The 57671-nt window shown below is 30.6% G+C and carries 51 protein-coding genes, 1 other RNA gene and 3 pseudogenes (1 of these 55 running past the window's edge); 27 read left to right on the forward strand and 28 right to left on the reverse strand.

Annotated features, from left to right (window positions below):
* Positions 1-7: 7 nt before the first annotated feature.
* The 5 genes and pseudogenes from AJN69_RS10495 to AJN69_RS02085 form a co-directional block, all read right to left on the reverse strand.
* Positions 8-1480: pseudogene (locus AJN69_RS10495) on the reverse strand (autotransporter outer membrane beta-barrel domain-containing protein); the annotation flags it as partial.
* A 120-nt stretch (positions 1481-1600) separates the two neighbouring features.
* Complete coding sequence (locus AJN69_RS10500) at positions 1601-1837, reverse strand: hypothetical protein (protein ID WP_250578761.1); 237 nt, start codon at positions 1835-1837, stop codon at positions 1601-1603.
* Positions 1806-2273, reverse strand: coding sequence for a C4-dicarboxylate ABC transporter (locus AJN69_RS10505; RefSeq protein WP_070274168.1), 468 nt, complete (start codon positions 2271-2273; stop codon positions 1806-1808). Before AJN69_RS10505 ends, AJN69_RS10500 begins: the two co-directional genes overlap by 32 nt.
* Positions 2274-2485: 212 nt before the next feature.
* Positions 2486-2844: a transfer-messenger RNA gene (gene ssrA / locus AJN69_RS02080) on the reverse strand.
* The gene (locus tag AJN69_RS02085) at positions 2845-3255 is read right to left on the reverse strand and encodes a hypothetical protein (RefSeq protein ID WP_002783915.1); all 411 of its coding nucleotides are present in this window, start codon (positions 3253-3255) and stop codon (positions 2845-2847) included.
* Between the two features lie 90 nt (positions 3256-3345).
* Here AJN69_RS02085 and ruvB point away from each other — a divergent pair, with 90 nt between their 5' ends.
* Entirely contained in the window at positions 3346-4353 is a 1008-nt protein-coding gene (ruvB, locus tag AJN69_RS02090; protein ID WP_070233719.1) for a Holliday junction branch migration DNA helicase RuvB, read from the forward strand.
* Between the two features lie 3 nt (positions 4354-4356).
* Positions 4357-5400 carry an AI-2E family transporter gene (locus AJN69_RS02095; RefSeq protein ID WP_044780168.1) on the forward strand — a complete coding sequence of 348 codons (1044 nt, stop codon included), beginning with the start codon at positions 4357-4359 and terminating at the stop codon, positions 5398-5400.
* Positions 5401-5428: 28 nt separating this feature from the next.
* Here AJN69_RS02095 and fumC read toward each other — a convergent pair whose 3' ends face one another.
* The 4 genes from fumC to AJN69_RS02115 are packed head-to-tail and all read right to left on the reverse strand — an operon-like array spanning position 5429 to position 14154.
* A complete protein-coding gene (gene fumC / locus AJN69_RS02100; protein ID WP_070287668.1) occupies positions 5429-6820 on the reverse strand; it encodes a class II fumarate hydratase in 1392 nt (463 codons plus the stop codon).
* A 56-nt stretch (positions 6821-6876) separates the two neighbouring features.
* The gene (locus AJN69_RS02105) at positions 6877-10002 is read right to left on the reverse strand and encodes a S8 family serine peptidase (RefSeq protein ID WP_070274169.1); all 3126 of its coding nucleotides are present in this window, start codon (positions 10000-10002) and stop codon (positions 6877-6879) included.
* 2 nt (positions 10003-10004) lie between these two features.
* Complete coding sequence (gene glmS, locus AJN69_RS02110; RefSeq protein ID WP_002871078.1) at positions 10005-11801, reverse strand: glutamine--fructose-6-phosphate transaminase (isomerizing); 1797 nt, start codon at positions 11799-11801, stop codon at positions 10005-10007.
* Between the two features lie 4 nt (positions 11802-11805).
* Positions 11806-14154, reverse strand: coding sequence for a nucleotidyltransferase (locus AJN69_RS02115; RefSeq protein WP_070287669.1), 2349 nt, complete (start codon positions 14152-14154; stop codon positions 11806-11808).
* Between the two features lie 142 nt (positions 14155-14296).
* On the opposite strand from AJN69_RS02115, the gene mqnE reads away from it, so the two are divergent.
* From mqnE to AJN69_RS02145, 6 genes are read left to right on the forward strand one after another with little or no spacing between them, the layout of a single operon-like run.
* The gene (mqnE, locus tag AJN69_RS02120; RefSeq protein ID WP_070287670.1) at positions 14297-15361 is read left to right on the forward strand and encodes an aminofutalosine synthase MqnE; all 1065 of its coding nucleotides are present in this window, start codon (positions 14297-14299) and stop codon (positions 15359-15361) included.
* 9 nt (positions 15362-15370) lie between these two features.
* Positions 15371-16690: an NCS2 family permease gene (locus AJN69_RS02125; protein ID WP_070287671.1), complete on the forward strand. Its 1320-nt coding sequence runs from the start codon at positions 15371-15373 to the stop codon at positions 16688-16690.
* Between the two features lie 13 nt (positions 16691-16703).
* On the forward strand, positions 16704-17147 hold the full coding sequence (locus AJN69_RS02130) for a phosphoribosyltransferase (RefSeq protein ID WP_002853580.1): 444 nt from the start codon (positions 16704-16706) through the stop codon (positions 17145-17147).
* Positions 17148-17191: 44 nt separating this feature from the next.
* Positions 17192-17890 (forward strand): VacJ family lipoprotein, encoded by a 699-nt coding sequence (locus AJN69_RS02135; protein ID WP_002882682.1) that lies wholly within the window; start codon positions 17192-17194, stop codon positions 17888-17890.
* A gap of 9 nt (positions 17891-17899) precedes the next feature.
* Complete coding sequence (locus AJN69_RS02140) at positions 17900-18469, forward strand: ABC transporter substrate-binding protein (RefSeq protein WP_002893960.1); 570 nt, start codon at positions 17900-17902, stop codon at positions 18467-18469.
* Positions 18469-20940, forward strand: coding sequence for an RND family transporter (locus AJN69_RS02145; protein ID WP_070287672.1), 2472 nt, complete (start codon positions 18469-18471; stop codon positions 20938-20940). The genes AJN69_RS02140 and AJN69_RS02145 overlap by 1 nt, the downstream gene beginning before the upstream one ends.
* A 30-nt stretch (positions 20941-20970) precedes the next feature.
* Here the strand turns inward: AJN69_RS02145 and rdgB are convergent, their stop codons facing one another.
* On the reverse strand, positions 20971-21573 hold the full coding sequence (rdgB, locus tag AJN69_RS02150) for an RdgB/HAM1 family non-canonical purine NTP pyrophosphatase (RefSeq protein WP_070287673.1): 603 nt from the start codon (positions 21571-21573) through the stop codon (positions 20971-20973).
* Positions 21574-21739: 166 nt separating this feature from the next.
* Here rdgB and AJN69_RS02155 point away from each other — a divergent pair, with 166 nt between their 5' ends.
* Positions 21740-23035: an MFS transporter gene (locus AJN69_RS02155; protein WP_070287674.1), complete on the forward strand. Its 1296-nt coding sequence runs from the start codon at positions 21740-21742 to the stop codon at positions 23033-23035.
* Positions 23032-23840, forward strand: a pseudogene (locus tag AJN69_RS02160) (alpha/beta hydrolase). The gene AJN69_RS02155 and the pseudogene AJN69_RS02160 overlap by 4 nt, the downstream one beginning before the upstream one ends.
* Here the strand turns inward: AJN69_RS02160 and AJN69_RS02165 are convergent.
* A complete protein-coding gene (locus AJN69_RS02165; protein ID WP_070287676.1) occupies positions 23833-25494 on the reverse strand; it encodes a 4Fe-4S dicluster domain-containing protein in 1662 nt (553 codons plus the stop codon). The pseudogene AJN69_RS02160 and the gene AJN69_RS02165 sit on opposite strands and share 8 nt — an antisense overlap.
* Positions 25495-25571: 77 nt before the next feature.
* Between AJN69_RS02165 and selA the strand changes: the two genes are divergently transcribed.
* From selA to AJN69_RS02185, 4 genes are read left to right on the forward strand one after another with little or no spacing between them, the layout of a single operon-like run.
* On the forward strand, positions 25572-26894 hold the full coding sequence (gene selA / locus AJN69_RS02170) for an L-seryl-tRNA(Sec) selenium transferase (protein WP_070287677.1): 1323 nt from the start codon (positions 25572-25574) through the stop codon (positions 26892-26894).
* Positions 26891-28696 (forward strand): selenocysteine-specific translation elongation factor, encoded by a 1806-nt coding sequence (selB, locus tag AJN69_RS02175; protein WP_070287678.1) that lies wholly within the window; start codon positions 26891-26893, stop codon positions 28694-28696. Before selA ends, selB begins: the two co-directional genes overlap by 4 nt.
* Positions 28697-28744: 48 nt before the next feature.
* The gene (locus AJN69_RS02180) at positions 28745-29455 is read left to right on the forward strand and encodes a thioredoxin fold domain-containing protein (protein ID WP_002855861.1); all 711 of its coding nucleotides are present in this window, start codon (positions 28745-28747) and stop codon (positions 29453-29455) included.
* Between the two features lie 5 nt (positions 29456-29460).
* On the forward strand, positions 29461-29991 hold the full coding sequence (locus tag AJN69_RS02185) for a hypothetical protein (RefSeq protein WP_002930951.1): 531 nt from the start codon (positions 29461-29463) through the stop codon (positions 29989-29991).
* Between the two features lie 44 nt (positions 29992-30035).
* Here AJN69_RS02185 and fldA read toward each other — a convergent pair whose 3' ends face one another.
* The 3 genes from fldA to AJN69_RS02200 are packed head-to-tail and all read right to left on the reverse strand — an operon-like array spanning position 30036 to position 31539.
* Entirely contained in the window at positions 30036-30527 is a 492-nt protein-coding gene (gene fldA, locus AJN69_RS02190) for a flavodoxin FldA (RefSeq protein ID WP_002871975.1), read from the reverse strand.
* Positions 30527-31222 carry a hypothetical protein gene (locus tag AJN69_RS02195; RefSeq protein WP_070286550.1) on the reverse strand — a complete coding sequence of 232 codons (696 nt, stop codon included), beginning with the start codon at positions 31220-31222 and terminating at the stop codon, positions 30527-30529. Before AJN69_RS02195 ends, fldA begins: the two co-directional genes overlap by 1 nt.
* Before the next feature lie 2 nt (positions 31223-31224).
* Positions 31225-31539 (reverse strand): DUF2325 domain-containing protein, encoded by a 315-nt coding sequence (locus tag AJN69_RS02200; RefSeq protein ID WP_002870622.1) that lies wholly within the window; start codon positions 31537-31539, stop codon positions 31225-31227.
* A gap of 170 nt (positions 31540-31709) precedes the next feature.
* Between AJN69_RS02200 and AJN69_RS02205 the strand changes: the two genes are divergently transcribed.
* Positions 31710-33134 carry a catalase gene (locus AJN69_RS02205; RefSeq protein WP_070287679.1) on the forward strand — a complete coding sequence of 475 codons (1425 nt, stop codon included), beginning with the start codon at positions 31710-31712 and terminating at the stop codon, positions 33132-33134.
* Positions 33135-33190: 56 nt separating this feature from the next.
* Entirely contained in the window at positions 33191-33661 is a 471-nt protein-coding gene (locus AJN69_RS02210) for a Cj1386 family hemin-binding protein (protein WP_002862058.1), read from the forward strand.
* Here AJN69_RS02210 and AJN69_RS02215 read toward each other — a convergent pair.
* Entirely contained in the window at positions 33658-34317 is a 660-nt protein-coding gene (locus AJN69_RS02215; RefSeq protein WP_002862059.1) for a transcriptional regulator, read from the reverse strand. The two genes, AJN69_RS02210 and AJN69_RS02215, sit on opposite strands and share 4 nt — an antisense overlap.
* 166 nt (positions 34318-34483) lie before the next feature.
* Between AJN69_RS02215 and AJN69_RS02220 the strand changes: the two genes are divergently transcribed.
* The 7 genes from AJN69_RS02220 (at position 34484) to feoB (ending at position 42334) form a co-directional block, all read left to right on the forward strand.
* Entirely contained in the window at positions 34484-34846 is a 363-nt protein-coding gene (locus AJN69_RS02220; RefSeq protein WP_002862060.1) for a RidA family protein, read from the forward strand.
* Positions 34847-34849: 3 nt separating this feature from the next.
* Entirely contained in the window at positions 34850-36289 is a 1440-nt protein-coding gene (dcuC, locus tag AJN69_RS02225; protein WP_053872847.1) for a C4-dicarboxylate transporter DcuC, read from the forward strand.
* 12 nt (positions 36290-36301) lie between these two features.
* Entirely contained in the window at positions 36302-37465 is a 1164-nt protein-coding gene (locus AJN69_RS02230; protein WP_002866696.1) for a PLP-dependent aspartate aminotransferase family protein, read from the forward strand.
* 9 nt (positions 37466-37474) lie between these two features.
* Positions 37475-38842 carry an adenylosuccinate lyase gene (gene purB / locus AJN69_RS02235; protein ID WP_002877369.1) on the forward strand — a complete coding sequence of 456 codons (1368 nt, stop codon included), beginning with the start codon at positions 37475-37477 and terminating at the stop codon, positions 38840-38842.
* Positions 38843-38850: 8 nt separating this feature from the next.
* Positions 38851-40191, forward strand: coding sequence for an MmgE/PrpD family protein (locus tag AJN69_RS02240; RefSeq protein WP_070287680.1), 1341 nt, complete (start codon positions 38851-38853; stop codon positions 40189-40191).
* Between the two features lie 80 nt (positions 40192-40271).
* Positions 40272-40496, forward strand: a complete 225-nt coding sequence (locus AJN69_RS02245) for a ferrous iron transport protein A (protein ID WP_002779147.1) — start codon at positions 40272-40274, stop codon at positions 40494-40496.
* Positions 40493-42334, forward strand: coding sequence for a ferrous iron transport protein B (feoB, locus tag AJN69_RS02250; RefSeq protein ID WP_053872843.1), 1842 nt, complete (start codon positions 40493-40495; stop codon positions 42332-42334). Before AJN69_RS02245 ends, feoB begins: the two co-directional genes overlap by 4 nt.
* On the opposite strand, the gene AJN69_RS02255 is transcribed toward feoB, so the two are convergent.
* From AJN69_RS02255 to gap, 5 genes are read right to left on the reverse strand one after another with little or no spacing between them, the layout of a single operon-like run.
* Complete coding sequence (locus AJN69_RS02255) at positions 42331-43824, reverse strand: hydrogenase small subunit (protein WP_070287681.1); 1494 nt, start codon at positions 43822-43824, stop codon at positions 42331-42333. The genes feoB and AJN69_RS02255 overlap by 4 nt on opposite strands.
* Positions 43825-43827: 3 nt before the next feature.
* On the reverse strand, positions 43828-44652 hold the full coding sequence (fabI, locus tag AJN69_RS02260; protein WP_053872841.1) for an enoyl-ACP reductase FabI: 825 nt from the start codon (positions 44650-44652) through the stop codon (positions 43828-43830).
* A gap of 3 nt (positions 44653-44655) precedes the next feature.
* A complete protein-coding gene (locus tag AJN69_RS02265; protein ID WP_053872840.1) occupies positions 44656-45327 on the reverse strand; it encodes a triose-phosphate isomerase in 672 nt (223 codons plus the stop codon).
* Complete coding sequence (locus tag AJN69_RS02270) at positions 45324-46526, reverse strand: phosphoglycerate kinase (RefSeq protein ID WP_070287682.1); 1203 nt, start codon at positions 46524-46526, stop codon at positions 45324-45326. Before AJN69_RS02270 ends, AJN69_RS02265 begins: the two co-directional genes overlap by 4 nt.
* 2 nt (positions 46527-46528) lie before the next feature.
* On the reverse strand, positions 46529-47527 hold the full coding sequence (gene gap / locus AJN69_RS02275) for a type I glyceraldehyde-3-phosphate dehydrogenase (protein ID WP_002866687.1): 999 nt from the start codon (positions 47525-47527) through the stop codon (positions 46529-46531).
* A gap of 59 nt (positions 47528-47586) precedes the next feature.
* Between gap and nadD the strand changes: the two genes are divergently transcribed.
* Together nadD and rsfS are read left to right on the forward strand one after the other, a co-directional pair.
* Positions 47587-48132: a nicotinate (nicotinamide) nucleotide adenylyltransferase gene (gene nadD, locus AJN69_RS02280; protein ID WP_070287683.1), complete on the forward strand. Its 546-nt coding sequence runs from the start codon at positions 47587-47589 to the stop codon at positions 48130-48132.
* A 27-nt stretch (positions 48133-48159) separates the two neighbouring features.
* Positions 48160-48486 carry a ribosome silencing factor gene (gene rsfS, locus AJN69_RS02285; RefSeq protein ID WP_002855339.1) on the forward strand — a complete coding sequence of 109 codons (327 nt, stop codon included), beginning with the start codon at positions 48160-48162 and terminating at the stop codon, positions 48484-48486.
* 30 nt (positions 48487-48516) lie between these two features.
* Here the strand turns inward: rsfS and AJN69_RS02290 are convergent, their stop codons facing one another.
* Both AJN69_RS02290 and pgmL read right to left on the reverse strand, forming a co-directional pair.
* The gene (locus AJN69_RS02290) at positions 48517-48894 is read right to left on the reverse strand and encodes a DUF1090 family protein (RefSeq protein WP_059110959.1); all 378 of its coding nucleotides are present in this window, start codon (positions 48892-48894) and stop codon (positions 48517-48519) included.
* Between the two features lie 47 nt (positions 48895-48941).
* Positions 48942-50331, reverse strand: a pseudogene (gene pgmL / locus AJN69_RS02295) (phosphoglucosamine mutase PgmL).
* 102 nt (positions 50332-50433) lie between these two features.
* On the opposite strand from pgmL, the gene fliL reads away from it, so the two are divergent.
* Both fliL and acpS read left to right on the forward strand, forming a co-directional pair.
* Entirely contained in the window at positions 50434-50970 is a 537-nt protein-coding gene (fliL, locus tag AJN69_RS02300) for a flagellar basal body-associated protein FliL (protein WP_002877383.1), read from the forward strand.
* Positions 50971-51318, forward strand: coding sequence for a holo-ACP synthase (gene acpS, locus AJN69_RS02305; protein WP_070287685.1), 348 nt, complete (start codon positions 50971-50973; stop codon positions 51316-51318).
* On the opposite strand, the gene AJN69_RS02310 is transcribed toward acpS, so the two are convergent.
* From AJN69_RS02310 to AJN69_RS02335, 6 genes are all read right to left on the reverse strand, one after another.
* Positions 51319-51738: a hypothetical protein gene (locus tag AJN69_RS02310; protein WP_002862076.1), complete on the reverse strand. Its 420-nt coding sequence runs from the start codon at positions 51736-51738 to the stop codon at positions 51319-51321.
* A complete protein-coding gene (locus tag AJN69_RS02315) occupies positions 51735-53096 on the reverse strand; it encodes a cytochrome P450 (RefSeq protein WP_002936391.1) in 1362 nt (453 codons plus the stop codon). Before AJN69_RS02315 ends, AJN69_RS02310 begins: the two co-directional genes overlap by 4 nt.
* Positions 53093-54214, reverse strand: coding sequence for a DUF829 domain-containing protein (locus AJN69_RS02320; RefSeq protein ID WP_070287686.1), 1122 nt, complete (start codon positions 54212-54214; stop codon positions 53093-53095). The genes AJN69_RS02315 and AJN69_RS02320 overlap by 4 nt, the downstream gene beginning before the upstream one ends.
* A 72-nt stretch (positions 54215-54286) precedes the next feature.
* Positions 54287-55471 (reverse strand): capsule polysaccharide modification protein KpsS, encoded by a 1185-nt coding sequence (gene kpsS, locus AJN69_RS02325; protein WP_070287687.1) that lies wholly within the window; start codon positions 55469-55471, stop codon positions 54287-54289.
* A complete protein-coding gene (locus AJN69_RS02330) occupies positions 55468-57537 on the reverse strand; it encodes a capsular polysaccharide biosynthesis protein (protein ID WP_053869590.1) in 2070 nt (689 codons plus the stop codon). Before AJN69_RS02330 ends, kpsS begins: the two co-directional genes overlap by 4 nt.
* 77 nt (positions 57538-57614) lie before the next feature.
* Positions 57615-57671, reverse strand: the 3' portion of a protein-coding gene (locus AJN69_RS02335; RefSeq protein ID WP_053869589.1) for a cation:proton antiporter. The gene runs 1197 nt beyond the window's last position; only the last 57 of its 1254 coding nucleotides appear in the window; its start codon lies off the right edge, out of view; the stop codon is at positions 57615-57617.

Consider the following 57671-nt stretch of genomic DNA (forward strand, 5'->3'; position numbering starts at 1 on the left):
TTTAAGATTAAAATTTATACTTAAGTCCTACTTGACCACTTAAGTAAGTTTCATTTTTATTATCTACTTTACCTGCTAGTATTTGTTTAGCACCAAAGCCAAGATTCATACTGAGTTGATTTGTAAAATCTACATTACCCCCTACGATAATTTGTCCGTATGTTTTTTTCTTGTTGTTAGCTTCTACACTAGTAAAGAAAGCATTATTTATAGCTAAATTAGCTGTGTAATCATCACCATTATTGATAACAAATTGTTCTATTTTTGGAGTTACAAAAATATAAGAGTTTTCATTCATATATTTTCTAAATTCAGCACCCACTTCAACACTTACAGAATTGTTTTTCATAGAATCAATATCTTTAGCAATAGCACCATTTTCTGTATGAGATGGAGTATAACTAAAATAATAATTTATCCCTGCAAAAGGTTTAATAAATAAAGTATTATCACTAAAGTCAAACACACGACCTACATTAGCACTAAATCCTAAGAATTTGCTTGTATAATCTGAGTTATATGCACCATCTGTTTGAATATTGTCTTGTTTAGTTGGAGAAACTTGAGCATAAGCTTTAAGATTAAGTTCCCATTGTGGAGCTATATTGATAGTAGAATACATACCTAATTGGAAGTTATCGCTTTTTTGTTCTAAATTATTGTCTTTGATTTTAGCATTTGCATAAGTAAAATAAGCACCCCATAAAATATTATCATTAGCTTGTTTATCTACCCCTACGGTAGCACCATACATTGCACCACTATCTCCATCGATAATGTTAGCATCACCAAAAGCATTAGCCCAAATACTATTGGTATATTCATTTACATAGCTTGGTCTCATATCACTATCTAAAGCAGCAAATTTAAGGCCATTCATTTTAGAAGCATAAGTTCCAAAAGGATTGTTTAGCATTGCTACACGAGAACCTATAGAAACATCATTAGAAATATTCATAGTGGTATTTACTGCACTAGAAGCTGAATTGAGATTAGATACAGATTTACCTGTATTGTCTGTGTCTTTTTTGATTTGTAGGGCTAGTTTTACACCTTCTCTACTTGCTAAATCTGCTCCTATACTTCCTAATTGTTCTGTGATAGAACGAAGTGCTAGGATAGAAGCTTTATCATTAGCACTAAGATTTAAATTTAAGTTTTTATTTACTAAATCAACGTATTTTTCATCATCGATTTTACCGCCGTTTTGCATAGCTTCTTGTTGAAGTTTTTTAAGCTCTTCTTTTTGTTTTTCAAGGGCTTCTTTAACTTTTGTCCATTCTTCTTCTTGACTAGGATCAAATTCATTTTTAAGCAATTTATCTATAGCATCTATATCTACTGTGATTTGATTAGTTAAATTTTTAGCCGCTGCAGTAGCACCTCCATTGATCACTAAGCATTTATTGCCACCGCAGTTTTGAACGTTAAGTTTATAATCTACTAAGCCTTTTATTCCATCGCCATATTTCTCTTCATCGCTAATATCTATAACAGCTCCTGTTTCTAATTCATCTTTGCCATGAAGATCAGTTGAAACATAATCATTTAAAATTTTACAAGTAATGCACCTGCATTGTTCTTTGCTTTTAAGATATCTTCATTGAAATTTTAGCTTGACCATCACTACATTATTTGCTTCTAAGTCTGTATAAGAGCGTTTGATAAGTCCAAAATTTGAATTTGTAAGATTTGCAGTTCCATTTACCTTAACAAAATTTCCATAAGTAGCAAAAAGAGTTTCATTAGCGGTAAAATTTCCATTTATAGTTAAGCTATCATTAGCACTTTTTCCTTCTGTTCCATTATAAAGAATTATACCTGAGCTTTTTTTCATCCTCGGTAATGGCTTCACCTCCTAAGCTAGTCATAGTTAAATCTCCATTAATCACCGAAGGTGCAAAAGCTTGTAAAATTATATCTGTTGTTTTAACCTCTTTAGCAGTAGCATTTAAATTTGTTACATAAGCAGGATGGTCGCCATTATTGTGTTTAAAGCTTAAAGTATTGTTTTTACCGATATCAATGTTCAATCGATAATCAGCACTATCAGAGCCATCGCTTGGTAAATCTCCAATGCCCATTTTAATACTTAAATCTTGCCCTTTGTAATTATCAGGATTTTTGAGATTGATATCCTTACCATTTTCTTCAAAATAATTTCCTATATCTGAAGACTCTGTAAGATTGATTTCTTGTGCAAAAGCACCTGAATAAAGCAAAGTTGCTGCACCTAAGCTTAGCAATATCTTGCTCGAAGCATTTTTCTTCATAAGTTTCTCCTTCAATAAATTTAAACTGAAGGAAAAATTATACCCCCCCCCTTTTTTTTTTAAATAAGCTTAAAAATAAAACTATAAATTTTTAATGAAAAATTATAAAACTTAATATATCAAAGTTTTAAGGGTAATAAATCGATCTTAACTTCATATAAAAAATTCTAAAAATTTGAAATAAACTTATGATTTACTTAAAATTAGCATGATGGTGGAAGCGAGGGGAATCGAACCCCTGTCCAAAAATAATCCCACAAAGACCTCTACATGCTTAGCAAAGATGACTACTTCACCCTACTTCGCTCATCTTCCAAAACTCAAAAGCAAGGCTAAGACTTTATTTCACCTCAACGCTTGTCAAACGCAAGGCTACACTATCAAAAATGACCGAAAATTAAGCTAGATAGTATGACTTAAATTTCAGGCTCGACTGAACTTACGCAGCTTTAGCGTAAGCAGGAGCGAATTTAACGTTGTTTGCGTTTAATTTTATTTGGGCTTTTTACGCTTTGCCCAAAGCGACATGCCATCTAAGCAGACTTACTCCTGTCGAAGCCAAGTCGCTCCCTTATTTAGAAATAATATTTGGAACATTAACAATTAAAGGATTAAAAACCGCTAAAACAGAATCATCATTTTCATATGAACGACAATATTTTTCAAACTGATCACTCATCAAAAGCATCCAATCCGTAAATTCATCACTAGCAGGCCCGTTAAAGCGATTTGCTTGTGCCATCATCTCTTCGCAAAATACGCAAAAATCAGTCACTTCTTCAAGATTTAAGCGTCTTGCTGCCCAAGCGGTATTGTGTGCTAAAGTTTCAAGCTCTTTTATAGCTTCTTTATAACGCACACTATCGCTTCCAAGCTTGATGATTAAAGGTTCAAACCTATCGCACATGGTTCTAAAAAATTGTAAAAATTTTTCTATATCGTCAATTTCATAATCTAATTCTAATTTTGTTAAAATTCCCATTTTTAAACCATAATCATTAAAGTTTAATGTAAATTCTAGCAAATTTTAGCTAAAATCTTATTTTAATTTTTCCAAAATATAAGCAAAGATATGGATAGAATAGTAGAAATAGAAAAATACTCCTTTGATGAAACTTACGAAACTTCGTTGCGTCCTTCAAATTTTGATGGTTATATAGGTCAAGAAAGCATTAAAAAAAATTTAAATGTCTTTATAGCTGCAGCTAAAAAACGCAATGAATGTTTAGATCATATACTTTTTAGTGGTCCTGCAGGACTTGGAAAAACAACACTAGCTAATATCATCTCCTATGAAATGAGTGCAAATATCAAAACAACCGCCGCTCCTATGATAGAAAAAAGCGGGGATTTAGCCGCTATTTTAACCAATCTTAGCGAAGGAGATATACTTTTTATCGATGAAATTCATCGCTTAAGCCCTGCTATCGAAGAAGTGCTTTACCCTGCAATGGAGGATTACCGCCTTGATATTATCATAGGTAGTGGTCCTGCGGCTCAAACCATAAAAATCGATTTGCCAAAATTTACTCTTATAGGAGCTACAACTCGTGCAGGTATGCTTAGCAATCCTTTGCGAGATCGTTTTGGTATGCAATTTAGATTAGAATTTTACAAAGATAGCGAACTTGCTCTCATCTTGCAAAAAGCAGCTTTAAAACTTAATAAAACTTGCGAAGAAAAAGCCGCACTTGAGATCGCTAAAAGAAGTCGTTCAACCCCTAGAATAGCTCTAAGGCTTTTAAAAAGAGTTAGAGATTTTGCCGATGTTAATGATGAAGAGATTATCACAGAAAAAAGGGCTAATGAGGCCTTAAATTCTTTAGGAGTTAATGAGCTTGGTTTTGATGCGATGGATTTAAGATATCTTGAACTTTTAACCGCTGCTAAGCAAAAACCTATCGGACTTGCAAGCATTGCTGCGGCTTTAAGCGAAGATGAAAATACCATAGAAGATGTAATCGAGCCTTATTTGCTTGCTAATGGCTATATAGAACGCACTGCAAAAGGGCGTATAGCTAGCACAAAAAGCTATAGTGCTTTAAAATTAAACTATGAAAAAACTTTATTTGAGGAGTAAATTTTGCAAAATGGAAAAATCTTTCTTATAAGCTTTATTTTAGTTATTTTATTTCTTTTGCTTTATCTTTTTAAAGGTTTTTTACTTGTGATTATCATAGCTAGTTTAATGGCGGTAGCTACCTCAAATATCAATGCGAAATTTTTAAATCTTACTAAAGGACATAAATTTTTAGCTTCCATTCTTACAACAGCTTGCATGGTTTTGCTTTTCTTTGCACCTTTTGTCTATGCCATGATAGAACTTGCCAAAGCTTTAAAGAATTTTGATATCAATTTAGTCACACAAACACTTGATTATGTCAAAAACTATCAATTTACCTTGCCCGAAAGCTTTAATTTTTTAGAACCTAAAATCAAAGAATTTTTAGCTTCTATAGATTTAAATAGCATTTCTAAACAAATTCTAAGTTATGCTTCAAGTTTTACAAAATCAGGAGCTAAATTTCTTATAGATATGGTTTTAATTTGTGTGTTTTATTTCTTTGCAAATCTATATGGAACAGAACTTGTTATCTATCTTAAATCCATCATTCCTATTGATAAAAAAGAACTCGATGATGTTTTAAGCGAAGTGGGTAATGTTATGGCTGTTGTGCTTTACTCTATGGTGATTGTAGCGATATTTCAAGGTGCACTTTTTGGTTTAATCACAATGTTTTATGGTTATGATGGAATTTTAATGGGAGTAATTTTTGCTGTAAGTTCTCTCATACCTGCTATAGGAGGAGCTTTAATTTATGTGCCTGTAAGTCTTTATGAATTTGCCTCAAACAATCTTAACTCAGCTCTTGTTATTTTTATTTATTCTGTAATTGTAATTTCTTTTATAGCAGATACTTTAATAAAACCTTTAATCATCAAATGGATCAACAAAAAACTTGTAAAAACCCCAACCAAAATCAACGAACTTTTAATTTTCTTGGCTATGATAGCAGGAATTTCTACCTTTGGTTTTTGGGGTATTATACTAGGTCCTGCAATTTTAACCTTTTTTGTATCAACTTTAAGAATGTATGTGATTTTAAAAGATAAGAATTTAATTTAACTTGCCTTAAAAAGACAAGTTTTATGTTCTAGGCTTTTGGGCCTATCATTTTAGTAGGATCAACAAATTTATTGAAATCTTCTTCGCTAACCAAACCAAGCTCCATTGCACTTTCTTTTAAAGAAATACCTTTTTTATGGGCATTTTTGGCTACTTTAGCAGCATTTTCATAACCTATGTGTGGATTTAGAGCGGTAACTAGCATTAAAGAATTATGAAGATTATGATCGATTTTTGCACGATTTGGTTCTATACCTACAGCACAATGGATGTTGAATGAATGCATAGAATCAGCCAACAAATCAAGACTTTGCAAGAAATTATAAATAATCACAGGCTTAAACACATTAAGTTCAAAATTTCCTTGACTTGCTGCAAATCCGATAGCTGCATCATTTCCCATCACTTGTACAGCAACCATAGTAACAGCTTCGCACTGGGTAGGATTTACCTTACCTGGCATAATCGAACTTCCTGGCTCATTTTCAGGGATGATAAGCTCGCCAAGACCGCATCTTGGACCTGAAGCTAGCCATCTAATATCATTTGCAATTTTCATTAAATTTGCAGCCAAACCTTTCATAGCTCCATGAGTGAAATTGATCGCATCGTGACTTGTTAAAGCATGAAATTTGTTTGGACTTGAAACAAATTTCGTACCTATAAGTTGAGTTAGCTCTTCACTTACTTTTTGGCTTAATTCTGGATGTGCATTAAGCCCTGTTCCTACTGCGGTTCCTCCTATGGCAAGTTCTCTTAAAGTTGGCAAAGAAGCGATGATTTGCTCTTTTGAATGCAAAAGCATAGAAAGATATCCACTAAATTCTTGTGCTAGAGTAAGTGGGGTAGCATCTTGCAAATGCGTGCGTCCTATCTTGATAATACCATCAAATTCTTTTACTTTTTTTTCAAAAGTTGCAATAAGCTCATCAAGCGCAGGGATAAGCTTTTTCTCTACTTGCTCAACTGCAACTATACTCATAGCTGTTGGAAAAGTATCATTTGAACTTTGACTCATATTAACATGATCATTTGGATGTACAAGCTTTTCTTTGCGAAAATCCCCGCCCATGATTTCAGTGGCACGATTTGCAATAACTTCATTCATATTCATATTGCTTTGCGTGCCTGAACCTGTTTGCCAAATCGCAAGTGGAAAATTATCATCAAATTTACCTGAGATAATCTCATCGCAAGCTTGAACTATAGCATTTTTCTTAGCATCATCAAGTTTTCCAAGTTTGTTATTGACTAAAGCTAAAGATTTTTTAAGATTTGCAAAAGCATAGATTAAAACCTTTGGCATTTTCTCACAACCGATTTTAAAATTTTCAAAACTTCTTTCAGTTTGCGCTCCCCAATATTTGTCATTTGGGACCTTAACTTCACCCATGGTATCATGTTCAACTCTGTATTCCATAATTTTTTTCCTTTGATTAAAATTTTATTTATTATAAGCTAAAAAAATAAATACTTTCAAAAACGTTTTCCTATTGAACTCATTAAATGCAATTCATAGGCATTATGAGAAAATCTATTCATTAACATAAACTGCCAAAATACATTGTTTTTATATAAAAATTCTGAATTAAAACCTTGACTTAAAATATTATCTTTTAATTTATATTTTTGAATAAAAGCAATAGGAAAATCAACAAAACTAGCCTTATTTTCTAAAGTTCTTCCATAAATTCTTTTTTCAAAAATTACAAAACTAGAAAAAGAAGCTTGATAATCATCTTGCTCTATATTTTTAGCAAGATTAAAACCTAAATTTGCATTTATGCTATGATGTTTTAAACTTTCGTAATTTTTAGCAAAAGGACTTTTATTTTCTTTAAAATCTTCTTGATAAAAAAAACTATGTGTAAAATACATTAAAGGATTAAAAATAAAATCTTGACCTAAAATAATATCTTTAGTTACACCAAGCTGGGCTGAAGTTTGCAATGTTTTATACTTGCCTTCAATTGGCTGTTCTACTACAAAACGATTAAGAGTATTAAATCCTACACCTATACCTAATCCACTTAATATTTTTATAAAATCTAAATCATGGTTATAATTAAACAATAAGTCCATATTATAACTCTTCAAATCACTACCATTATTAAAATTAAATCTAGCGCTAGAAAGAGATAAAGCATAAGCTAAAAAGCCTGATGAGAAATTTTCTCCTAAAGAGATATTAGCACCTGTTTTTTGACCTGAAAAATCTTTATCTTTATAGTATTTATAGCTTGGAGTAAGGTGCCAAAAATATTCTTCATTACTAAAAATTCTAGGTAAATAAGCACTAGCAAGTAACATATTATTGTTTTGTGCAAAATTATTAATATTAAGAGGATGAAGAGTAAACAATATGTTATTTTGTATCAAATTAGATTGATTATGATTACTAAAAGTGCTTAAATACTCTGAACCTTCTATTCTATTTAATTTAGTCTTTACATCTATTCCATTATCTAAAGAAGCAAAAAATTCCTGATAAGTCCGACTCAAGTCTGCTCTAGATCGCAATTGTCTTAAAGCATTTCCCAAGCTTGTATTAGGAATTTCATAAGCATTGGGTTTTAAATTAGGTTTTATTAAGGTTTTATTAATACTCACTAAATCATCACTTAAAACAAAGTCAAAATTTAAAGCATAAGTATTTTGCACCAAAACATGATTAAAAGATGATAAACTTTTTTCCAAATCTCCTAAATTAATTTTCACTGGCTTATTTAAGATATAGTATTTAGGTAAAGGAATATATTCTAAATTCCCGCTCTTAATATCATAAGTTTTTGCAATCAGTTTAGAATTTTTATAATTACCAAAATCAAGTTGTAATTTAGAGTCAACTCCTTCTTGAGTATAAGTTCCTTGCACGGTTAAATCACTCAAATCTTCATTTCCAGGTCTAACTATGCCTTTATTGTTTAAATTTTGCCCTACAATACCATTACCGCTTAGCATTGCTTCTTGTTCTACATAAGCATTATTTTTAACTTTTCCTTTGAGCTTTAATTCTCCTTGTTTGATTAAAGTTGCACCCTCATAAGTATTTTGACCACTGATAATCAAAATACCTTCACCTTCTTTAGATAATCCTATGTTAAGATTAGCTAAATGTGTAGGTTTATTAATAGCGCTTGATAAATGAGTACTTTCATCCCATTTTCTTTGACTAATATCATTAGAAAATTCAGCATCATAACCTGCAGTATTTATAGTATAATAAGCTGTATTAGGTTCTTGATCATATTTTAATACATCCTGATCGCTTAGTCTGTTTGCATCTAAAATACTCAGTCCTTTTAACGCCTTTTGTGCATCTAAAATTCCTTGTCCAAATAATTCTTCTTTTTCAACCCTAACTACTCCATTAATAGAACTAATAGTGGAAGTATTAAGTTTTTGCGACTGCGCACTATCTCTATTATCCCAAATATAATCACTATAATCAATCCATTGTCCATTAACTTGAACTTGCATTCCATTGTAAAGCTGTTTTAAATCCCGTTTTATTTCATCTTCTATCTTAGGTGGATCTTGCGAAATATACACAATAAGAAATTTAGGTTGATTTGTTCCATCGGTTACTTGTTTAACAGTAAATTTTGGAGCCTTATAATTTTTATTTGCTGTACTTAACAGTATATCAGCAATTTGCTTACCATCCAAAAAGGGGAAATTTTGCTTGACCAGTGCCGCTGTTCCACTCACCATAGGTGCTGCCATAGAAGTTCCACTTTTTTTTGTAAAGTTATCATTAGTGCTTGAATCAACATTATTAATATTTACTCCAGCAGCAACTAAAGAAAAATTCGTAGCTCCCTTAAAACCATTACTAAAATCGGCCAAACCTTGACTTTTAATTGTTAAAGTCCCATCTGATTCTAAAGTAATCTCATTTGCATCCAAAGCTCCAACAGCCAACCAAGCTCTTAAAGATTCATCATAACTTGGTAAAATCGCATGCAAAGCAGGGCTAAGAATTCCTTCATTACCAGCAGCAAATACATTTAATACTCCCTTATCCTTGCTAAGCCTCATCATATCATTAGCAACTTTATCTGCTTTCATAACATACTCCAAAGGAGTATTACAGATATTATAGCTTTTCCCTTGATTAGTTTGAGTACAATCTACTAATCCAGAATTTGAAGCCCTAAGATTAAAATAAGGATAAAATTTAATACCCCAGCTATTATTAATAATACTCACATTTTTGAAAAAATTATAAATATTAGGATTTTGAGTGTAAGAGCCATTTGGAAACACCCCAGCTCCATAAAATTTTGCCCCATAAGCCACTCCATAAGGTTTACTATCGTCTATCTTTGCTCCAACAGCTATACCTGCTACATGACTTCCGTGTGTTGATTTTTGCAAATCAGGTATAAGCTGTTTCCCAGCTGTATCAGTAGGATAAGTAGACTTTAAAATCTTATCCTTTAAACTAATATGATCTTGATTAAAAGCATCATCGGCTACACCTATTATAATAGTATCTCCACTATACCCTAGCTTATGTACTTTATCAATATGATGAAGTTCAAATTCACTTAAAGCAAAAAGTTTACAAACGAAAGTTAAACAAAAAAATTTTTTCATTTCTATTCTACCGTTACGCTTTTAGCCAAATTTCTTGGCATATCCACATCATTACCAAGTCTTATAGAAATTTCCATTGCTAAAAGTTGAGTAATTATCATCATTTCAAAAAATTCACACATATAGTGATCTTGCTCATTGGTTTTTATAAAATCATCACTCAAATCAAATTCTAAAGGCGAAATGCTAAGCACTGTAGAATCCCTAGCTATAAGCTCTTCAACATTTGATTTTGTTTTTTCATAAAGCATATGCTTTGGCATTAAAGCTATAGTATAAAGTTTAGAATCAGCCAGAGCAATAGGGCCATGTTTCATCTCTCCTGCAGGATAACCCTCAGCGTGAAGATAAGATAATTCTTTAAGTTTTAAAGCTCCTTCTAAGGCCAAAGGATAAAACACATCTCTACCTATAAAGAAAAAGCCATGTCCATCTAAATAACGCTTGGATAAACGATGAATTTTTTCATGTAAAGCCTGTTTTACACTCACACAATTTGGAGTATGTAAAAGCGCTTTAATTTCAGCAGAAACATTTAAATTTCTTTTTTGCGCCATAAAAATAGCAAGCATCCAAAGTGTTAAAACCTGAGTGGCAAAAGCTTTAGTTGAAGCAACTCCTTTTTCTATGCCCGCACGAGTTAAAAGACTTAGGTGTGCTAAACGTACTATATTAGAATTATCCACATTACAAATTGCAAAAGTCTTAGCGCCCTGCTCTTTTGCAATCTTTAAAGCCTCTAAAGTGTCTGCTGTTTCTCCACTTTGAGAAATAACGATAAATAAAGAATCTTTTTTTATAATTGCTTCACGGTATCGAAATTCACTTGCAATTTCTACTTTAGCTTTAACTTTAGCAATTCTTTCAAACAAATAAGCACTTGCCATTGCAGCATGATAGCTTGTTCCACAAGCACAAAGCGTGATTTCATCTACTTGACTTAAATCTTCATTGTTTAGCTCATCAAAAACGACTTCATCGCCTTGAATACGTCCCATTAACACTTCACTCATCACGCGACTTTGTTCATAAATTTCTTTTTCCATAAAAAAACGAAAGCCGTCTTTTTTTGCATAAGCCTTATCGCCTGAAAGCTTAGAAAAACAAAGTGATTTTAAAACATCATTTTCATAAACGACAAGCTCATCTTTACTCGCGTATCCCAAGCTTAAATCTTCAAGATACATTACCTCATCACAACTTCCTATCAAAGGTGCATCACCTGAAGAAAAATACCATTCTTTATTTGCATTTTTACCGATAATCAAAGGAGCAGCATTTTTTGCAAAATACACATGATTGGGATCTTTTTTTGTTACTAACAAAGTAGCAAAAGCACCGCGAAGTTCTTTGATGGTTTTTTGCCAAGCTTCAAAAACTCCCAAATTTCTTGCATAAAATTCAAAAAGCTGGACAATAACTTCAGTATCTGTTTGACTTAAAAAACTCACGCCTTCTTTTTCAAGTTTATCTTTGATTTCTTTATAATTTTCTATAATACCATTGTGAATCACACAAGAATACTGTCCTAAATGAGGATGTGCGTTGATTTCAGTAGGCTTACCATGAGTTGCCCATCTTGTATGACCTATAGCAAAACCATAACCTTGACTTTCAAAATCCGTACATTTATTCGCCAAATTTTCAAGTTTTCCTACAGCTTTAAAAAAACTAAGTTCTCCTTCTTGCATCACTGCCATACCCGCACTATCATAGCCACGATATTCTAATTCTTTAAGTCCATTTAGTATAATTTGTTTTTTTTCATTATTTCCTATATAGCCTACGATTCCACACATTTTTTTACTCACTTATTAATAAATTAACTAACTTTTGCTCGCTATGTTCTAATTTTTCATTCTTTTGAAAAATAAAAATATTACGCGTCCTTTGTCTTATGGTTTGAATTTTTGCTGCACATAAAACAAGTTCAAGTTCATTAAAAACATTCATCAAATACGCCATTAAACCCTGCTGATCTTTAGTATTAAGACCTAATTTGGCATACATTTTAGAATAATTTAAGTCTAATTTTAACTCATCTTTTTTAATGATTGGCTTTTTAATTTTTTTCAAATTAAAACCAGAAAGATTTGAATTTAAAAGCTCGCAAAGTTTTAGTTTTTGTTCATCACTGATAATATTATCATATTCAAATCTTAAATAAATTTTATCATCAAAAAGTTCAAAAAAATTCATGAAAATAAGATTTAAATTTGTTAAAGAACTTAAAATAATGGCAATATTAAAATGAAGTGGTGCAACAATTTGCAAACTAAGATTTGTTTCATTGCTAAACCAAAATTTAAAATCATTTTCTTTGGCTAATTTAGAAATCATAACAATATCTTCAAAAGTATTTTTTATAATAAAAAGATTTGATTTGATATGTATGATTTTATCTTGCAAAATTTCATCTTGCTCTAAAAAAATCTTACTTCTTTTAAGTGTTAATTCTTTTTTTACTCTTCTTGCGCTTTCTTCAAGTAGATTTTCATCTTCAAAACCTTGTTTTGCATTTTCTAAAAGTTTATCAAGAACTCTAAAATAAAAAGCATTGTAATTTAAAGCCTTAGCCTTTAGCCAAGTTAAAGTGTATAAAAGCTCTAAATTTTCTAAATTTTCTAATTTAGAAACCAAACTACTTACAACAATAGGATTATATATATCTTCTTTTTCTACAAGATCTTTTAAGGCATTATTGTTTTTAAATATTTTAAGACCCCATTCTAAAATTTCATTCTTTAAATCAAATTTGGAGCAATACGCTCTATATATGCCTGCTAAAGAAATTTCATTTTCACTTTCTATAGCGCTTAAAAGTATCACAAGCTTTAAAATCATTTTTTCATCGGTTTTAAGTTTTTGGAGTATCTCAAGCTCATCTTCGTATTTTTCAAATTCACTTAACATAAGAAAAACTTGCTCATCAAAACTATAATTTCCTTCTTCATCACTTAAAAAACGAACTGTCCAAAAAGGCTTGCATAAATCTTTTAAAATTCCACTATCAAGCAAAAGCTTTAAAACACAAAAACTATGCCTTTTATAAAAAATTTTCTCAAAAAGCATTAAAGCTTTTTCTATATCTTTTTTACCGTATTTCAATCTTCTTAGGGCAAAAACCAAGTTAAGATCGAAAATAACCTGTTTATCTTCAAGTTTTAATAAGTATTCTAAAACTTCCACAAGAGTTTTAAATTTATATTCTTGTTTAAGAGTATGATTTAATCCATCTTGAATTTGCTTTGCTAAAAAGTGTGTATAAAAACCTATAGTATGCATACTTTGCAAAGCCTTTTGAACCAACAACTCATTTGCTCCAAAATGTTTTTTAGCTTTTTTATACATTAATTCACTCAAGTCATGAACATTAATAAGTAAAAACTCATCCTCATCTTTAGCACTTAATAAATTCATCGCTGATTTTAAAGAAAGTAAAAAGTCTCCAGCTAAACGTAACTCGCTTAAATTTTTTTCATCTATAAAATTTAAAGCATAATTTTTTGGAGAAGTCTTAAAAAGAACAAGCAAACCCTCTAAGGATCTTAAATGATTTAATCCGCCAAAATCTTTTAAGATATTAAATTCTTGCTTTATAAATGGAATATCAAATTCTTTAAAATTTTCTAGCAAAAGCTTGGCAAAATCATTTTTATTTTCTTTTAAAATACTCTCAAATTTTGTCTTAATCCCTTTAAATAAAATCCTAGAACCACATATGAAACGAGTTTGTATTATAGAAGTCTTAAGCTCATTGCTAGCATTATAAAGTCCATTAAATTCTAAGACAACCGAATTAATTTGCAAATGCGCATCATTTAAAATTTCGATAAAAGCCTTAATCATAGGTTTTAAATGAAAAGCCTTAATATCTTTATAAACAAAAATCAAAGAAATACTTTCATTAAAACAAAGACTATTGTTTGCATATGCTTTGCTTGCTAAAACACAAAAAGGGATATTATCACTTGGAGGTGAAAAATCATCAAAATAATCTTTAAGAACTATATCATAAGCTTTTTTTATGAAATTATCCATATTTTTAGAATGATATAAGCTAAACGCCCCTTGCTTAAGAAAAAATTTTCTACAACTTTGGGTATAGGAACTAAGATTTTTTTTAAAAATTTCTAATTCTTTATTTAACAAAATTTCCACTCTCTTTAAATTTTAATATTTTAATAATAATCTTAACAAAAATATCTTTTATTTTGGCTTTTTCTATAAACTCTTTTTCAGTAAGCAAAAATTATAATGCTTTATTTAAAAACAGCAAAAGAGTAAAATTAAAATGAAAAATTTAATTACCAAACTAGAAAATGAAGAAAGATTAAACCAAGAAGAAGCCAATGCACTTTGGGATTTAGATCTTTTTACCCTAGGCAAATACGCTCACAAAAAACGCACTAAACTTCATGGAAAAAAAGTCTATTTTAATATCAATCGTCATATCAATCCAACTAATATCTGTGCAGATACCTGTAAATTTTGTGCCTTTTCAGCACACCGAAAAAATCCTAATCCTTATTTGATAACTCATGAAGAAATCATGAAAATTGTTGATGAAACCGTAAAACGAGAAACCAAAGAAGTGCATATCGTTTCAGCTCACAACAAAGATACAACTTGGCAATGGTACTTAGGAATTTTTAAAATGATAAAAGAAAAATATCCCAATCTTCATGTGAAAGCTATGACTGCTGCCGAGATTGATTTTTTACATCGTCGTTTTAAAATGAGCTATGAAGAAGTGATAGAAAAAATGCTTGAATACGGCGTTGATTCCATGCCAGGCGGTGGAGCTGAAATTTTTGATGAAGAAGTGCGTAAGAAAATTTGTCATGGAAAAGTTAGCAGTGAAAATTGGCTTAAAATTCATAAACTTTGGCATGAAAAAGGCAAACAAAGTAATGCTACCATGCTTTTTGGGCATATAGAAGAAAGACATCACAGGATCGATCATATGTTAAGACTGCGTGATCTTCAAGATCAAACCGGTGGATTTAATGCTTTTATCCCTCTAGTTTGGCAAAGGGATAATAGCTTTATACAAACTGATAAAATCATGGATAGTGAAGAAATTTTAAAAACCATTGCCATTGCTCGTTTAGTGCTTGATAATATTAAAAATATCAAAGCTTACTGGGCAACAATGACTTTAAATTTAGCCATGGTAGCACAAGAATTTGGAGCTAATGATTTAGACGGCACCATAGAAAAAGAAAGCATACAAAGTGCAGGTGGTGCAAAATCTGCTAAAGGCACAAGTTTAAAAACTTTTATCGATATGATAAAAACTTCAAATCTTATTCCTGTAGAACGCGATAGTTTATATAACGAGCTAAAAACCTACTAAGGAGAAAAAATGGACTTTTTTAAACTCAAAGAAAACAATACGAGTTTTAAAACTGAAGTTATAGCAGGGCTTACTACTTTTTTGGCTATGGTTTACATTATCCCCGTAAATTCTAGCATAGTAGGAAATACAGGAATGCCCATAGAAGCTTTAATCACCGCAACAGCTTTAATCACCATAGTTGCAAGTGCTTTTAATGCTTTTTTTGCCAATACTCCTGTAGCTATGAGTGTTGGAATGGGTTTAAATGCTTATTTTACCTTTGCAGTTTGTTTAGGTCAAAACATAGCTTGGCAAAGTGCCTTAGGAGCTGTTTTTATTTCAAGTATTATTTTTCTCATACTTTCCTTTACGCATTTTCGCCTTTGGGTAATCCGCAATATCCCAAAAGATTTACGTCTTGCAATTTGTGCCGGTATAGGTTGTTTTATTGCATTTTTAGGCTTAAGTCAAATGGGTGTGATAATGCATAATAAAGATACTTTAGTCAGCATAGGAAATTTCAAAATCCCCCATGTGTTTTTTGGAATTTTTACTCTAGCTTTAATCATCTTTTTTTGGGCTATAAAACTTCGCGGAGCTTTTATTTTGGGGGTATTAGCAAGCTCTATTATCGCTTGGATTTTTCATTTAGATAATGCAAGTTTTCCTGTGCAAATCTTTTCTTTGCCAAATTTTAGCATGGAAAATGGTTTAGGAGCCATCTTTTTACAACTTGATATCAAAAGTGCCTTAAATATTACTATGATACCTATAATTCTTACTTTTTTTATCACTCAACTTTTTGATAGTATAGGAACTATCACAGGTGTGGGTGAAAGAGGAAAGATTTTTAATGATCCCAAAAATGGAGAAAAAAAACTAAGCAAAACCTTAATGGCAGATGCAACAGGATCAGCCTTAGGAGCTATAACAGGAACTTCTACAGTTACTGCTTTTGTAGAAAGTACTACAGGGGTTGAAAGTGGAGGAAGAACGGGGCTTACAGCTTTAGTTGTGGCTATTTGTTTTGCTTTTACACTTTTTTTACTGCCACTTTTTAAAGCCATTCCTGCAAACGCAATATACCCCGTACTTGTAATGGTTGGAATTTTAATGTTTATGGAAGTTAAAAATATAGATTTTAAAGATAGTGCTATAGCCGTAGCAAGCTTTTTTACTATTATCATGATGCCTTTTACTTACTCCATCACCACAGGTTTTGCTTTTGGTTTTCTTTCTTATTTACTTGTAAGAATTTTTAAACGCGAATGGGATAAAATCAACCTTGGCATTATAGTTTTAAGTTTATTATCTTTGGGTAATTTTCTACTTATAGCACTACAATAAATAAGGATATATAATGATATTTTACTCCTATGAAGAATTTAAAGAAGATGTAAAAATTCTTGCTAAAGAAATTAAAAAAGATTTTAATCCTGATGCACTTTTAGCTATAGCAAGAGGAGGGATGAGTTTAGGACACTCTTTAGCAGTGGCTTTAAAAACGCGTCAGCTTTTTGCTTTAAACTCAATTCATTACGATAATACAAAAAAACTTGATACTATTGAAATTTTTAATATTCCTGATTTAAGCAAGCACAAAAAAATTCTACTCATTGATGATATAGTAGATAGTGGAGAAAGTTTAGCAGAAATAAAAAAAGTTTTGCTTGAAAAATTTCCTCATATAGAACTTAAAATTGCAACCATTTTTTATAAAAAAACTGCTCTTTTAGAGCCTGATTTTAAAGTAAAAGAAGCTACTGAATGGGTGGATTTTTACTGGGATATAAATCTTGATTAAAAATTTGCTATAATTTTACTTTTAAAATTTTTAGGAGTTTTTGCTTGAGAATAAAATTTATATCTTTTATTTTAATTTTTTTTACTATTTTTGCTTTTGCTAAAGAACAAAATTTAGATGATTTTGAACAAGAATACCAAAACTATCAAGTAAACGATCCACTTTCAGGATATAACAAAGCTATGACAAGCTTTAATGTGGCTTTGTATGATTATGGTTTGCGTCCCGTTCTTAAGGGCTATAACGCTATCACTCCTGAATTTATAAGATTAGGAGTAAGAAATTTCTTTGATAATTTACTTGCTCCTTTGCGTTTTATAGGCAATGTTTTGCAGTTTAAATTTGAAGAAGCGGGAGAAGAATTTAAAAGATTTACCGCCAATACCATTATGGGCTTTGGTGGACTTATGGATGTGGCATCAAAAATGGGTCTTAAAAAACATCCCGCGGACTTAGGAACCGTTTTGGCTCACTGGGGTGTAGGAAGCGGTTTTCATATTGTCTTACCTATACTCGGCCCTAGTAATCTTAGAGATACTCTTGCTTTACCTGCAACTTGGTATGCAAGTTTTACTGCTTACATTGATCCTACTTGGGCAAGTATAGCTATAAGTGCTTATGGATTTGGTAATGAACTTAGTTTTAGACTTGATGAAATTGATGAAATTTATCACAACACGCCTAATTTATATCCATTCTTGCGTGATGCTTACGAGCAAAGACGCAATGAACTTAGCAAATAAAGGAAAATAATGAAAAAAATATTTCTAATCTTGGCTTTATTTTTTAATGCTTTTGCCTTACAGCTAGATGAAATTTCTAGTACTATGCAAAAAAACATTGATGCAAGCTTAAAACTTTTACAAGATAGCAAAGAAGACAAAAAACAAGCTGCTGATGGAATTTTTAAACTTTTTGATAGCATAATAGATTATAAACTCATGGCAAAACTCAGTCTTTCGAAAAATTATTCTAAATTAACCCCAAAAGAACAAGAAAAATTTACCACAGCCTTTGAAACAAGTCTTAAAAAAAGTTTTACCGATAAACTCAGTCTTTATAAAGATCAGGTTTTAAAGGTCAAAAATGGTGAGTTAAAAAATGAAAAACGCTATTTTTTAACTACTTCTATGGTAGTAGATGGGGAAGAAAAAAATATCATTTTTAAATTTTACAATGATAATAATAACTGGCTTATTTATGATGTAGATGTTTTAGGTGTGAGTATAGTACAAACTTATAGATCACAATTTGGAGATATTTTAGCCAACCAAGGCTTTGATGCCCTGCTTCAAAAACTTGAAAGTATTGTCATAGAATAATGTTTGCAAAGCTTTTAAAGTTTTTTATTTCTCGTCCAAAAAGTACTTTTTTTGGAACCTTGTTTATATGCCTGTTTTTAAGCTTTTTTGCTTTTAAGCTTAGTGTAGATGCAAGTGCTGAAAGTTTACTTTTAGAAGATGATGCAGATTTAAAAACTTTTAGAGAAATTTCAAAACATTATAAAAGTGATAATTTTTTACTTTTAGCCTTCAAACCCTATGATGAAAAACCTTTTTCAAATGAAAATTTAGCCAAATTAAAAAAACTTCATGAAGAATTAGAAAAAGCCCCTTTAGTAGAACGCGTTTTTAGTATCATCAATGCCCCTTTGCTTCAAAGTTCGCAAAATACGGATTTAAAAGAACTTTTAAAAAATATCCCAAATATAGAAAGCCTAGACATAAACCGCACAAAAGCTCAAAATGAAATTTTAAATAGTCCCTTTTACAAAAATAATATCATCTCAAAAGATGGAAAAGTAACAGGGCTTATTATTTACTTAAAGCCTGATACAGTTTATAATAACCTTATAGAAAAACGCGATCTTGCTACCGATGAAAAAGAAAAAGATCAAATTCGTCTTGCCATAAAAGAACATCAAAACAAGCAAAAAGTTATCACGAAACAAAGTCTAGATACTATTAAAAGCATAGTTCGAAATTATGAAAAAAACAAAGATACGCTCTACCTTGGTGGCGTAAGCATGATCGCTGATGATATGATAGCTTATATAAAATCTGATCTTGTGCTTTATGGTGTTTCTCTTGTATTTTTACTGGGATTTGCACTTTATTATTTTTTCCGTTCATGGCGTTTTGTTTTTTTACCTCTTTTTATTTGTTTTATAAGCTTAAGTGCGGCTAGTGGAGTTTTTGCACTTTTAAATTTTCAAATCACAGTTATTTCATCAAATTACGTTGCTTTAGTTTTAATTATCACCTTAAGTGTAGTTGTTCATTTGATCACGCATTTTATCGAAAGTACCCAAAATCATCCCAAAGCTAAAGTTGAGCGCATAGTGCTTGAAACCTTACTAGCCAAAGCAAATCCTAGCCTTTATGCCATTGTTACAACGATGATAGGATTTTTTTCTTTAATCCTATCAAATATCGAACCTATCATAAAACTTGGTATTATGATGAGTATAGGTATAGGTTTAGCTCTTATCTTTAGTTATTTATTTTTAGCAAGTATCTTGGTTCTTTTAAAACCAAAAAATTATCATAAAAAAGAGTTTAAATTTAATCTTTTAGCCTTTTGTGCTAAAACCGCTCTTGATCCTAAAAAGCGTCGCATGATTTATGGAATTTCAGTTCTTGCTATAATCTTAGCTTTAATAGGCATTTCAAAACTCAGAGTTGAAAATTCTTTTGTAAATTATTTCAAAGATGGTAGCGAAATCAAAAAAGGACTTTTGGTTATTGATAAAAATCTAGGTGGAACCTTGCCTTTAGAAGTGATTATTCGTTTTCCAAATAATAAAAACGATCAAAATATAAGCGATGCACTTGATAGTTTTGAAAGTGAATTTGAAAATTTGGCCACACAAGAAACTTATTGGTTTGACTCTAAAAAAACACGTATTGCAAAAAAAGTTCATGAATTTTTAGAAAACAAAGAATTTGTAGGCTCGGTTTTAAGTCTTAATAGTCTTTTAACTCTAGGGAAAAATATCAATGATGGAAAAGATTTAGATGATTTTGCTCTTGCGTTTTTAAATGAGAATTTACCTGCTAAATTTAAACAAGACTTACTCTCACCTTTTGTAAGCATAGAAAATAACGAATTAAGATTTAGTATGCGTATTGTTGACTCTGATCCGAATTTAAGACGTAATGAGTTTTTAATAGATCTTAAAAAACAGCTCAACGAGCTTGTAAAAAACGATGGAGTAGAAGTACAAATCACAGGTATAATGGTGCTTTATAATAATATGCTTCAAAGTCTTTTTTCATCGCAATTTGATACTCTTATATTTGTAATTTTAACTATTTTTATACTTTTTATCATTGTTTTTAGAGATTTAAAATTTTCAGTTGCGGCTATATTAGTAAATGTTATTCCTTTAAGCGTGGTTTTTGCTCTTATGGGACTTTTAGGTATTCCTTTGGATATGATGAGTATTACTATAGCTGCTATTGCTATAGGCATAGGCGTTGATGATGCCCTGCACTATATTTATCGTTTTAGGGAAGAAATTAAAAACAAAAGCCTAGAAGAAGCCATTATGATTTCTCACCTTAGTATAGGTTCGGCACTTTATTATACCACAATTAGCATAGTTTTAGGTTTTAGCGTGATGATGAGTAGCAATTTCATTCCAACAATTTATTTTGGAATTTTAACCGTTTTTGTAATGATTTTGCTTTTAAGTGGAAGTTTGTTCTTGTTACCAAGCTTTTTAATTACTATTTATTCTAAGAAAACCAAGTTTCCAAACCAACATAAAGAGCATATATTAAAACAATAATAGCTATATATTTTAAAAAATTTTTCATTTTTATCCTTTATTTAAAATCTTTAAAATGATTTTTGCAAGCTCTAAGGCTTTAAAACGATGAGAGATATTATTCTTCTCATCCACGCTAAGTTGGGCTAAGGTTTTATCAAAACCCTTTGGAATAAAAAGACTATCATAACCAAAACCATTTTCACCTTTTTCTGTATCTATTACTTTTCCATGCATGCTTCCATGCGTGCTAAACTCCCCCATCAAACCCACCATAGCAATAGCAGCAACATAATGCGCCTTACTTTGTTTAAAACCTTTTTTTATCATTTCATTGACAAGTTTATCACGGTTACTTTTATCATCGCCCTTACCGCTAAATCGAGCAGAATAAATTCCTGGATTTCCTTCTAAAACATCTACACAAATGCCACTATCATCACTTAAAGCGATAAAATCTTTTTTTTGTTTTTCATCTAAAGCATTAAAAACCGCTCTTGCTTTAATCAAGGCGTTTTCTTTAAAAGTTTTTCCATTTTCTTCAATCTCAAAAGGCATTAAAACTTCATCAAAAGCATAAATTTCAAAATCTTTTAAAATTTCTTTAAGTTCTAAAACTTTATGCTTATTGCTCGTAGCTAGGATAATCTTCATAACAAAAGCTCCAAAATAATATCAAAAACAAAAATATGATTTTATAAAATTTATCCTTGTGCGTAGCTTTTAAATATCAAATGATAAAACGATGTTAATCAACGCTTAATCCATTTCATAGTAAAATTATCCTAATTTAAATTTCAAATTTAATAGGAAATTGATAATGCTAAATAATGTCTTACCCTTATCTTTCATAGTTGGAACAAGATTTTTTGGGCTGTTTATAGTTTTGCCAGTTCTAAGTCTTTATGCTTTAAAACTTGAAGGTGCTAATGAATTTTTAGTGGGACTTTTAGTTGGTGTTTACGCCTTAACCCAAATGATTTTACAAATGCCTTTTGGAATTTTAAGTGATAAAATTGGTCGTAAAAAAACCATGTTCATTGGACTGATTATTTTTATAATAGGCTCTTTAATCTGCTCTTTTGCGGAAAATATCTACATCATGCTTTTAGGGAGAATGCTCCAAGGTGCAGGAGCTATTGGAGCAGTAGCTACGGCAATGATAAGTGATTTTATCACAGAAGAAAATCGTGGTAAAGCCATGGCGGTAATGGGTTCTTTTATAGGACTTAGTTTTGCAGCTTCTATGGTGATCTCTCCTTTAATGAGTGCAAAATGGGGTTTATCTAGCCTTTTTGATCTTAGTGCAGCTTTGTCTCTTTTATGTATAATTTTACTTTATACCGTTGTACCTAAAGAAAATAAAATCACTCATGAAAATGAAAAAACTCCTTTTTTCCATCTTATTAAACAAAAAAATTTAGCCCTTATGAATCTTACTAATTTCATGCAAAAAATGCTTATGAGTATAGCATTTTTAAGTATTCCTATTATTCTAGTAAAACATTTAGGCTTTGCTTCTGATAAACTTTGGATTGTTTATAGCGCTTCTATGGTAGCAGGTTTTATCGCTATGGGCTTTGCTGGAAGTTTAGGTGAAAAAAGAGGTTTAGCTAAACAAATTTTACTCTTAGGAATTGTTTTTTTCATACTTTCTTATCTTTTTTTTGCTTTTAGTAATTCTATGGATTTTTTTATCATAGCAGTTGTGATTTTTTTTATAGGTTTTAATTTACACGAACCTATTATGCAAAGTTGTGCATCAAAATTTTGTAAAGTTCATGAAAAAGGTGCGGCATTAGGGTTGTTTAATGCTTTTGGATATGGTGGAAGTTTTATAGGTGGTATTATCGGAGGGATATTTTTACATCTAGATGCCTTAAATCTTTTGGCTATTATTTTAGTAATTTTAGCCCTAATTTGGCTTGTGGCATTATTTTTCTTAAAAAATCCAGCTGATTTTAAAAACCTTTATCTACCTTTAGACACACCTTTAAATTTTAGTAGTTTTAGTGAAAATTTAGGGGTTGTAGATATTTATAAAAACTCTAAAAATCTTGTTGTTAAATTTGATAGCAAACTTACAAATAAAAAAGAATTAGAAGAAAAATTATGAAAAAAATATTATTTTTATTCTGTTCTTTTTTCTAGCTTTTGCAAAACCAAGTCTAGAGATACCCAAGCTCTCGAAACAAGCAAAACAAAACTTTATTTTAGAAAATGTCAAATTTAATTATAATGACACAATATATAAAATTTTTATAGCTAAAAACAAGAATGAAAACTCAAATTATAAATATAAAATCATTTATTTACTCGATGGAAATGCTTTTTTTCCTCTTTTTTTAAATCTTTTCAACACTCCTGTCAAAGAAAATCTTTTAATTATTGGAATAGGTTATGATAATAATTTAGCTTTTGACACACAAAAACGCACTAAAGATTATACGCCTACAACAAATTTAAATAAACAAGGTGGAGATAGTAAAGAATTTAGAAATTTTTTAATAACCCAACTCATCCCTTATATCAACAAAATGTATCCTATTGATTTTAGCCATCGAATTCTCTTTGGACATTCTTTTGGAGGACTTTTTGCCATTGATACACTTCTTTATGATAGTAAGATTTTTAGTCATTATTTTATTATTTCTCCTTCTTTATGGTGGGATAATAGTGAGTTTTTACCTAACATCATAAAATTACAAACTTGCCCTAAAATTTACATCGGATTAGGTTCATTGGAAACAAATTCAAGTATTATCAAAGGTGTAGCTAAGCTCAATGCTCAAAAACTTAGCGAAAAAATATCCAAAGAAACTAATTGTAAAACTCATTTTAAACTTTTTAAAAATGAAACTCATGGAAGTGTCATATCTAAAGCTATGCTGTGGATGAAAAAGCTTCTTGATCTTAATTAATCATTGCTTTTATCATCACTTTTGCCTTGCAATCTGCACAACAATAAAGTGTTTTGATTTTATTCTCATCATTACCAAATTTAGGTTTCATTAAATTGGCTATTTTTTCTACAGCTTTTTTGGTGGCAAATTCTTTACCACATTCTATACAGGCAAAAAGCTCATCTTTTGCCATGGTTTGATATTCAAAATAAGAAGCTCTAAACTCCATTCCACTACGAACTAATTTTAAAGTATCTTTTTCAGCACAACTTAACTCACAATACCCACAAGTCGTGCAAAGAGAAGCATTAAATTTCAAAGCATTTTCTTGTTTGTCAGCGATTAAAGCTCCTACATTACAGGCACCCACGCAAGAAAGACAAAGCGTACAGGTGTTAGGATTAATTTCTATCTTACCATAACGCAACCATTCGCCACTTTCTATACCACCAAAATCTTCATTTTTTATCATTTCTTGCATTCTTTTGGCAAAATTTTCTCTTGTAGTTAAGGTGTTGTTATGAAAATCATATTTTAAATCTTGTATGAATTCTTGCTCTTTTAAAACATTTTGCAATTCTTTTTCATCTTTAGCAACAAAAATAGCTTTTTTTTGAAATTTTCTCTCAAAAAAAGTATTTAAAAGTACAATAGCCTCGTTGCTACCACGAGATACAAAATCCGTATAAAAAACCAAATTTGCTCCACTATTTTGCAAAAGCGTTAAAAAATGCATAGAAGAAAGCCATTTTTCACCCTCTATCATAAAGGGTAAAACATCTTTTGGTAAAGCAAGATTCAAATTTTCTAAAGACATTTTTTTAGGAATGATTAAAATTTTTTTATCTTTATAAAACTCACAAAGGGTAAAAAAACTTTCTCTTGGCATAGGAGCATAATCAAGCGATCCGCTAGGACACACACTAATACATCCTCCACAACCCAAACAATCCACTTGAGAAAATTCCAAATGTTTGTTTTCATCATCTTTCAAAATCGCCACAGTAGGACAAATTTCAGCACATTTTGCACAATGCTCACTGCGTCTTTCGTGGTATTGGCACACGCTAGCATTATAGCTAATATAAGTTTTATAATGATATTTTGGACTTTTGCTTTGCAAAAACTCCAACAATACTTCAAGATTTTCAAAATTTAAAAGATTATAACATCCACTTTGTCTTGTAAAATCTTTACGCACAACGCTTAAATCCTCAGCTTTAAAAAGTAAAAAATCAAAATCTATTTCCACTTCTTCGCCTTGATTTTTAACCACAGCACAAAGTTCCCCTACACTTCCAAAAACAGCTAAAATTTCTGCACTGCTTAAAGCAATAACCTTAAATCCATGTTCTTTTAAAAACTCTACGGTTTGAGTATCGCTATCTACTAAAATCAAACGATTTTTCACTTCTTTGCTTTGCTCTAAATCAAGCCCTAAATCATAAACGCTAGCTCTTGCTTCATAAAGCGTTAAGACATTTTTACTTTGCTCTAAAATTTCATCTTGAGAATTTTTAAGATAAAAATTAATCTCAGGGGCATAAATTTGTGCTTTTTGATTTTTATCATTACAAATTAACGCTTCTTTATCATTTACCTGATCTAAAATTTCAATAGCATCAGGCAAAGGGATTAAAACATCATTTTTTATATAAACAAAATCTTGCATTGTCTTCCTTAATCTCTTTAAAACATCATTTTATAAATTCTATGTTAAAATAACCAAATATTTTCTTAAGGCTTAAGATGAACAAATTTAGAACTTTTCCGCAGATTAACACTCTTATTGAAGATGAGAGTTTAAAATCCTATCCTTTTTATATCAAAGCATTTTTTTGTAAAAAAGTTGTCGCAAAACTAAAAGAAAATTTTTCCCAAGATGAAATTTCTAAAGATAAACTACTTTTAGAAATCAAAAAAGAAATCAAAACTTTTTACCGCAAAGACTTACAAAGTGTGATTAATGCAAGCGGAGTCGTTATACACACAAACCTTGGCAGAAGTGTAATCCATGAAGAATTTTATGAAGCGTGTAAAGATATCATTTGTAATTATTCTAATGTAGAGTTTGATTTAGAAAATGGAAAAAGAGGCTCTCGCTATGCTTTGGTGCTAGAAAAACTTAAAATGCTTTTTGAATGCGAAGATGCTTTAGTAGTCAATAACAACGCTGCGGCAGTTTTTTTAGTACTTAATTCTCTTTGTTATGATAAAGAAGTCATAAGCTCAAGAGGAGAACTTGTAGAAATTGGTGGCAGTTTTCGCGTGCCTGAAGTAATAAAAGCTGCAGGTGTAAAGCTTTGCGAAGTTGGAACTAGCAACAAAACACACTTAAAAGACTATGAACAAGCTATCAGTGAAAATACCGCTCTAATTTTAAAAACCCACAAGTCTAATTTCTCTCTTATGGGTTTTCACAGTGAAGTAAATATAAAAGATCTACATGAACTAGCAAAAGAAAAAGGGCTTTTGAGTTATTATGATCTAGGTTCTGGCTGGTGTGAAAATTTAAACGAAAAACTGATTAAAAATGAACCTAAAATCAAAAAACTCGTGCAAGAATGTGATATTTTAAGTTTTAGCGGAGATAAACTTTTTGGTAGTGTGCAAGCGGGCATTATACTTGGAAAAAAAGAACTCATAGAAAAGCTTAAACAAAATCAACTTTTAAGAATGCTAAGAGTGGATAAATTAACTCTATCTTTTTTAAACGAAAGCTTAAAAGCTTATTTGCAAAAAGATTATGAAAAAATTATTACCTTAAAACTTTTAAATGATGACTTATCCTTTATAGAAAAAAAAGCTTTAAGAGTGCAAAAAGAATTAAATTTTCAAACCCAGCTTAAAAAAAGCAAAAGTTTAGTAGGTGGAGGTTCTATGCCTGATAAAAGTTTAGATACTTATATACTAACTTTTCAAGGAGATGCTTTAAAACTACAAACTCGATTTAGAAAAGAAAATATCATAGGACGCATTGAAAATGATGAATTTGTTCTTGATTTTAGAACTATACAAGAAAGTGAACTTCAAAAACTTATTCTTACAATCAATCAAATGGAAAACTTATGAAATCTGTTATTATTGGAACTGCAGGACATATTGATCATGGAAAAACTTCACTCATTAAAGCTTTAAATGGTTTTGAAGGCGACAGTTTAAAAGAAGAACAAGAAAGACAAATCACCATTAATTTAAGTTTTTCAAATCTTAAATTAAAAGATAAAAACATTTCTTTTATCGATGTTCCAGGACATAAAGATTTGGTTAAAACTATGGTAAGTGGAGCTTTTGGCTTTAGTGTTTGTTTGTTTGTTGTAGATATTAACGAGGGTTTAAAAGAACAAAGTTTAGAACATTTAGAAATTTTAAAAATTCTTGATATTAAAAATATTATTTTAGTACTTAGCAAATGCGATCTTTGTGAAAATATAGAGCAAAAAAGTGTAGAAATTTTAGAAGAGTTAAAAAATTTAGATTATCCCATTTTAAAAGCATTTCACACCAGTATAAAAAATAATCAAGGTATAGAAGAATTAAAAAATTATCTTTATACCATAGAAAACAAAGAAAACGATGAAGAACTGATTTTTCATTATTATATCGATAGAGTTTTTTCTCTAAAAGGCATAGGAACTGTCGTTACAGGCAGTCTTAATGAAGGAAGCATCACTTTAAATGAAAAAATCATCTGTTTAGACACTCAAAAAGAACTCATTGTTAAAAATATACAAAACCACGATACTAATTTAGAGCAAATCAAAGCTTGTAACCGTGTGGCTTTAAGTTTAAATTGTGATTATAAAGAGTTAAAAAAAGGTTATTTACTAAGTAAAAAAGGTTATTTTAAAGCCTTTAAAGAATGCGATACTTTAGTTAAAGCAAAAAATTTACAAAATAGCAAAATGATTTTTTGCGTGGGTTCAAGACAAATAGAATGCAAAATAAATATATTAAAAAAACTAGAAAATGATGAATTTTTTGTGCATTTTAGTTTTGATAAAAATGTATTTTTAAGTTTTGATGAGGCTTTTATTTTATTACAAAACAATCGTGTTATAGGCGGTGGTAGGGTTTTAAATCCTTTAAGCGAACCTTTAAAAAAAGAACAAAAAAATAAATTTTTAATGTTTTTGAAAAATAAAGATTTTAAAGCGGCTTTTTCCTTCTTAAAAGACGCACACAAATATGGCTTTGGCTTGCTTTCAAGTTATCAAAGATTTAAACTCTCTCATCAAAAAGCATTGAAATTAGCAAAAGAATTAAATCAAGTATTTGTCGATGAAAAAAATCTTAATGTATATCATTTACAAAGTCTAGAAGAAATTAAAAATTTCATCAAATTCATACTTGAAAAAAATCCTTATGCCATGCTTTCAGCACATTCTTTAGCCTTAAGGATTACTTGGGCAAGTGAAAATTTTTGCGAACTTGGGCTTAAAGAAATGTCAAATTTATTGGATTTTCAAAATGGAATTTATTTTAAAAAAGGTATAGATTTTGAAAAACTTCAAGAAAAAAACAATAACCAAATGTATGAAATTTTAAAAAAACAAGGTATTAAACCCGAAGCTCCTTATAATCTTTATGATTTTTTAGAACTTGATAGAAAAAGCGGAGATAATATACTCAAAAAACTTACCCAAAAAGGCTTGGTTGTAAGACTTTCACACAATCTTTTTATAGAAAAACAAGCTCTTGAAAAACTTATGCAAGAATGTTTAAATTTATTAAAAAATCAAAGTCTTGATGTGCAAAGTATGAAAGAATATTTTAATCTTTCAAGAAAATATGCTATTGCTTATTTAGAATACTTAGACAAATTTCCTCAAGTAAGTAAAGAAGCTGAAAAAAGATTTTTAACAAACATTTAGAAAATCATTATAGAATTAAACATAATTTATTTAAAGGATTTATAAACTATGAAAAAATTAAGTTTAATTCTTGCCTGTTCAGCATCTTTGTTTGCTGCAAGTAATTCAGAAATTAGTGATTTTTATTCAAAAAGCATTAAAGCACAATTTCCAAATGCTACCGTTAGTGTATCAAATCGTCAAAAGGTTGGTAATACGGGTTTTGAAAGTGTTATTGTAAGCGTTGAATTAAATGGACAAAAACAAGAAAACATTCTTTTTACAAAAGATAGTCTTATTACCCCTGATCTTATCGACTTGAAAACGGGAATTTCTTATGCTCAAGAATATGAAATGAAAAAATTTCAAGAAGCAAGAGAAAATTTTACAAAAAATGCTAAAGCTGTAGCACAAAAAGAAACCATGGTAATAGCTTTGGGAGATAAAAATAAACCTGCAATTTATGTTTTTTCGGATCCTGAATGCCCTTATTGTAGAGAACATTTAGCTCAAATTGATGATGAACTTAAAAACTATCAAGTTAATTATATTTTAACTCCAGTACATGGAAAATCTGCTTTTGAAAAATCCGCTCTAATCTACAAAGAAGCAAAAAAAGCAAAAAATGATAAAGAAAAAATCGCAATTTTAAACAAATACTATGATGCAAATATCAAAAATTATCCAAAAGTAAGTGATGCAGAATTAAAAGAAGTTTTTTCCTTATATGAAAAATATCGCTCATTAGGTCTTAGCGCTACTCCAACTATTATTAAATAAACCTAATGTCTAAATTTGCTTTAATTTTAAGCTTTTTTATAGCACTCTTTATGAGTGCTTGCACCAATGCAACTTTCATACAAAGCTTTATTCAAACAAGCAATGAAGGCATTTTTATCAGATCACAAAAACAACAAAGTTTTAAAATTTCCTTTCAAAATCCTAGCCAACTTCAAACTACTTTGGATAGAGATTTGGCTTTAAAACTTAAAAATTTAGGCTTAAAAGAAGTAAAAGAGAATGCAGATTATGAAATTTTAATCAATCTTGTAGATATGAAAAAGCATTCTTATGCTCAAAAAATCACAACTTCAGCAAGATTTTTTTATGATTTTGATCCTTTGGAAAGCGATGGAGAATGGATGGTGGAAAACTACTATACTATGCAGGTTAATTTACAAATCAACTCTAAAAATCACAATTCTCAAAAAACAAGTCTTCTTGCAAGAACGGCTTATCTTGGAAATAAAGAACGCTGTCAATTATCTTTAGAAAATAAAATTATAAATCAAATAGTGAGTTTTTTTTATTTTTAAGAAAAGACAATCAAGAGTATAAAGACTCTTGATTTTAAGAATTATTAAGCAAAATAAGGTTTAATTTGTTCTACCCAAGCATCAATTCTTGATTCAGTTTGATCTTCTTGATTATCATTGTCAAGAGCAAGTCCAACAAATTTACCATCTACAACCGCATCGCTTGCTTCAAATGTATAACCATCAGTTGAAACTTCTCCCACCAAATTTGCACCTGCATCTTTTAAATTTTGAGCTAATTTACCCATGCCGCCACAAAAAGTGTCAGAATAACTTTCACTATCACCCATACCAAATACAGCTACAGTTTTTCCACCAAGACTAAGCCCTGAAAAATCAAAACCATCCCAATCATCTTGCAAATCACCACTTCCCCAAGTTGAAGTTCCACAAATTAATTTATCGTAAGAATTTATTTTAGATGCATCAATATCTGAGATATTAAAAACATCGCTAATTCCAAGTTTTGAAGCAATTGTATTAGCCGCTCCTTCTGTATTCCCCATAGCACTACCATAGATTACTGCTACTGACATTATTTTCTCCTTATAATTTGATTTGATATTTTATACGGAACTAATTTTAACATAGTTTTGTTTAAATCACACAAAAAATGTTTTATTTCAATAAAATGTGTGAAATTTTTGTTACGCGGACAAACAATATAAAATTTTTCAAAATTATTTTCTTTTATTAAATCCAATAATCCATGAATTTCATTTTCAATTTTTAAATTATGTATATTAATCTCTTTGCAAAGTGGTAAAATTGCAAATTTCTTATCTATTATAATAAGATCACCATCTTGATCTATATTTTTTCCATTATTTTGAAAAGAAACCTTATCATAAACATAAGAGCTAAATAAAATTTGCGCATCAAAACAAATGCCATAAAGATAAATTCTTAAAAGTCTTAAAAGATCGATATTCTTAGATATTTTAGTATTAAAAATTAAGCTTTTTCTTTTTTGAAAGTAGAAAGCGTATGTATTAAGCTTGATATTTATATTTTGAATCTTACCAAATGAAACATGCATTATATCATGTAAAAAATTTCCAAATATCATTTTTAAACTCTTGGTATTTTTTGCATATAAAAGAGGAATTTTTAGAGCGCTATCAACGCTCGCATTATATTGAGTTAAAAAAGTCAACATAAGCTCTTGATTGTTTAAATAGCGATAAATTTGCGGTATAAATTCTCGCTTATCATCAAATCCAAATAACATCTTTAACCTTTATAGCAAGAAAATTCTTTATTAAGATTAAAAATTTTACAATATTCACAATACACACAACTTACACTTCTTTTTGCACAAACTAATGGAATTTTACGCTTTTTAGCTTCACTTTTGATTTTTTTCATAGTATTATGATTTAAAAAGCTTGTTAACATTACTATACATTCTGTATCACAAGGAATCGGCTTGCGATTAACTCTATTTTCATTACGCGCATCCCAGTGTTCTATTTTTTTAGCACCTAAATCATGTAAAACAGCTCTAATAGGAGTGATTTCATCTGCACCAATAACCAAAACTGACATAAATTCTCCTTTGTGATTTTTAAAATATATTTTGATAATTATTATTATAATATAAAAAAACTAAATTTATTTTGAAATTTATTATCAATAAAATGCAATTATTCAGTTAATTTTAATTTTTAATAGATATAATTTACTAATTAATAAACTTTATTATTTAGGAGAAAACAATGAAAAAATTGACTAACGATTTTGGAAACATTATAGCCGATAACCAAAATTCATTAAGCGCAGGCGCAAAAGGACCTTTACTTATGCAAGATTATCTTTTACTTGAAAAACTTGCTCATCAAAATAGAGAAAGAATTCCAGAAAGAACCGTTCATGCTAAGGGAAGTGGAGCTTATGGCGAAATAAAAATTACAGCAGACTTAAGTGCTTATACCAAAGCTAAAATTTTTCAAAAAGGCGAAGTTACTCCATTATTTTTACGCTTTTCAACAGTAGCAGGTGAAGCAGGTGCAGCAGATGCTGAACGCGATGTGAGAGGTTTTGCTATTAAATTTTACACCAAAGAAGGAAACTGGGACTTGGTAGGAAATAACACTCCGACATTCTTCATCCGTGATGCTTATAAATTCCCTGATTTTATCCATACTCAAAAAAGAGATCCAAGAACACATTTAAGAAGCAATAATGCTGCTTGGGATTTTTGGAGTTTATGTCCTGAAAGCTTACATCAAGTAACCATTCTTATGAGTGATAGAGGAATTCCTGCAAGTTATCGTCATATGCATGGATTTGGAAGCCATACTTATAGTTTTATTAATGATAAAAATGAAAGATTTTGGGTGAAATTCCATTTTAAAACCCAACAAGGGATTAAAAATCTTACCAACCAAGAAGCTGCTGAGCTTATAGCAAAAGACAGAGAAAGCCATCAAAGAGATCTCTATAATGCTATAGAAAATAAAGATTTTCCAAAATGGAAAGTTCAAGTTCAAATTCTTGCTGAAAAAGATATAGAAAAACTTGGATTTAATCCTTTTGATTTAACAAAAATTTGGCCTCATAGTCTTGTACCTTTGATGAATATAGGCGAAATGATTCTAAACAAAAATCCTCAAAATTATTTCAATGAAGTTGAACAAGCTGCCTTTAGTCCAAGCAATATCGTTCCTGGAATTGGCTTTAGCCCTGATAAAATGTTGCAAGCTAGAATTTTTTCATATCCTGATGCACAAAGATATAGAATAGGAACTAATTATCATCTTTTACCAGTAAATCGTGCAAAAAGCGAAGTGAATACTTACAATGTCGCTGGTGCTATGAATTTTGATAATTATAAAAATGATGCAGCTTATTATGAACCAAACAGCTATGATAACAGCCCAAAAGAAGATAAAAGCTATCTTGAACCTGATTTAGTCTTAGAAGGCGTGGCACAAAGATATGCTCCACTAGATAATGACTTTTATACTCAACCAAGAGCTTTATTTAATCTTATGAATGATGATCAAAAAACTCAACTTTTTCATAATATCGCTGCTTCTATGGAAGGAGTTGATGAAAAAATTATCACTAGAGCTTTAGAACATTTTGAAAAAATTTCACCTGATTATGCAAAAGGAATTAAGAAAGCTTTAGAAAAATAATTTTTACTTGCCACTTTTGGTGGCAAACTAAAGATTATAATAATTAAGGAAAAACAATGACAACTCTTAGTTTAGAAGAAGAAAAAAGATTTGAAGAGCTTTGCAAAATGGCTTTTAATTTTGCAAGAAATAATGAATGTGAAAATCTTAAAATCATGATAGAAGCGGGTTTAAATGTAAATTTAAAAACTCATAAAGGCGATAGCTTACTTATGCTTGCAGCTTATAATAATTCTTATGAAAGCGCTAAAATGCTTTTAGAAAAAGGTGCAAAAGTAGATGAAAAAAACGATCGTGGACAAACCCCATTAGCAGGAGTTTGTTTTAAAGGATACTTACCTATGTGTGAACTTTTAGTTAAGTATGGAGCAAATATTGATGAAAACAATGGTTTAGGAATGACACCTTATACTTTTGCTATTATGTTTGGACGCAAAGATGTGGCAGAATTTTTACTCAAAAAATCTAAAAATAATTTTTTAAAGAAAATGAGCCTAAAAATACTAAAATTTATCAAAAAATTTTAGTATTTTTTAAATTTCTTCAGATACCTATAAACACTAGGTTCTGAAATTTTTAAAAATTTTGCTACGATAGGAACCGCTCCTTTTATATTAAAAATACCTTTTTCATATAGCTTTTCAGCAATTTCTTCTTTTTGAGTAATACTTAATTGATAATCAGAATTTAAATAACTAGAATCTACACTTTGAACTAAAATATCCTCTATCGAGTGACTTAATGTTTCTATGTTTGAATCATTTTGAGAAAAACTAATATTTCCTAAAATATCACCCATATCTCCAATTTTTTCTAAATCAATCATCTTGCATATTAAATCTCTCATAATGCTAGTATCATGATTGATACACAAAATACCTACTAATTTATCATGATTTTTAATAAAAAAAGTAGATCCTCTAATTAATTTTGATTTTCCAACAAGAGCCTTATAATCACATAAAAAATCTTTTTCTAAATATTTTTTATTTTGCATAAGCTCACTTGCAAAAGCAGTCAAGGGAGAATCTAAACTTCTCCCACTAATGTGATTATTAGCAATTGCCGCAATATAAGCTCCATCTTCAGTAATTACATGAAACACTATCTCATATTGCTCACCTAGGACTTCTCCTAAAAAATATGTCAACTTTATAAATTGTTGTTTTTGTCCCTCATCCATAAAACCGCCTTCAATAAAAATTAATATAATATTAAATTCTACTCTTTATACTTTAAAACATTTCTTAAAAATAAAATTTTATTATTATAATAATAAACTATTGACAAGTTATTATTGTAGTGATAAAATTCACTCTGCTTAATCTATATTCAACAAAGGAGAATTCATGTCAAACTATCCAAAAGCTATTGGTCCATACTCAGCTTACAGAGAAGCAAATGGACTTTTATTTATATCAGGACAACTTCCTATCAACCCTGATTCAGGCGAAATAGAAAGCCATGATATCAAAGAACAAACCAAACAATCTTTGAAAAATATCGGTGCTATTTTAGAAGAAAATGGTATCAGTTATGATAAAGTGATTAAAACCACTTGCTTTTTAGCTGATATTAATGATTTTATAGCATTTAATGAAATTTATGCTGAATTTTTTAAAGATCCTTATCCAGCAAGAAGTGCTTTTGCGGTAAAAGATCTGCCAAAAAAAGCTAAAGTAGAGATAGAGATTATCGCTCAAAAAGGCTAAAATATGCTAGGTATTGTTTTATCTCTATTTAGCATTTTTTTACTTGTTTTTATGCTTTATAAAAAAATCAATGCTCACATGGCATTGCTTTTAAGTGGCTTGCTTTTACTTTCCTTAGCTGCTATTTTTGGACTTTCTCCACACATTGTTACCAAAGATTCTTTAAATTTAGGTTTTTTTGATATTTTTCAAGTTTTTAATCAAACCATGTCAAGTACATTAGCAGGGCTTGGACTTACACTTATGACTATAGCAGGTTTTTCTGCTTATATGGATCATGTAGGGGCTTCTTATGCACTTTTTAAAGTTTTTGAAAAACCTTTAAAAGCCGTAAAATCTCCTTATGTTTTACTCATAGTTGCTTATTTTATCGTGCAATTTTTAGTTCTTTTCATCCCTTCTCACGCAGGCTTGGCACTTTTACTTATGGTTACTATGTATCCTATACTTGTACGCTCTGGTGTTTCAAAACTTTCTGCCTTAAGTGTGATTGCTATTTGTCAATATATCGATCATGGACCTGGAAGTGGAAATGTGATCATGGCCTCAGAAAAAGCTGAAGTTGATCCTGCAATTTATTTTGTTCATTATCAACTCCCTACAACCTTGCCTATCATTATAGCTGTAGGTATTGCAATATATCTTTGCAATAAATTTTTTGACAAAAAAGATAATTTTGTCTTCAATGCACAAGAAATTGAAAAAGAACTAAATGAAAATGAAGGCAAAGAAAAAGAACTTAAAAAGCCTCCTAGAATTTATGCGATTTTACCTATAATTCCTTTGGTTTTAATCCTAGGATTTAGCTCCGTGCTTGATAGCATCTTGGTTTTAATGGGAATAAGTAGCGCTGAAGAAGTTAAAGCAGCTGCTAGTACCGCAATTAAAATGAATGTTCCAGTAGCAATGGTGATTTCAACTTTTGTGGCTATTATTTTTGAAATGATACGCTATAAAAGTATAGTAGAAACTCTTAATTCTATTATGATTTTCTTTAAAGGAATGGGACATTTATTTGTTATCACAGTTTCACTCATCGTTTGTGGTCAAGTATTTGCAAGTGGTCTTTTATCTGTAGGTTTTGTAGATACTTTAATAGAATTTTGCAAAAATGCAGGATTTGGAGTTTTGGCTATTATTATCGTCGTTTCAATCTTGCTTGCAGTTTGTGCTTTCTTAATGGGTTCAGGAAATGCAGCATTTTTTAGTTTTGCTCCACTTATCCCAAATATAGCAAAACACTTTGGAGTTGAAACTATCACCATGATAGCACCAATTCAAATCATGACGGGCTTTGGAAGATGTGTTAGTCCTATTGCACCAGCGATCTTAGCTATCTCAGCTATTGCAAGAGTAAGTCCTTTTGCCGTGGTTAAAAGAACAGCTATTCCTATGCTTGTAGCAGCTATTGTAAATGTTATTATGACTTATATCTATCTTTAAAAAGGATAAAAAATGAACTCAAAAACTAAACTTATTCATTGTGGCAGAGGCGATCAAGGCGCTGAAGTAAGATCAGTCAATCCTACACTTATGCGTGCATCAACCATACTTTTTAAAGATCACGCAACTTGGCAAAAATACAGAGAATTAAGAAAAACAGATCGTGTTTTAAGCTATGGGGCTAGAGGAACAACAACCAATTTTGAACTTGAAAAACTTATTTGCACTCTAGAGGGTGGTTATAGAGCACAACTTTTCCCAACAGGACTTGCAGCATTAGCTATGGTGCTTTTAAACTATGCAAGCAAAGATGCACATTTTTTAATCACTGATGCAATTTATGGGCCTGTAAGAACGATTTGCGAATTATTTTTAGACAAAATGGGAGTTGAAATTGATTTTTTAAAAGCTGATGCAAGTGATGTAGAAGAAAAAATCAAACCTAATACCAAGCTTATCTTATGTGAAAGTCCAGGTTCTATACTTTATGAAGTCATAGATTTACCAAAACTTTGCAAAATTGCCCATGCGCATAATATCCCTGTAGCTATTGACAATACTTATTCTAGTGGATATTTTCTAAATCCTTTAGAACTTGGAGTGGATATTTCAGTTATCGCTGCTACAAAATATCTTAGTGGACACTCTGATGTAACCATGGGTATAGTAGTAATCAACGAAAAAGAATGGAAAAATTTTGACAAACTTCCAGAAGCTTTAGGCTTTACAACAAGTCCTGATGATGCTTACTTAGTACTTCGTGGTATGAGAACACTAGATGTGAGAATGAAAGCTCATGAAAAAAGTGCTGATGAAATTGTAGAGTTTTTACAAAGTAGAAAAGAAATTAAAACAATTTTCTATCCAAAACTCAAATCCCACCCAAATCATGAAATTTTCATGCGTGATCATAAAGGTGCAAATGGTATGATTACCATAGAATTTACAGAAGGTTATAGCAAAGATGATGCTATTAAATTTGTAGATAAACTAGAATACTTTTCAATTGGTGCTAGCTGGGGTGGATATGAAAGCTTAGCCACCGTAACTACTCCACCTAGAACTGCAACAGATTGGAGTGCAAGAGGACCATTTGTAAGATTTCATATAGGTCTTGAAGATACTAAAGATTTAATTGCTGATTTAACACAAGCTTTTGATAGTATTAAAAAATAAGGAGATAAGATGACAGGAATTAGCGTATTTGATCATAGATTACTAGCAGACTCATGGAGCACGCAGGAAATGCGTGCTATTTTTTGCGAACAAAACCGCATACAAAAATGGCTCGATGTTGAAGCAGCTTTAGCAAAAGCACAAGCAAAACTTAAAATTATCCCTAAAAAAGCAGCTGATGAGATCGCAAAAAAAGCTCATTATAAATTTATGGATATGGACTTTATCTTTGCTGAATTTAAAAAGACCAAACACCCTTTAGTTCCTACTGTAAGAGGATTAGAAAAAGCTTGCGATAATAATTTAGGCGAATATGTACATTTTGGAGTAACCACTCAAGATATCATCGATACAGGACTGGTTTTACAATTTAAAGAAGCAATGACTCTTGTAAAAAGTGAATTAAAAGCTATCGCAAAAGCCTTAGCGAAACTAGCTAAAACCCATAAAAACACTGCTATGATGGGAAGAACTTTAGCACTTCAAGCTTTGCCTATTACTTTTGGACATAAAGTGGCTATTTGGTTAAGCGAACTTGAGCGTCATTTTGAAAGAATACTTGAGCTTGAAAAAAGACTTTATGTAGGTAGTATAGTAGGTGCTGTAGGAACTAAAGCAAGTTTAAGTGATGAGTGCAATGAAGTAGAAAAACTCACTTTAGAAAATTTAGGACTTGATGTGCCTAATATTTCTTGGCAACCCGCACGTGATCGCTTTATAGAGCTTGGTTTTGTACTAGGTAATATCAACGCAACCTTTAACAAAATCGCTCATGAAATTTTAATCCTTTCGCATAATGAAATTGATGAAGTTGCTGAACCTTTTGGAAAAGGACAAGTAGGATCAAGCACTATGCCACACAAAAGAAATCCTGCAGTAAGCGAAAATGCGGTTACAATAAGCAATGCCTTTAAAGCAAATTTAGCCATTTTAAGCGATATTGAAAGACATGAACATGAAAGAGATGGTCAAGTTTGGAAAATGGAATGGAAGCTTTTACCTGAAATGTTTTTAATGCTTTCTGTGGTTTTAGCAAATATGAAATTCGCTCTTAGTGATTTAGAAGTAAAAAAAGACAAAATGCTTAAAAATTTAAATACTCTTAATGGTTTTGTTTTAGCCGAGCGTGTTATGTTTGCATTAAGCGATCATTATGGAAAACAACATGCCCATGAAATTGTTTATGAAAATGCTATGCTAGGTATAGAAAAACAAAAAACTTTTAAAGAAGTTTTACTTGCAGATAAAAGAGTATCTAAGGTATTGAAAGAAAAAGAAATTGATGCTTTACTTGATGCAACAACCTATGTAGGATATGCACCAAAACTTGTAGATGAATTTTTAGCAAAAATCAAAAATAGCGCTATCTTAAAATAGGAAAAATCATGTTCTATAGTGAAATTTTAGCGGATTTTATTTTCAATCTTAAATATGAAAATATCCCTAATACAGTTGTTCAAAGGGCTAAAGAGCTTATGCTTGATAGCCTTGGAACAGCCATAGCAGCAAGCAAAGAAGAATGTGTTTTAAATGCTTTTAAAGCTTTTGAAAATTTAAGCACAGATAAAAATACTCCTATTTGGGTAAATGATCAAAAACTAGTTCCTATATACGCAGCTATGCTAGATGGCATTGCTTCTCATGCGTTAGATTTTGACGATACGCATACAGAAGCGATTTTGCATGCAAGTGCGATTTTAACTCCACTTTGTTTAAGTTATGGTTTTCATGTTAACAAAGATGCAAAAAAAATCATCAAAGCTTTTATAGTAGGCTGGGAAATTGCAGCTAGAGTAGGCATTGCAAGCAAAGGTACTTTTCATAAGCGTGGTTTTCATACTACTGCTATTGCAGGAATTTTTGGAAGCGTGAGTGCAAGTGCAATCTTGCTAGATCTTAACAAAGAACAAATCATCAATGCTTTAGGACTTGCAGGAAGTTTTGCAAGTGGGGTTAATGAGTTTTTATCCAATGGATCCAATTCAAAAGTTTTACATATTGCCAATGCTATTAAAAACGGCATTATGGTAGCTCATTTTGCTAAAAACAATATGAGTGGACCTTTGAGTATTTTTGAAGGTAGGGATAATATCTTTAAATGTTTTGGTATAGAAGAAGAATGCGATAAAACAGAACTTAGCAAAGCCTTAGGAGAAATTTGGCAAACTATGCAAGTTTCAATCAAGCCTTATCCAAGTTGTCATTTTGCTCATGGGCTTATTGATTGTGCTATTGCTTTAAAAAATGATGGTTTAAAAGCTGATGAAATTAAAAGTATTCATTGTTTTGTAGATGAAGTTCCTATTTCTTTTATCTGCGATCCTTTGGAAGTAAAATACACTCCAAATAGTGCTTATGAAGCTAAATTTTCGATGCCTTTTTTAATGGCTCTAGGATTCTTTGATGGTAAAATCACTCTTGAATCTTATGAAAATTTAAAGCGTGAAGAAGTACTAGAATTTGCTAAAAAAATCAGTTACGAAAAAAGAAAATCTCAAGGCTTTCCAAAATATTTTCCAGGACATTTAGAAGCCAGTTTGCAAGATGGACGTATAATCCAAAAAGATGTTTTTATCAATAAAGGTAATTTTGATAATCCACTAAGTTTTGAAGAATTAAAAGCTAAATTTTTAGCCAATGCACAAATTTACCTTGATAATGCTAAAGCTAACAAAATTCTAGATCAAATCATCAATCTAGAAAATTTAAACCGCTTTTCTTTTTAAATATTAATCCTTCTTTTTACAAGAAGGATATTTCATTACACTTTTTTATTATAATATTTATTATTAATTTAGGAATTACAATGACTTTAAACGAGTTAAAAGATGGACAAAAGGCTATTATTGTCAATTTAAACGCTCACAAAGAACTCAAAAATAGACTTTTAAGCTTTGGATTTATTAAAAATAAAAACTTGAAAAAAATTCACTCCTCTTTAAAAAATGCCACCATAATGGTAGAACTTGATACAAGTTGTGTTATCCTAAGATCTGATGAAGCTAAAACCATAGAAGTGAATCTTATATGAAAAAAATCAAAATAGCCCTTGTAGGTCAGCCTAATGTAGGCAAAAGTCTTCTTATTAATGCGCTTTGCAAAGCTAATATGAAAGTAGGAAATTTTAGCGGAGTTACTATAGAAAAAGCAAGCGCAAAAACTTTTTACAAAAACTATGAATTTGAAGTCATTGATTTACCAGGAACTTATTCTTTAGATGGATATAGCGAAGAAGAAAAAATCACACGTCATTTTTTAAATCAAAATGACTATGATGTTATTGTTAATGTTTTAGATGCCACCAATTTGGAACGTAATCTTATCCTTAGTGCAGAACTTTTAAGCCTTAATAAAAAAATGCTTTTAGCTTTAAATATGTGCGATGAAGCCAAAAAAGAAGGTATAGAGCTTGACACTTCTGTTTTAAGCCAAGAATTTCAAAGTCAAGTTGTTGAAATTTCAGCAAAAACAAAAGAAAATTTAGAACTTTTGCTGCAAAAAATTATTATTTTATTTGAAAATAAATTTATTCCAAGATCCCAATTTTATACTCCGCTTTGCGAAAAAAGTCCAGAAAAAGAAGATTTATTATATTTTATTAATGAACTTTCAAAAAAAATTATTACACACAAAAAAGAAGAAAGAAATTTAACCAAAAAAATCGATGCCTTACTTATCCATAAATTCTTTGGCTTGCCTATATTTTTATTTTTAATGTGGCTTTTATTTCAACTCACCTTTAGCTTAGGACAAATTCCTATGGATTATATAGAATCAGGCTTTAATGCCTTAGGTGAATTTGTTAAAAACAATATTTCTAATACCTTTATCGCTTCAGCTTTGGCTGATGGGATTATCGCAGGTGTTGGCGCTGTGATACTTTTTTTACCTAATATAATGATTTTATTTTTAGGCATAGCTCTTTTAGAAACCACAGGCTATATGTCAAGAGTAGCTTTTTTACTTGATGGGATTTTACATAAATTTGGTTTGCATGGTAAAAGTTTTATTCCACTAATCACTGGCTTTGGTTGTTCGGTACCTGCTTTTATGGCTACACGTACTCTTAAGAACAAAAGAGATAGGCTTTTAACTCTTTTTGTGATCAATTTTATGAGTTGCGGGGCAAGACTTCCTGTATATGTGCTTTTTATCGGTGCTTTTTTTCCAAGTGAAAAAGCAGGAAATTATCTTTTTGGAATTTATATTTTAGGTGCGATTTTAGGACTTTGTGCTGCAAAATTTTTAAGAATGACAGCATTTCGTGGACTTGATGAACCTTTTGTTATGGAAATGCCAAAATATCGTATGCCAAATTGGCATTTAGTTTGGTTTATGGTTTATAATAAAGCCAAAATGTATCTTAAAAAAGCAGGAACTTTCATACTTTTGGCCTCTTTGCTTATATGGTTTGCTAGTAATTTTCCAAAAAGTGAAGAAAATTTAAATGATTTTAATACTCAAGAAAGAGCTATAGAACAAAGCTATTTAGGACAATTTGGCAAAGGTATAGAACCTATTTTTAAACCCCTTGAGTTAGATTGGAAATTAAGCGTATCTTTAATCAGTGGTTTGGCTGCTAAAGAAGTGATGATTTCAACTATGGGAGTGCTTTATTCACTAGGAAAAGATGTAGATGAAACAAATAATGATTTAAAAGGAATTATCGCTAAAAACATACCTATACCAAGTGCAGTGGCTTTTATTTTATTTGTAATGATTTATAATCCCTGCTTTGCAGCAACTATAGTTTTTTCAAAAGAAAGTGGAAAGCTAAAATACACTCTCTTTCTCTTTCTTTTTACCTGCACAAGTGCTTATATAGTAGCTTTTATAGGGCTTCATATTGCTAAAATTTTATTAAATTAACTTGCTTTTAATGATGAAATTTTAGTAATATTATCTTCAAAAGCTTTTAAAATACTATAAGCAATACCTTCAAAATCAAGCCCACCGCAAAGATAGATTAAAGTCATACGAAAAGATTTACTCACATCAAGCTTTGGTTTTTCAGCGTTTATATTTAACTTAAAATCATAAGGACTTGCATGTTTAAAAGCATAATTTTTTGCCGCAATTAAAAAATCATTCTTATCTTTTAAAAATGCGCCTTTAACCAAAATAAAACTCATCTCAAGATATTTCCAAAAATCTTTTGAAGGCATAGGATTTTCATCAAAATTTTGTTCTATAAAAGCATAGTTTTTTTCAAAGGATTTTTTATAATTTTCTACAAGCAAAGCACCTAATTTATTTTTAGCTATATTTTGTAAAATAAGTTTTATATTGCTTTCAAATTCAAAATCTATTTGTTCTAAAATTTTAATTTGCTCTTCTAGAAAAAATTCTTGTTTTAACTCTTCATTGCAAAGTTTAGCGTAAGAAAAAATATTTGCCATAGGCTTTTCATAATTCCCAAACTCATCCCAAAAATTTTTCTCACTACAGGCTATACAACCATGTCCTGCAGCCACTGGCCAAGAAGTTTTAGCATTGAATTTCACTTTAGGACAGTTGTTGTAAGTATAAGGTCCTTTACAACCTATCTTAAATAAACAAGCTCCATTCTTTGCAGCTTCATCATCAAAATGTTCAGCAAAAATCCCACTTTCAAATTTCGCCTTTCTTTCACACATATCATGCAAACATTTACCATAAGCCCACACAGGACGATTTTGCTCATCAAGTTCAGGCAAAACTCCAAATAAAGCAAAAAAACTTAAAGTCGCAATGATATTTATATCACTTGGAGGACAACCTGGAATATTTACTACTTTCTGACTTAAAACTTCACTAATACCACAGGTTTTACTAGGATTTGGATAGGCAGCTTGAATACCACCATAACTTGAACAAGTACCCACTGCAAAAATAGCCTTGGCTTTAGCGGCTAGTTTTTCTAAAATTTCATAGCCACTCTCTCCTTGTGCTCCTATAGTAAGAAAAAAGGTATCAATCGCTGCAACACCACCTTCAACCGCTAAAATAAAATCTTCTTCTAAAACATGCTCTAAAAGCTCTTCGGCTTTAGTGCCATTTGCTGCCATTAAAGTTTCATGATATTCTAAAGAAAAAAAATCAAAAATAAGCTCATCAAAACTTGGCAACTCAGAACGCAACAAACTCTCACTACACCCTGTACATTCACAAAGATGAAGCCATACTAACTTTGTTTTAGGTGCGATTTGAAAAAATCTTTGAGCAAGAGCTGGAATTTCATTGCCTAAAGATAAATGCCTAGCAAGAATTTTTACACTTTCTTCATTGATAACCTTATCCTCTTTTAAAGTAGAATTCTCAAGTTTTTTAATGCGATCTTCAAGTATATTTTTTAATTCTTCATTGCTAAGCTTTGCCATTTTTTATCCTTTTTGATTATCCCAACAAAGAACAGTTTGCCCTTCTTCATTTTTTTCAACATCACCCATGCCCATGATGTTGTATCCTGCATCAACATAATGTATTTCACCTGTAACACCATTTGCTAAATCGCTAAGTAAATACATAGCCGAATTTCCTACATCTTCTATACTAACATTGCGTTTTAAAGGAGAATTGATTTCATTGTATTTTAAAATCATTCTAAAATCCCCTATTCCACTTGCTGCCAAAGTTTTAATAGGACCTGCTGAAATAGCATTAACACGAATTCCTTTTACCCCTAAATCTCTTGCTAAATAACGCACAGAACTTTCAAGTGCAGCTTTTGCTACACCCATAACATTATAATGAGGCACATATTTAACCCCACCAAGATAACTTAAAGTCAAAATCGAACCCTTATCTTTTAAAATAGGTAAAACCGCACGTGTTAAAGAAAGTAAAGAATACACAGAAGTTTGCATAGCTATATCAAAAGCATCTTTTGAAGTTTCTAAAAAAGAATTTTCTAAAGCTTCTTTTGGAGCAAAAGCAACCGCATGTACTACAAAATCAATCTCACCTAAATCTTTTTTGATTTTTTCAGCGATAGAATCTAAATGCTCGTTATTATTTACATCAAGCTCATAAATAAAATCAGAATTAAACTCTTGTGCTATAGGTTCTACGCGTTTTTTTAAAGCATCATTTAAAAAAGTAAAAGCGAGCTGGGCTCCTTGATCAAAACATGCTTTTGCTATGCCATAAGCGATAGATTTATTATTTGCAACCCCTACAATAAGGCCTTTTTTACCCTTCATAATCATCTTTTATCCTTTGATTAATTTTATAAAATTTTCTACTTTTAACGCTGCAGAGCCTATTAAAACTCCACCACAATGTTTTACACTTAAAATTTCTTTGATATTATTTTCATTCACACTTCCACCATAAAGCAAAGGTGCCTTAGTTAAACTCGCTAAAAATTCAAGCACTTTAGCGATATCTGTACTTTGTGCACTCACTCCCGTTCCTATAGAATAAATAGGCTCATAAGCGATGATGAGTTTTTCATAATTTAAATCAATAATTTCAAGTTGTTTTTTTAAAAACTCTAAAGTCTTGCCTGAATTTTTTGTATCTAAATTTTCACCTATACAAAAAACAATTTTATAACCATGCTCTTTAGCAAAATCAAATTTAGCCTTAATAAATTCTTCATCTCCTAAAGCTCTTCTTTCAGAATGCCCAATTAAAACACATTTGATCCCAAATTCGTCCAAATGCTCTTTTCCAAGCTCTCCTGTAAAAGCACCATTAACACAAGGATAAAAATTTTGCGCTCCTTGTATGAAGTTATTTTCATTTTCTAAAAATGCTACACTAGGTGGGAAAACGATAATATCATCACATTTTGCTCCCATAGTTTTATTTAAAATTTCAGCATAAATTTTAAAGCTTGCTCTTGTGTGATTGCATTTTAAATTTGCAGCAAAGATCATTCATTTTCCTTAGATCTTAAAGCTTTTACGCCTGGAAGTTCTTTACCTTCTATAAGTTCAAGAGAAGCGCCACCTCCAGTGGAAATAAAAGTCATCTCATCTGCATCGCCTGCGCGCGCAACCACATCAGCCGTATCACCGCCTCCAACAACAGAAGTTGCATGTCCTTCGCTGATATAATGACTCATTTTAATACTGCCTTTTGAAAATTTATCAATTTCAAAAACACCCATAGGTCCATTCCACCAAATCGTTTGCGCATCAGAAATCACCTCTTTAAAAAGTCTCACACTTGCAGGTCCTATATCTAAACCCATCCAACCATTTGGAATTTCTTGCGCTGGAACAAATTTCATCGGCGCATCTTGTGAGCACGCAGGAGCGGCTACAACGTCTACTGGAAGATAAATTTTCACTCCTAAATTTTTACCCTTGGTAAGAATTTTATTAGCTTCTTCTAAAAGTTCTTCTTCTAAAAGCGAATTTCCTATATCATAACCTAAAGCTTTTAAAAAAGTAAATGCCATACCTCCGCCTATGATTAATTTATCTACCTTTGGTAATAAATTTGTCAATGCTTGAAGTTTTCCACTTACCTTTGAACCTCCAACAACAGCAACAAAAGGACGTGCTGGATGTTTGATAAGATTGCTTGCAAAATCAATTTCTTTTTGGAGTAAAAATCCTGCACCTTTGTGTTTTTCATCAAAGAATTTAGTAATAGCCTCCACACTAGAATGTGCTCTATGACATACTCCAAAAGCATCATTGACATAAACTTGAGCCATAGAGGCAAGTTCTTTGGCTAAATTTTCATCATTTTTAGTTTCGCCTTTTTCAAAACGCAAATTTTCAAGAAGTAAAATTTCACCCGCTTTTAAATTCATAGCTTTGGTTTTTGCATCTTCGCCGATAACATCTTTTGCCATAATAATTTCTTTATCTAAAAGTCTAGCAAGACGCTTAGCCACAGGTTCTAAAGAATATTTAGAGCTAATTTCTTTTGGACGCCCTAAATGAGAGGCTAAAATCACACTACAACCATTATCCAAACAGTATCTTATCGTAGGAATAGCTGATCTTATGCGTCTATCATCAGTGATGTTTAAAAAATCATCTTGAGGAACATTAAAATCACATCTTATAAAAACTTTTTTCTTAGTTAAATCAATATCTTTTATAGAAATAATATCACTCATGATTAAGCCTTATTTGCAATATATACTGCCATATCTACTAGACGACTTGAATAGCCCCATTCATTATCATACCAAGCAATCACCTTGATAAAATCATCCGCAATCACTTGAGTTAAATCACTTGCTACAATAGCTCCATAAGAACAAGTGATAAAATCGCTTGAAACTCTTTCATCATCATCCACCATTAAAATGCCTTTTAAATTTGTAGCTGCAGCTTTTCTAAAAGCTTCATTGATTTCATCTTTGCTAACTTTACGGCTTAGTTGTGCAGTTAAATCCACGCTTGATACATCAATCACTGGCACACGCATACTTTGTCCATGAAGCTTGCCATTAAGTTCAGGCATAACAAGTTTCATAGCTTTTGCTGCACCTGTAGAGGTTGGAATGATATTTTGTGCTGCAGCACGAGAACGGCGTTTATCTTTAGCTTTAGCATCAATAATACTTTGTCCATTTGTATAAGCATGTATCGTTGTCATAAGTCCTTTTTCGATACCAAAATTATCTTGTAAAACACGACAAACAGGACCTAAACAATTTGTTGTACAACTTGCATTAGAAATAATGCTTTCACCCTTGTAAAGTTCTGAATTTACTCCTAAAACATAAGTAGGTGTATCATCTTTTGCAGGAGCACTCATGATCACTTTTTGCACTCCCATATCTATAAATTCTTGACATTTTGCCATAGTTAAATGTGCTCCTGTGCACTCTAAAACAATTTGTGTGCCGTATTTTGCAAAGTCAAGATCTTTTACATTGCGACTTTTAAATACTTTGATTTTTTTACCATTTACCACTAAATCATCGCCTTCACTATCAACACTGCCTTTAAATTCACCATGTACTGTATCGTATTTAAAAAGGTATTTTGTAAGTTCAATATCCGTAGTATCATTTATCGCCACAAGCTCAATATCATTTCTTTCTAAGATGATTCTTGCAACACATCTGCCTATGCGTCCAAAACCATTTATAGCAACTTTTACAGCCATTTAATTTCCTTTTGCAAAATATAATGCTAATATTCTACAAAAAAAAGGTTAAAATTTTAATGAAGATAGCACTTTTTGGTGGCAGTTTTGATCCACCACATAATGGACACAATAGCGTTGTTTTAGAGGCTTTGGAAAAATTAGATATTAATAAGCTTATTATTATGCCTACTTATATCAACCCTTTTAAACAAAACTTTAGTGCTGATGAAAAGCAAAGATTCTTATGGGTTAAAAAACTTTGGGGACATTTGCCAAAAGTTGAAATTTGCGATTTTGAAACCAAGCAAAAACACCCTGTTCCTAGCATAGAAAGCGTTAAGTATCTTTATAAGCTTTATAATCCTAGTAAATTTTATCTTTTAATCGGCGCAGATCATTTAGAAAAACTTCATCTTTGGCATGATTTTGAAAAACTTAATTCTTTAGTAGAATTTGTTATTGCCAATCGCAATGATATAGAAATTCCTAAGAATTTCAAAGATTTAAAAACCGATAAAAAAATCGCTTCTTCTTTTATACGCAATACTTTAAATACAAATGAAGTTTGTGAAGAAATTAAAGATGAAGTAAAAAAATATTATGAAAAATTACAAAAAAATTGATACAATTTCAAAAATTAAAGGAAAAGAATGCAAGAAAGAATAGATTTAATCGTTAAAATTTTAGATGAAAAAAAAGCTGAAGATATCAAAACCATTGACATGAGCGAGCAAGAATACTTTGTAAAATATGTCATTATCGCAGCTACTTTAGGAGAAAGACACGCTCTATCTTTGATCGATGAGCTTAAAACACAACTTAAAGCCAAAGGTGAGGAATTTTTAAACATAGATAGTAGTGAAGAATGGAGCGTGATTGATCTTGGTGATATTTTAATCCATCTTTTAACACCAGAACACAGAGGAATTTATAATATAGAAGAATTATTAGAAAATCTTAAAAAAGGTAGGGTTTAAAAAGACTAAATTTAATTAGCCTTTTAATTTTTAGAGATTATTAATATATTCTTTAATTTCTTTTTTGATTTTCTCTTTTTGTTCTTTTAAAGCTTCTTTTTTAGCTTTATACTCAGCCTTACTCATATAATCTTTTTGTTCTTTTAAAGCATCAAGTTCTTTTTCGATTTTTTCCACTTCTTGTTCTTTAAGTTTTTTAGCTTCTAACTTTTTATCATAAAACATAGGATCTTTAGCACAATCATTTTGTACTTGTTTTAAAGCAAGCTCTAAGCTTAAAGTTCTAGCTGTATCATTATGTGCTTTAGAAAAACTGATTTCTTTATTGATACGATCGATTTTTCTATCACATTCACTTGCACCAAAAGCAAAGGCACACAACGAAAGTAGAACAAGTATTTTTTTCATTTTTAATTCCTTTTTAAAATAAATTTAAATCGCAAAATATTATCTCATCAATTCTTAAGCCTAGCTTTTATATCATCAAATAAAGCAAATACCATACTTTCAAGCTCTTTTGCTCTTTCTAAAGAAGTTGCTTCAAAGCGTGTGATAAGATAAGGGCTGGTGTTAGATGCACGAAGCAAAGCCCATCCATCGCCAAAATCTATCCTAGCTCCATCGATTTCACAAAGACTTTTAACACCTTTTAAAGCTCCTTTTTCAATCTCTTTTTGAAATTCTTCCACAAGTTTAAATTTTTCTTCTTCATTTACAGGAATTTTAATTTCAGGCGTAGTATAAAGTTTTGGTAAAGCTTTAATCATACTTTCTAAATCAAAACCTTTATAAACAAGTTCTAAGGCTCTTAAAAATGCGTAAATTCCATCATCATAACCAAAATATCTATGTTTAAAGAAAATATGTCCGCTCACTTCAGCAGCCAAATCAATATCTTTTTCTTTCATCATTTTTTTGATATTAGAATGTCCTGTTTTTCCCATAAAAATAGTTCCAAATTTAGCCACTTCATCAAAAAGATTTTTAGAACATTTTACCTCACCTAAAATGCGTGGATTAGGAATATTTTTAGCAAACAAATAACAAAGCTCATCCCCGCAAAATACATGAGTTTTACTCAAAGCAACCATTCTATCAGCATCCCCATCAAAAGCAAAAGCTAAAGAATAATCTTGATTTTGATTTAAAAACTCTCTAATCGCACTTAAGTTTTCTTCTTCTGTAGGATCTGGAGCGTGGTTTGGAAACTGTCCATCAGGCTCTGCAAACATTACATGAGCTTTTAAATTTAAAGCCTTGATTAAAGGCTTTATCACCACTCCAGCCGCACCATTTGTGCAATCAACACCAAATTTATAATTAAAATCCTTTAAAAAACTAAATTGCTCGCACATAAATTTCACATAAAGGCTTAAAATATCATATTTTTCTACTTCTAAATTTTCTTCAATCTCATCATCTAAATGCTTATAAACTTCTTTTGAAAACTCTTTTAATTCTACACCAAAAAAACTTTCTTTATTGATAGTGATTTTAAAACCATTATAATCTTTTGGGTTATGAGAGCCTGTTATCATAATATTTGCATCAAATTTCAAGCCCTCATAGAGACTAAAATATCCCAATGGAGTTGGCACAAGCCCTATATCATAGATTTTTATCCCTGCTTTGTTAAGTCCACTCACTAGATAATTAAAAAGTTCATTTGCACTGTATCTTGCATCATAGCCCACACTTACATTTTTACAGCCTTTATTTAGCATGGTTTGTCCCAAGCAAAAACCTATAGCCTTAACACTTTTTTTATTTAGTTCTTTGCCATAAAGCCCTCTTATATCATATTCTCTAAAAATCACATCTAACATTTTTTTCCTTCAAATTCATCTCTTCTTTGACCTAAATTTATCGTTTTTCTAAAGCAAATTTGGATAGAAAAGAAATTTTTGCTACAATTTTACATTAATTTCACTAAATGAAGGAAAATTTATGGATGAAGAATTAGAAAACGAAGAAACAAAAAAGAAAAAAGGCGGTTCACTTGTAATTATTATTGTTATTTTACTTTTTGTTTTACTTCTTAGTATTATGGGAGTGATTGCTTGGCTTATTTCAAGCAGTTCAAGTGATGAAAGTGAAGTCAAAGAAGCTCCAAAAGAAGAGACAAAAGCTGATAAACCTAAAGTTTCAGCTCCTACTCAGCGAGGTAGTGATTTTGCTAATATAGGTCCTATGTACCCACTTGATCCTTTTACCCTAAATTTACTTAGTGATAGCGGCTCAAGATATGTAAAATGCACTATAGAACTAGAACAAAATAGCGAACTTTTAAAACCTGAACTCGATAAAAAAGTTCCAGTGATTCGTGATATTATTATTCGTACATTAACAGCTAAAACTTTTGAAGAAGTAAGTACACAAAAAGGCAAAGAACGTTTAAAAGATGAGCTAGTTGGAAAAATCAATGAAATTTTAACCGATGGCTTTATTAAAAATGTTTATTTTACGGATTTTGTAGTTTCTTAAATGCGTGTAGGCTGTGATATCATCGCCATTTCTAGGATAGAAAAAATTCATTCTAGACATGGCAAAAATTTTTTGGATAAATTTCTAAGCCCAAAAGAACAAATACTCATTAAAAATCCAGCAACTCTAGCAGGTCTTTGGGCTGCTAAAGAAGCTGCTAGCAAGGCTTTGGGTGTTGGAATTTGTGAATTATGCAGTTTTTTTGATATTGAAATATCAAAAGATGAAAAAAACGCGCCTCAATTAAAATATTCTCAAAAAATTACAAAAAATTTTAATATCACTCAAACTTCCCTAAGCATTTCTCATGATAATGGTTTTGCTATAGCCATAGTGGCTATAGTTTGATTATTTTCCTATAGTTTGCTTGTCTAAATTTCTTGAAAGTATGAAATCTACCACAGGTTGTTCTCTTTTATTTGCTCTTTTACAATGATCTTTTTGAAAAAAATCTGTGATTTTTATAACAATCCTTGCCCATTTTTTACGATTTCTTTCACGCCACGCATGAGAAGAAACGCTCTCCCAAGCATAGCCATTAAACAAGCTTGCATTTACAAAATGATCTAAGGCTCTAACACCCTGTCTTGCTCGTGCGGTATTAAAAAAAGTTCCTATAATCACGATAAAAAGATATCCTAAAACTGCTAAAGGTACTATTGCACAAAGCAGAATAGTCCCTGCTAATTTTTCTTTTAAGCTTCCTTTTAAAGTGCGTTTTACACGACGACGAAAATTGGCACGAATTTTAGTTCTAACTCTTTTCATAACTCTCTTTTGCTAAATTTTATCCTCATACCATTAGCCGAACGCACTGTTAAACGGCCTACTACATCAGGTACAAAACCTTCTTCAAGTTCTAGTTTGTAAGTTTTTAAAATATTAGCCAAAATCAAAATCGCTTCTTGCATAGCAAAACCTTGTCCTATGCAAATTCTTTCCCCTACACCAAAAGGCAAATAAGCATCTTTTTTGTATTCTCCTTCAAAACGAGAAGGATTAAATCCATGTGGATTTGTCCAAAATTCTTCATGTCTGTGTATCAGCCAAGGAGCAATCACCACCCCAGAACCTTTTTTAATAAGCTTATCTCTAACTTGGGTATCTTTTTTTGCCTCTCTTGCAAAAAATCCAACAGGAGGATAAAGTCTTAAAGATTCTTTAAAAATATTTGTTAAGTATTTAAACTGTCTTAGATGCGAAATTTCAATGGCTCCACCCTGTAAAACCTGAGTAATCTCCTCATAAGCTTTTTCTTGCTCCTTAGGATAAAGACTAAGCAAATAAAGCGTCCATGTCAAAGAACTTGCTGTGGTTTCATGTCCTGCTAAAAAAAGCATAGCCACTTGATCTAAAATTTCCTCAAAAGAAAAACGCTTATTTGTATCTGCATCCACTACTAAAAGCAAAGATCCTAAAATATCTTCAAATTCTGCATTATCTGCCATATCATATCTTGGTTTTATGATGTCACTTAAAACCTGTCTGATCACATCTCCGGCCTTAGCACGCTTACGATCTCCTAAAACATAAGAAAGCCATTTTGGAAAACGAAACATACGACGCATGGCTGTATGCACGCTTTGCTCTTGAAAAGTCACAAAGGCATTTAAGATTTTTTTACCTTTTTCCTCATCGAGTTTTGAAGACATAATGGTGCGAAAAATCACATCAGCGGTAATAAAAGTCATAGCTTCATCTACTTCGATAACAGCATGATTTGGATACTTGCTAAAACGATCCATCATATCTGCCACAGCTTCACTCATAAGATTAAACACTTTATTGATACGAGTCATTTCAAAACTTGGACGCAAAAGCTCTCTTTGCTTTTTCCAAACTTCACCATTTGTAGTAAAAATGCTCTCCCCTAAAAGCGGACTTAAAAGCTCATGCAAAAATGCACTTTTAGGAAATTCTCTAACCTCATCAACCATCATTCTTTTAACTTCTTTAGTGTCATTTATAACATAAAGATCAAAATTTGGCATCTTCACATAGCCTGTTTGCATTTTATAACTACGCTCATAAAGCCCATCAAGCCAAGATCTACGCTTTAACAAAAAAGTTAAAAGTGTAGAAGCCTTATTTTTATAAGGTTTTGGAAAAAAGGGACATTCGCTCATATTTTTGCCTTTTCTTCTAAAAATTTAGGCATTATGATGAAAGAAAAAAAATCATAATCACCTTTAACACTAATACTATAAAGATATAAAAAGTGTGCTTTGTTTTTATCTCTTTTTATTTTTTTATACTCATGTTTTTCATATAAAGTGTGAAATTTAGCACTTAAAAATGGGGGTGTAAATTTAGCATTTACACCACTCGTGCGGAAAAAATCCACTTGAGGAAAACATGCTCCATCAATAATCGATGTGTAATCATACCATTTTAAATCAAACCTTGAAACAAATTCAAGCTTCTTTCTAAATTCACCTGCTTTTTTTTGATAACTCACTAAAGGTATGCATTCTCCTAGAGTAAGAATTTTTAATTTACAAAGTAAAGATAAATCTAAATTTTGTCTTAAAATACACTCCAAAACTTCTATACAAACTATAGTTCCAACACTATGCGCTACTAAAATAAGTTCATAATCTTGTTTGCTTTCGTTTTGTTTTAGCTTATCTACTATAACATTTGCAAAAAGCTTGATTCTTTCTTGCATAATGCCTGTTTTTTTATCTTGCCAAGTAGCACAAAAAGCACAAATTCTTGCTATCCAAAATACAGCTAATTTCTTACCTAATTTAAATAAAAAATGATTTAGTAAAAATCCTAGAAAACATCCTATGATGATAGCTAAAGAAAAATGCATATAATTTTGCAAAAAAGCAAAACTTCCAAAAGCTAAAACCAAAGAAAATAGCAAAGAAAATAACACATAAAAAAAAGGATAATAACCTGTGATAAGTTGATAAATCGACTCTTTACCAAATTTGATAAAAAGTCCTGTGATAGTATAAATTCTAAAAAAACTATAACAATCTACTAAGGCATCTTTATAATTTTCTGACCAATTTTTCTTAACAATATCATTCCATGCTAAAAAATGATATTTAGTTTGCACTCCCTCGCAAGAAATTTTAAAAAAAGGAAATTGCTCATTTTTTTCAATTTTACTTAAATCAGCTTTAATGTTAAAAGCACGAGAATAATCTTTTAGGTTTTTTTTAAATAAATCATAATAAAATCTATAACTTTTAGGATCATATCCTGCTATATAAAATACTTCCCTATCCATACAATATTTCTTTTTTGCTTTTAATTATAACAACTTTGCTTTAAAAGCTCTCTTAATCAAAGCTTTTTAGTCTTATTTGTCTAAAAAGAAATTTTTGTAAAAATTGCCGTTGAATTGATTAGTTTGTAAAAGGTATTTTTTAAAATTACATACCAAAACAGGATTGGGTTTATAAGCATGAGCTTCACGCCAAAAAAATTGAAGTTTCTTTGGATAAGATAAGCCTTCAAAATCATAAAAAGCATTGCCACAAACCTTAGTCGGACAGCCTTCTAAAATAGCACTAAGACCCACTGTTGAATTTATAGTAATACAACCTAAAGCCTTTCTTAAAAGAACTGGCAAGTGGGTATCATGAACATATAAAACCCTTCCTTCGACATGATATTTTTGAATTAAATCACTTATGAGTTTAGAATAATTCTTATAACCCCTATCCATGGGATGGTGTTTAAAAACTAGATAAGATTTAGCTCTTGCATGGTTTGCAAAAGAAAGTATGGTTTCCTCTATAAAGTGCTCTATGCTTTTTTTGTAATGATATTTAATTTGCGTATCGCTATAAACTTGTAAAATCGCCAAAAAGTACTTTTTTTCTAAATTATAAATCTTTTCATTTAGTTTTTTTTCTGTAATCTTGTAAAGATATTTTCTATATAAAGATCTAAACCAAAATAAAAATTCAAAAGGATATAAAGTGCGATGATGAAGTTTGTTGTTAAAAAATGGGGCCAAAATAAAAGCAAATAACCAATACAAAAAGGCATCAAAAGCCATAAATTTAAATCCACCTGGAATTTCTTTTATGCTTTCTTTGGTAAAAATATTTTGAGAAAGATAAAAATTTTTATCACGCGGTAAAGAAGAATTTGCATTCACCCCATCTTTTTCCAAAGTAATACAATAAGGCCTTAAATATCCTTCTTCAAAAATCCATATTTCAACTCCTAATTCTTTAGCCACTTTAATAGCCTTAGCATGGATAATACGACAATCATTATACATTAAAATAGCATCGATTTTTTTGCTTTGAAAAAAATCTCTATAGAAATTTTCAAGATCTTTTTCATCGCACTTACACCTCGTTCCACTAGGATAGAAAAAAAAATCTCCACCGTTAAAATTGAGTTTAAAAACTTTGGTTTGTTTTTTTTTCATTTTTATTGCAAGAAGGTGAAAAAAATTTCCCACAGGTCCTTGCAAGAGTAAAACATTTTTACCGCTAAATTCTTTTTTAATTTTAGTGCTAAATCTCATTTCTTTGCTAAAAATTCATAAAATCTTCTTATTTTTCTAAGTATAAAAGTTTTAAAATCTATTGCCAATTTTATATATTTTTTTGAAAAATAAGCTTTTTGTAAATTTAGCATTATATCTAAACAAACTTCAATTTCACATAAAGTTTTTGTTTTAGGATTTATATATCTTGGATATGTGATCAAAGCACCTGCTACAAGCTCTTCTAGGCTTAGTTTTCTTGTTCTTCTTTCGCATCTATATTTATCTTTTGTTAAACCCCAGCCCGCATAAAAAGGCATGCCATAAGTAAAAACTTTTTTAGCTCTTAAAAGAGCATCAAAACCACTTGTAGAAGTAATAGTGTGAATTTCATCAGCAATTTTTATAGCACTATCAATACTGCAATCTTTTACAATCTCATCACAAAATTCCAAGATGAGTGTTTCATCTTTTAAACCTACACGGTTGCCGCTTAACACATCAGGATGGGGTTTAAAGATGATATAAGCATCTTGATTTTTAGAACGTACCTCCTTAAGCAAATCAAGAGTAGATAAGCCAAAACCTCCTAAAATCATCGAAGCATCATCTTCAACTTGAGCGGGGATTAAAATAACCTTTTGTCCTATTTTGGCATTGATTTTTAAGTCTTCATGCTTTAAACCATTATATTTTGAAAAGCGGTTCTCAAGTAAGGTTTTTATAATATTTTTTGCCCTATTTAGCATATTTTTATCAAAAATTTCATTTTGCAAAAGTTCTTCTAATTTGCTTACTTTATTTGGATCTATGTAAAGTCCTTTATCATCAACGATTAAAGAAAAAGGGCGCGTAAGATCAGAACCTAGTGAAATTGAGCGGATAAAACCATCTTCCACTAAAGAAACTTTAGGGGTAAAACTAGTTAAATTTTGCTCTTTTGCCTTTACTAAAAGCAAATTTTTAAGAGTATTTTCATCATATTTTTTACCCCAAATAAAGAATTTATCATCTTCTTTAAGCTTGTATCTAGCTAAAGATTTAATAGAATTTAAAAAAATAATTTCATTATTTTTAGCCTTAAAAAAAGGCTTGATAAAATACCTTTTCCATAAGGTAAAGCCTAGCATAAAAAGTCTATTAGAATTTGCCTTTTCTATGCTTTTATATTTTGCTAAAGTTTGAATAGTATCAAAAATATTACTTTTTTGATTTAAATAAGGATTAAAATACTCGCTATAAAGTATATAAGCAGCATAGAAAACTTCTTCTAAACTTCTTTTTTGCATCCTTCTTTTACACTCTAATTTATCTTTTGTTAGACCCCAACCTGCATAAAAAGGCATGCTATAACAAACACACTCACATCCTTGCATCAAAGCTTCAAAACCCATACCAGAAGTTTTGGTATAAACCTTATCAAAAAACTCAAGCAAGGCTATGGGATTAAAATTTTCAGTGATTAAAATACATTCTTTAGGTAAGGATTTTATGTCTAAATCACTTTGTTTTTTACCGCTTAAAACGTCAGGATGGATTTTTATATAAATTTTAGAATCAGGATTTTCTTTTATAGCATCTTTTATCATATCGACGGTTTTAAAATCTTTAGCGAGCCCAAATTCAAGCGAGGCATCATTTGCCGTTTGAGTGATGATTAAAATCCTTTTTTCATCTTTTTGAAAATAATCATCTGGAATATCGAGATTGTTATTATACTTGCTAATTTTATATTTTTTGATAAGCTCTATAGCTTTTTTAGCTTGCTTGATTTCTTCATCTTTAAATTCATAAGTATTTAAAAGATTTTCAAGCTTTGAAGGCATTGTTGCATCATAATAAATGCCTATATCATCTTTAACCATAGAAAAACTTGGGCTATTTTCAACCCCTAAGTTTAATGAGCGGATAAATCCATCTTCTAAAAGTATGAATTTAGCCTTATATTTTTTAGCTAAATTCATAGCTTTTAAACCTGATTTTTTGCGTCCCCAGCCAAAGAAAAGGTCATCTTTATTTATTTTTAAATTTTTCTTATACAAAGAAATGGTATAAAAATTTCTAACATTAGCGATAAGTTTTTTTGATGTTGAGTAATACTTCATAAATATTTCTTTTAAAAATATTTTTAAAAGAATTATAACAAATTTTTTATATCAAAAATTCAATTTTATAATTTTTATTAGAATTCAGAAAAAATATTTATATTTTTATTTTTTTGATATCTCAACCAATAACC

Origin of the sequence: Campylobacter sp. BCW_4338 (assembly GCF_001763255.1) — a bacterium.
GTDB lineage: Bacteria > Campylobacterota > Campylobacteria > Campylobacterales > Campylobacteraceae > Campylobacter_D > Campylobacter_D jejuni.

What these genes read in the sequence shown, in the direction of transcription:
- AJN69_RS02265 (WP_053872840.1), bottom strand. Translation starts at nt 45,327, where the DNA reads ATGATCTTTGCTGCAAATTTAAAATGCAATCACACAAGAGCAAGCTTT.
- AJN69_RS02255 (WP_070287681.1), bottom strand. Translation starts at nt 43,824, where the DNA reads ATGGCAAAGCTTAGCAATGAAGAATTAAAAAATATACTTGAAGATCGC.
- fliL (WP_002877383.1), top strand. Translation starts at nt 50,434, where the DNA reads ATGGATGAAGAATTAGAAAACGAAGAAACAAAAAAGAAAAAAGGCGGT.
- mqnE (WP_070287670.1), top strand. Translation starts at nt 14,297, where the DNA reads ATGAAAAATTTAATTACCAAACTAGAAAATGAAGAAAGATTAAACCAA.
- AJN69_RS02185 (WP_002930951.1), top strand. Translation starts at nt 29,461, where the DNA reads ATGTCTAAATTTGCTTTAATTTTAAGCTTTTTTATAGCACTCTTTATG.
- acpS (WP_070287685.1), top strand. Translation starts at nt 50,971, where the DNA reads ATGCGTGTAGGCTGTGATATCATCGCCATTTCTAGGATAGAAAAAATT.
- AJN69_RS02085 (WP_002783915.1), bottom strand. Translation starts at nt 3,255, where the DNA reads ATGGGAATTTTAACAAAATTAGAATTAGATTATGAAATTGACGATATA.
- AJN69_RS02310 (WP_002862076.1), bottom strand. Translation starts at nt 51,738, where the DNA reads ATGAAAAGAGTTAGAACTAAAATTCGTGCCAATTTTCGTCGTCGTGTA.
- gap (WP_002866687.1), bottom strand. Translation starts at nt 47,527, where the DNA reads ATGGCTGTAAAAGTTGCTATAAATGGTTTTGGACGCATAGGCAGATGT.
- AJN69_RS02290 (WP_059110959.1), bottom strand. Translation starts at nt 48,894, where the DNA reads ATGAAAAAAATACTTGTTCTACTTTCGTTGTGTGCCTTTGCTTTTGGT.
- selB (WP_070287678.1), top strand. Translation starts at nt 26,891, where the DNA reads ATGAAATCTGTTATTATTGGAACTGCAGGACATATTGATCATGGAAAA.
- AJN69_RS02230 (WP_002866696.1), top strand. Translation starts at nt 36,302, where the DNA reads ATGAACTCAAAAACTAAACTTATTCATTGTGGCAGAGGCGATCAAGGC.
- glmS (WP_002871078.1), bottom strand. Translation starts at nt 11,801, where the DNA reads ATGTGTGGAATCGTAGGCTATATAGGAAATAATGAAAAAAAACAAATT.
- AJN69_RS02145 (WP_070287672.1), top strand. Translation starts at nt 18,469, where the DNA reads ATGTTTGCAAAGCTTTTAAAGTTTTTTATTTCTCGTCCAAAAAGTACT.
- fumC (WP_070287668.1), bottom strand. Translation starts at nt 6,820, where the DNA reads ATGGAATACAGAGTTGAACATGATACCATGGGTGAAGTTAAGGTCCCA.
- AJN69_RS02195 (WP_070286550.1), bottom strand. Translation starts at nt 31,222, where the DNA reads ATGTTATTTGGATTTGATGATAAGCGAGAATTTATACCGCAAATTTAT.
- feoB (WP_053872843.1), top strand. Translation starts at nt 40,493, where the DNA reads ATGAAAAAAATCAAAATAGCCCTTGTAGGTCAGCCTAATGTAGGCAAA.
- AJN69_RS02210 (WP_002862058.1), top strand. Translation starts at nt 33,191, where the DNA reads ATGACAACTCTTAGTTTAGAAGAAGAAAAAAGATTTGAAGAGCTTTGC.
- AJN69_RS02220 (WP_002862060.1), top strand. Translation starts at nt 34,484, where the DNA reads ATGTCAAACTATCCAAAAGCTATTGGTCCATACTCAGCTTACAGAGAA.
- AJN69_RS02245 (WP_002779147.1), top strand. Translation starts at nt 40,272, where the DNA reads ATGACTTTAAACGAGTTAAAAGATGGACAAAAGGCTATTATTGTCAAT.
- AJN69_RS02165 (WP_070287676.1), bottom strand. Translation starts at nt 25,494, where the DNA reads ATGCAAGATTTTGTTTATATAAAAAATGATGTTTTAATCCCTTTGCCT.
- AJN69_RS02130 (WP_002853580.1), top strand. Translation starts at nt 16,704, where the DNA reads ATGATATTTTACTCCTATGAAGAATTTAAAGAAGATGTAAAAATTCTT.
- selA (WP_070287677.1), top strand. Translation starts at nt 25,572, where the DNA reads ATGAACAAATTTAGAACTTTTCCGCAGATTAACACTCTTATTGAAGAT.
- AJN69_RS10505 (WP_070274168.1), bottom strand. Translation starts at nt 2,273, where the DNA reads ATGAAGAAAAATGCTTCGAGCAAGATATTGCTAAGCTTAGGTGCAGCA.
- AJN69_RS02215 (WP_002862059.1), bottom strand. Translation starts at nt 34,317, where the DNA reads ATGGATGAGGGACAAAAACAACAATTTATAAAGTTGACATATTTTTTA.
- AJN69_RS10500 (WP_250578761.1), bottom strand. Translation starts at nt 1,837, where the DNA reads ATGAAAAAAAGCTCAGGTATAATTCTTTATAATGGAACAGAAGGAAAA.
- ruvB (WP_070233719.1), top strand. Translation starts at nt 3,346, where the DNA reads ATGGATAGAATAGTAGAAATAGAAAAATACTCCTTTGATGAAACTTAC.
- AJN69_RS02240 (WP_070287680.1), top strand. Translation starts at nt 38,851, where the DNA reads ATGTTCTATAGTGAAATTTTAGCGGATTTTATTTTCAATCTTAAATAT.
- AJN69_RS02315 (WP_002936391.1), bottom strand. Translation starts at nt 53,096, where the DNA reads ATGAGCGAATGTCCCTTTTTTCCAAAACCTTATAAAAATAAGGCTTCT.
- fldA (WP_002871975.1), bottom strand. Translation starts at nt 30,527, where the DNA reads ATGTCAGTAGCAGTAATCTATGGTAGTGCTATGGGGAATACAGAAGGA.
- AJN69_RS02180 (WP_002855861.1), top strand. Translation starts at nt 28,745, where the DNA reads ATGAAAAAATTAAGTTTAATTCTTGCCTGTTCAGCATCTTTGTTTGCT.
- dcuC (WP_053872847.1), top strand. Translation starts at nt 34,850, where the DNA reads ATGCTAGGTATTGTTTTATCTCTATTTAGCATTTTTTTACTTGTTTTT.
- nadD (WP_070287683.1), top strand. Translation starts at nt 47,587, where the DNA reads ATGAAGATAGCACTTTTTGGTGGCAGTTTTGATCCACCACATAATGGA.
- AJN69_RS02320 (WP_070287686.1), bottom strand. Translation starts at nt 54,214, where the DNA reads ATGGATAGGGAAGTATTTTATATAGCAGGATATGATCCTAAAAGTTAT.
- AJN69_RS02105 (WP_070274169.1), bottom strand. Translation starts at nt 10,002, where the DNA reads ATGAAAAAATTTTTTTGTTTAACTTTCGTTTGTAAACTTTTTGCTTTA.
- rdgB (WP_070287673.1), bottom strand. Translation starts at nt 21,573, where the DNA reads ATGAAGATTATCCTAGCTACGAGCAATAAGCATAAAGTTTTAGAACTT.
- AJN69_RS02330 (WP_053869590.1), bottom strand. Translation starts at nt 57,537, where the DNA reads ATGAAGTATTACTCAACATCAAAAAAACTTATCGCTAATGTTAGAAAT.
- AJN69_RS02205 (WP_070287679.1), top strand. Translation starts at nt 31,710, where the DNA reads ATGAAAAAATTGACTAACGATTTTGGAAACATTATAGCCGATAACCAA.
- AJN69_RS02270 (WP_070287682.1), bottom strand. Translation starts at nt 46,526, where the DNA reads ATGAGTGATATTATTTCTATAAAAGATATTGATTTAACTAAGAAAAAA.
- fabI (WP_053872841.1), bottom strand. Translation starts at nt 44,652, where the DNA reads ATGATTATGAAGGGTAAAAAAGGCCTTATTGTAGGGGTTGCAAATAAT.
- AJN69_RS02155 (WP_070287674.1), top strand. Translation starts at nt 21,740, where the DNA reads ATGCTAAATAATGTCTTACCCTTATCTTTCATAGTTGGAACAAGATTT.
- AJN69_RS02140 (WP_002893960.1), top strand. Translation starts at nt 17,900, where the DNA reads ATGAAAAAAATATTTCTAATCTTGGCTTTATTTTTTAATGCTTTTGCC.
- AJN69_RS02125 (WP_070287671.1), top strand. Translation starts at nt 15,371, where the DNA reads ATGGACTTTTTTAAACTCAAAGAAAACAATACGAGTTTTAAAACTGAA.
- rsfS (WP_002855339.1), top strand. Translation starts at nt 48,160, where the DNA reads ATGCAAGAAAGAATAGATTTAATCGTTAAAATTTTAGATGAAAAAAAA.
- kpsS (WP_070287687.1), bottom strand. Translation starts at nt 55,471, where the DNA reads ATGAGATTTAGCACTAAAATTAAAAAAGAATTTAGCGGTAAAAATGTT.
- purB (WP_002877369.1), top strand. Translation starts at nt 37,475, where the DNA reads ATGACAGGAATTAGCGTATTTGATCATAGATTACTAGCAGACTCATGG.
- AJN69_RS02200 (WP_002870622.1), bottom strand. Translation starts at nt 31,539, where the DNA reads ATGTCAGTTTTGGTTATTGGTGCAGATGAAATCACTCCTATTAGAGCT.